This window comes from Pseudarthrobacter sp. NCCP-2145 (assembly GCF_023708005.1).
Taxonomy (GTDB): Bacteria; Actinomycetota; Actinomycetes; order Actinomycetales; family Micrococcaceae; genus Arthrobacter; species Arthrobacter oxydans.
In genome coordinates, this window is sequence record NZ_BRCG01000001.1 from 170816 (window position 1) to 228486 (window position 57671).

General features: G+C 66.2%; 51 protein-coding genes (2 of these 51 running past the window's edge). 18 read left to right on the top strand and 33 right to left on the bottom strand.

Translation table 11 applies throughout. From position 1 onward, the window contains the following. Positions 1-57, top strand: partial view of a YbaK/EbsC family protein gene (locus NFU08_RS00805; RefSeq protein ID WP_251420131.1) — the 3' portion only. It extends 420 nt beyond the left edge of the window; only the last 57 of its 477 coding nucleotides appear in the window; its start codon lies off the left edge, out of view; its stop codon occupies positions 55-57. A gap of 18 nt (positions 58-75) precedes the next feature. On the opposite strand, the gene NFU08_RS00810 is transcribed toward NFU08_RS00805, so the two are convergent. Both NFU08_RS00810 and NFU08_RS00815 read right to left on the bottom strand, forming a co-directional pair. Next, positions 76-552, bottom strand: a complete 477-nt coding sequence (locus tag NFU08_RS00810; protein WP_309296820.1) for a GNAT family N-acetyltransferase — start codon at positions 550-552, stop codon at positions 76-78. Between the two features lie 56 nt (positions 553-608). Continuing rightward, complete coding sequence (locus NFU08_RS00815) at positions 609-2207, bottom strand: ABC-F family ATP-binding cassette domain-containing protein (RefSeq protein ID WP_251420132.1); 1599 nt, start codon at positions 2205-2207, stop codon at positions 609-611. Positions 2208-2458: 251 nt separating this feature from the next. Here NFU08_RS00815 and NFU08_RS00820 point away from each other — a divergent pair, with 251 nt between their 5' ends. Beyond that, positions 2459-3151 carry an LmeA family phospholipid-binding protein gene (locus NFU08_RS00820; protein WP_251420133.1) on the top strand — a complete coding sequence of 231 codons (693 nt, stop codon included), beginning with the start codon at positions 2459-2461 and terminating at the stop codon, positions 3149-3151. Positions 3152-3216: 65 nt separating this feature from the next. On the opposite strand, the gene NFU08_RS00825 is transcribed toward NFU08_RS00820, so the two are convergent. The 4 genes from NFU08_RS00825 to NFU08_RS00840 form a co-directional block, all read right to left on the bottom strand. Next, on the bottom strand, positions 3217-3435 hold the full coding sequence (locus tag NFU08_RS00825) for a hypothetical protein (protein ID WP_251420134.1): 219 nt from the start codon (positions 3433-3435) through the stop codon (positions 3217-3219). 147 nt (positions 3436-3582) lie between these two features. Then, positions 3583-4956 (bottom strand): right-handed parallel beta-helix repeat-containing protein, encoded by a 1374-nt coding sequence (locus tag NFU08_RS00830; RefSeq protein WP_251420135.1) that lies wholly within the window; start codon positions 4954-4956, stop codon positions 3583-3585. Between the two features lie 135 nt (positions 4957-5091). After that, positions 5092-5634 carry a hypothetical protein gene (locus tag NFU08_RS00835; RefSeq protein WP_251420136.1) on the bottom strand — a complete coding sequence of 181 codons (543 nt, stop codon included), beginning with the start codon at positions 5632-5634 and terminating at the stop codon, positions 5092-5094. A gap of 84 nt (positions 5635-5718) precedes the next feature. Next, positions 5719-7197: an alkaline phosphatase gene (locus tag NFU08_RS00840; RefSeq protein WP_251420137.1), complete on the bottom strand. Its 1479-nt coding sequence runs from the start codon at positions 7195-7197 to the stop codon at positions 5719-5721. Between the two features lie 349 nt (positions 7198-7546). On the opposite strand from NFU08_RS00840, the gene NFU08_RS00845 reads away from it, so the two are divergent. The 4 genes from NFU08_RS00845 (at position 7547) to NFU08_RS00860 (ending at position 11514) form a co-directional block, all read left to right on the top strand. Continuing rightward, positions 7547-9334, top strand: coding sequence for a multicopper oxidase family protein (locus NFU08_RS00845; RefSeq protein ID WP_251420138.1), 1788 nt, complete (start codon positions 7547-7549; stop codon positions 9332-9334). A gap of 179 nt (positions 9335-9513) precedes the next feature. Then, positions 9514-10158, top strand: a complete 645-nt coding sequence (locus NFU08_RS00850) for a biotin transporter BioY (RefSeq protein ID WP_251420139.1) — start codon at positions 9514-9516, stop codon at positions 10156-10158. A 10-nt stretch (positions 10159-10168) separates the two neighbouring features. Further along, complete coding sequence (locus NFU08_RS00855; RefSeq protein WP_251420140.1) at positions 10169-10894, top strand: energy-coupling factor ABC transporter ATP-binding protein; 726 nt, start codon at positions 10169-10171, stop codon at positions 10892-10894. Then, positions 10891-11514 (top strand): energy-coupling factor transporter transmembrane protein EcfT, encoded by a 624-nt coding sequence (locus NFU08_RS00860; protein WP_174174549.1) that lies wholly within the window; start codon positions 10891-10893, stop codon positions 11512-11514. Before NFU08_RS00855 ends, NFU08_RS00860 begins: the two co-directional genes overlap by 4 nt. Before the next feature lie 23 nt (positions 11515-11537). On the opposite strand, the gene NFU08_RS00865 is transcribed toward NFU08_RS00860, so the two are convergent. Both NFU08_RS00865 and NFU08_RS00870 read right to left on the bottom strand, forming a co-directional pair. Next, a complete protein-coding gene (locus NFU08_RS00865) occupies positions 11538-12713 on the bottom strand; it encodes a thiolase family protein (protein WP_246255868.1) in 1176 nt (391 codons plus the stop codon). Further along, positions 12703-14109: a class I adenylate-forming enzyme family protein gene (locus NFU08_RS00870; RefSeq protein ID WP_251420141.1), complete on the bottom strand. Its 1407-nt coding sequence runs from the start codon at positions 14107-14109 to the stop codon at positions 12703-12705. Before NFU08_RS00870 ends, NFU08_RS00865 begins: the two co-directional genes overlap by 11 nt. A 59-nt stretch (positions 14110-14168) precedes the next feature. On the opposite strand from NFU08_RS00870, the gene NFU08_RS00875 reads away from it, so the two are divergent. After that, entirely contained in the window at positions 14169-15047 is an 879-nt protein-coding gene (locus NFU08_RS00875; protein ID WP_251420142.1) for a neutral zinc metallopeptidase, read from the top strand. Between the two features lie 164 nt (positions 15048-15211). On the opposite strand, the gene NFU08_RS00880 is transcribed toward NFU08_RS00875, so the two are convergent. From NFU08_RS00880 to NFU08_RS00905, 6 genes are all read right to left on the bottom strand, one after another. Continuing rightward, entirely contained in the window at positions 15212-15544 is a 333-nt protein-coding gene (locus tag NFU08_RS00880) for a metal-sulfur cluster assembly factor (protein WP_066275677.1), read from the bottom strand. A 14-nt stretch (positions 15545-15558) separates the two neighbouring features. Next, a complete protein-coding gene (gene sufC, locus NFU08_RS00885; protein WP_251420143.1) occupies positions 15559-16347 on the bottom strand; it encodes a Fe-S cluster assembly ATPase SufC in 789 nt (262 codons plus the stop codon). Positions 16348-16427: 80 nt separating this feature from the next. Further along, on the bottom strand, positions 16428-16787 hold the full coding sequence (locus NFU08_RS00890; protein ID WP_104187267.1) for a non-heme iron oxygenase ferredoxin subunit: 360 nt from the start codon (positions 16785-16787) through the stop codon (positions 16428-16430). A 22-nt stretch (positions 16788-16809) separates the two neighbouring features. Then, positions 16810-18096: a Fe-S cluster assembly protein SufD gene (gene sufD, locus NFU08_RS00895; protein ID WP_251420144.1), complete on the bottom strand. Its 1287-nt coding sequence runs from the start codon at positions 18094-18096 to the stop codon at positions 16810-16812. Between the two features lie 2 nt (positions 18097-18098). Continuing rightward, a complete protein-coding gene (sufB, locus tag NFU08_RS00900; RefSeq protein WP_104187272.1) occupies positions 18099-19562 on the bottom strand; it encodes a Fe-S cluster assembly protein SufB in 1464 nt (487 codons plus the stop codon). Beyond that, entirely contained in the window at positions 19562-20404 is an 843-nt protein-coding gene (locus NFU08_RS00905) for a metalloregulator ArsR/SmtB family transcription factor (RefSeq protein ID WP_397424891.1), read from the bottom strand. The genes sufB and NFU08_RS00905 overlap by 1 nt, the downstream gene beginning before the upstream one ends. A gap of 195 nt (positions 20405-20599) precedes the next feature. Here NFU08_RS00905 and NFU08_RS00910 point away from each other — a divergent pair, with 195 nt between their 5' ends. Genes NFU08_RS00910 through NFU08_RS00920 form a run of 3 tightly spaced genes read left to right on the top strand, consistent with a single transcriptional unit; the run spans position 20600 to position 23314 of the window. After that, positions 20600-21568 (top strand): ABC transporter ATP-binding protein, encoded by a 969-nt coding sequence (locus NFU08_RS00910; RefSeq protein WP_251420145.1) that lies wholly within the window; start codon positions 20600-20602, stop codon positions 21566-21568. Further along, positions 21565-22362, top strand: a complete 798-nt coding sequence (locus NFU08_RS00915; RefSeq protein ID WP_251420146.1) for an ABC transporter permease — start codon at positions 21565-21567, stop codon at positions 22360-22362. Before NFU08_RS00910 ends, NFU08_RS00915 begins: the two co-directional genes overlap by 4 nt. A 7-nt stretch (positions 22363-22369) precedes the next feature. Next, positions 22370-23314, top strand: coding sequence for a heme A synthase (locus tag NFU08_RS00920; RefSeq protein ID WP_174174562.1), 945 nt, complete (start codon positions 22370-22372; stop codon positions 23312-23314). A 72-nt stretch (positions 23315-23386) separates the two neighbouring features. Here the strand turns inward: NFU08_RS00920 and NFU08_RS00925 are convergent, their stop codons facing one another. Together NFU08_RS00925 and NFU08_RS00930 are read right to left on the bottom strand one after the other, a co-directional pair. Beyond that, positions 23387-25720, bottom strand: coding sequence for a bifunctional SulP family inorganic anion transporter/carbonic anhydrase (locus tag NFU08_RS00925; RefSeq protein ID WP_251420147.1), 2334 nt, complete (start codon positions 25718-25720; stop codon positions 23387-23389). Between the two features lie 196 nt (positions 25721-25916). Next, positions 25917-26876 (bottom strand): heme o synthase, encoded by a 960-nt coding sequence (locus NFU08_RS00930; RefSeq protein WP_174174566.1) that lies wholly within the window; start codon positions 26874-26876, stop codon positions 25917-25919. A 543-nt stretch (positions 26877-27419) separates the two neighbouring features. Here NFU08_RS00930 and tkt point away from each other — a divergent pair. Genes tkt through pgl form a run of 6 tightly spaced genes read left to right on the top strand, consistent with a single transcriptional unit; the run spans position 27420 to position 35641 of the window. Next, positions 27420-29537 carry a transketolase gene (gene tkt, locus NFU08_RS00935; protein WP_174174793.1) on the top strand — a complete coding sequence of 706 codons (2118 nt, stop codon included), beginning with the start codon at positions 27420-27422 and terminating at the stop codon, positions 29535-29537. Between the two features lie 27 nt (positions 29538-29564). Continuing rightward, positions 29565-30680 carry a transaldolase gene (gene tal / locus NFU08_RS00940; RefSeq protein WP_190611771.1) on the top strand — a complete coding sequence of 372 codons (1116 nt, stop codon included), beginning with the start codon at positions 29565-29567 and terminating at the stop codon, positions 30678-30680. A 5-nt stretch (positions 30681-30685) separates the two neighbouring features. Next, the gene (locus NFU08_RS00945; protein ID WP_174174570.1) at positions 30686-32320 is read left to right on the top strand and encodes a glucose-6-phosphate isomerase; all 1635 of its coding nucleotides are present in this window, start codon (positions 30686-30688) and stop codon (positions 32318-32320) included. Positions 32321-32335: 15 nt separating this feature from the next. Continuing rightward, positions 32336-33895, top strand: coding sequence for a glucose-6-phosphate dehydrogenase (zwf, locus tag NFU08_RS00950; RefSeq protein WP_174174572.1), 1560 nt, complete (start codon positions 32336-32338; stop codon positions 33893-33895). Further along, a complete protein-coding gene (locus NFU08_RS00955) occupies positions 33892-34833 on the top strand; it encodes a glucose-6-phosphate dehydrogenase assembly protein OpcA (RefSeq protein WP_174174574.1) in 942 nt (313 codons plus the stop codon). Before zwf ends, NFU08_RS00955 begins: the two co-directional genes overlap by 4 nt. Further along, positions 34823-35641, top strand: coding sequence for a 6-phosphogluconolactonase (gene pgl / locus NFU08_RS00960; protein WP_285835557.1), 819 nt, complete (start codon positions 34823-34825; stop codon positions 35639-35641). Before NFU08_RS00955 ends, pgl begins: the two co-directional genes overlap by 11 nt. On the opposite strand, the gene NFU08_RS00965 is transcribed toward pgl, so the two are convergent. The 17 genes from NFU08_RS00965 to NFU08_RS01045 form a co-directional block, all read right to left on the bottom strand. Beyond that, a complete protein-coding gene (locus tag NFU08_RS00965) occupies positions 35594-35986 on the bottom strand; it encodes an RNA polymerase-binding protein RbpA (RefSeq protein WP_251420148.1) in 393 nt (130 codons plus the stop codon). The two genes, pgl and NFU08_RS00965, sit on opposite strands and share 48 nt — an antisense overlap. 117 nt (positions 35987-36103) lie before the next feature. Next, a complete protein-coding gene (secG, locus tag NFU08_RS00970; RefSeq protein WP_066275628.1) occupies positions 36104-36361 on the bottom strand; it encodes a preprotein translocase subunit SecG in 258 nt (85 codons plus the stop codon). 50 nt (positions 36362-36411) lie between these two features. Then, complete coding sequence (gene tpiA, locus NFU08_RS00975; RefSeq protein ID WP_251420149.1) at positions 36412-37227, bottom strand: triose-phosphate isomerase; 816 nt, start codon at positions 37225-37227, stop codon at positions 36412-36414. A 115-nt stretch (positions 37228-37342) separates the two neighbouring features. Beyond that, positions 37343-38569 carry a phosphoglycerate kinase gene (locus NFU08_RS00980; RefSeq protein ID WP_251420150.1) on the bottom strand — a complete coding sequence of 409 codons (1227 nt, stop codon included), beginning with the start codon at positions 38567-38569 and terminating at the stop codon, positions 37343-37345. Positions 38570-38579: 10 nt separating this feature from the next. Next, the gene (gene gap, locus NFU08_RS00985) at positions 38580-39590 is read right to left on the bottom strand and encodes a type I glyceraldehyde-3-phosphate dehydrogenase (RefSeq protein ID WP_104187307.1); all 1011 of its coding nucleotides are present in this window, start codon (positions 39588-39590) and stop codon (positions 38580-38582) included. A gap of 262 nt (positions 39591-39852) precedes the next feature. Beyond that, the gene (locus NFU08_RS00990; RefSeq protein ID WP_066280635.1) at positions 39853-40479 is read right to left on the bottom strand and encodes a superoxide dismutase; all 627 of its coding nucleotides are present in this window, start codon (positions 40477-40479) and stop codon (positions 39853-39855) included. A 99-nt stretch (positions 40480-40578) separates the two neighbouring features. Further along, the gene (gene whiA, locus NFU08_RS00995; RefSeq protein WP_015937022.1) at positions 40579-41559 is read right to left on the bottom strand and encodes a DNA-binding protein WhiA; all 981 of its coding nucleotides are present in this window, start codon (positions 41557-41559) and stop codon (positions 40579-40581) included. Between the two features lie 9 nt (positions 41560-41568). Continuing rightward, entirely contained in the window at positions 41569-42585 is a 1017-nt protein-coding gene (gene yvcK / locus NFU08_RS01000) for a uridine diphosphate-N-acetylglucosamine-binding protein YvcK (RefSeq protein WP_251420151.1), read from the bottom strand. Then, positions 42585-43508: an RNase adapter RapZ gene (gene rapZ, locus NFU08_RS01005; protein ID WP_104187314.1), complete on the bottom strand. Its 924-nt coding sequence runs from the start codon at positions 43506-43508 to the stop codon at positions 42585-42587. The genes yvcK and rapZ overlap by 1 nt, the downstream gene beginning before the upstream one ends. Before the next feature lie 90 nt (positions 43509-43598). Continuing rightward, a complete protein-coding gene (gene uvrC / locus NFU08_RS01010; RefSeq protein WP_251420152.1) occupies positions 43599-45638 on the bottom strand; it encodes an excinuclease ABC subunit UvrC in 2040 nt (679 codons plus the stop codon). A 30-nt stretch (positions 45639-45668) separates the two neighbouring features. Further along, positions 45669-46337, bottom strand: coding sequence for a 1-acyl-sn-glycerol-3-phosphate acyltransferase (locus NFU08_RS01015; protein WP_251420153.1), 669 nt, complete (start codon positions 46335-46337; stop codon positions 45669-45671). Continuing rightward, the gene (locus NFU08_RS01020; protein WP_191034529.1) at positions 46324-47040 is read right to left on the bottom strand and encodes an HAD hydrolase-like protein; all 717 of its coding nucleotides are present in this window, start codon (positions 47038-47040) and stop codon (positions 46324-46326) included. The genes NFU08_RS01015 and NFU08_RS01020 overlap by 14 nt, the downstream gene beginning before the upstream one ends. A 69-nt stretch (positions 47041-47109) precedes the next feature. Next, positions 47110-50034 carry an excinuclease ABC subunit UvrA gene (uvrA, locus tag NFU08_RS01025; protein WP_174174592.1) on the bottom strand — a complete coding sequence of 975 codons (2925 nt, stop codon included), beginning with the start codon at positions 50032-50034 and terminating at the stop codon, positions 47110-47112. A 47-nt stretch (positions 50035-50081) separates the two neighbouring features. Next, positions 50082-50462 carry a GntR family transcriptional regulator gene (locus NFU08_RS01030; protein ID WP_174174594.1) on the bottom strand — a complete coding sequence of 127 codons (381 nt, stop codon included), beginning with the start codon at positions 50460-50462 and terminating at the stop codon, positions 50082-50084. After that, positions 50459-52177: an ABC transporter ATP-binding protein gene (locus tag NFU08_RS01035; protein ID WP_251420154.1), complete on the bottom strand. Its 1719-nt coding sequence runs from the start codon at positions 52175-52177 to the stop codon at positions 50459-50461. The genes NFU08_RS01030 and NFU08_RS01035 overlap by 4 nt, the downstream gene beginning before the upstream one ends. An 89-nt stretch (positions 52178-52266) precedes the next feature. Then, the gene (locus NFU08_RS01040) at positions 52267-54027 is read right to left on the bottom strand and encodes an ABC transporter ATP-binding protein (protein ID WP_251420155.1); all 1761 of its coding nucleotides are present in this window, start codon (positions 54025-54027) and stop codon (positions 52267-52269) included. Between the two features lie 149 nt (positions 54028-54176). Further along, positions 54177-54956 (bottom strand): trans-aconitate 2-methyltransferase, encoded by a 780-nt coding sequence (locus tag NFU08_RS01045; RefSeq protein ID WP_251420156.1) that lies wholly within the window; start codon positions 54954-54956, stop codon positions 54177-54179. Between the two features lie 97 nt (positions 54957-55053). Between NFU08_RS01045 and NFU08_RS01050 the strand changes: the two genes are divergently transcribed. Together NFU08_RS01050 and NFU08_RS01055 are read left to right on the top strand one after the other, a co-directional pair. Continuing rightward, on the top strand, positions 55054-57597 hold the full coding sequence (locus NFU08_RS01050) for an RNA helicase (protein ID WP_251420157.1): 2544 nt from the start codon (positions 55054-55056) through the stop codon (positions 57595-57597). 43 nt (positions 57598-57640) lie between these two features. Continuing rightward, positions 57641-57671: the 5' end (the start) of a GNAT family N-acetyltransferase gene (locus NFU08_RS01055; RefSeq protein WP_251420158.1), read on the top strand. 470 nt of this gene lie beyond the right edge of the window; the window shows 31 of its 501 coding nt (coding positions 1-31); its start codon is at positions 57641-57643; the stop codon falls past the right edge of the window.

Here is a 57671-nt window from a genome sequence, read left to right on the forward strand (position 1 = left end):
ATCACCTACGAAGAGCTGCTCCGGATCACCGCTGCGGAAGAGATGCCCGTCCGTTAAGCCATCGCTGCCGAGCCACTACCGGGCCGGGAATTCCAGCAACATGACAACCCGCGGCCAGGCAGCCAGGCCATGCGCAGCCTCTGACTGCACAATCTGACGCATGCCGGGCGGCCACTCGGACTCCGGAACCGTCCGAAAACCGAGGCGGGCATAGTATGGAGCGTTCCATGGGACGTGTGCGAACGTGGTCAAGGTCATCCCCCTAAGCCCACGCGCCGCTGCCCAGGAAGCAGCCGTGTCGATGAGTTGACGGCCAAGTCCCTTCCTCGAGTGGCGAGGGTGGACGCTCACCTGCCCGATGTGGGCAAACGACTCGACCACGTCGACCAAGAGGTAAGCCACCGGCTCGTCACCTGCATCGCTCGCGACCCAGGCCCGCCCTACCCGCTGATAGGCAGCGAGGGCTTCGAGTGCCGGCGCTGGGTCATCAGCGACCGCATCCATTCCAAGCATCCGGAATGCTTCCCCGGCTGCCACTTCGACGTCGCGCATCGTCGGAAGGTCGCTTGCGCGTGCTGCCCTGATCACCCCAGCCTTCCTCTCCCGGTCTAAGCCAGCGTGATGAGGTCCAGGTAGTCTTCGTTCCAGTGGTCCTCGACGCCGTCCGGCAGCAGGACTACGCGCTCGGGGTTGAGGGCCTCCACTGCGCCCTCGTCGTGGCTGACCAGGACGACGGCGCCGGTGTAGTTCCTGAGGGCGCCCAGGATTTCCGCGCGGCTGGCAGGGTCCAGGTTGTTGGTGGGCTCGTCGAGGAGGAGGACGTTGGCGCTTGAAGCCACGATGGTGGCAAGGGCCAGGCGGGTCTTCTCGCCGCCGGAGAGCACGCCGGCGGGCTTGTCGACGTCGTCGCCGGAGAACAGGAACGAACCTAGGATGCCGCGGACCTCGGCGTCCTTCATGTCCGGGGCGGCGGAGCGCATGTTTTCCAGGACGGTCCGGTCCACGTCGAGGGTTTCGTGCTCCTGGGCGTAGTAGCCCACCTTCAGGCCGTGCCCGGCAATAACGTCACCGGTGTCGGGCTGGTCCACACCCGCGAGCATCCGCAGGAGGGTGGTCTTTCCGGCACCGTTGAGGCCCAGGATGACCACCTTCGAGCCGCGGTCGATGGCCAGGTCCACGTCCGTGAAGATCTCCAGCGAACCGTAGGACTTGCTGAGCCCCTCGGCGGTGAGCGGGGTCCTGCCGCAGGGCGAGGGGTCCGGGAAGCGCAGGGCTGCCACGCGGTCGTTTTCCCGGACGGCCTCGAGTCCGCTCAGAAGACGCTCGGCGCGCTTGGCCATGTTCTGGGCGGCAACCGCCTTGGTGGCCTTGGCGCGCATCTTGTTGGCCTGGTCGAAAAGGACCTGGGCCTTCTTCTCGGCGTTGGCGCGCTCCCGCTTGCGGGCGCGCTCATCCGTTTCGCGCTGCGTGAGGTAGCGCTTCCAGTCCATGTTGTAGAAGTCGATCTGCGCGCGGTTGGCGTCCAGCAGGAACACCTTGTTCACGGTGGCTTCCAGCAGTTCGGTGTCGTGGCTGATCACGATCAGGCCGCCCTGGTGGTTCTTGAGGAAGTCACGCAGCCAGGCGATGGAATCGGCGTCCAGGTGGTTGGTGGGCTCATCGAGGAGCATGGTCTCGGCGTCCGAATACAGGATGCGCGCCAGCTCCACGCGGCGCCGCTGGCCACCGGAGAGGGTCTTCAGCGGCTGGTTCAGCAGGCGGTCCGGCAGGGCGAGGTTGGAACAGATTGCCGCCGCCTCAGCCTCGGCGGCGTAGCCGCCGGCTGCCAGGAACTCGGATTCAAGCCGGTCGTAACGGTTCATTGCCTTGCGCTGGACCGCCGCGTCCTCGCTGGCCATTTCCTCGTGCGCCACGCGCAGTTTTCCGACGGCAATGTCCAGGCCGCGGACGGACAGGATCCGGTCCCGTGCGAGCTGCTCCATGTCCGGCGTCCGGGGATCCTGCGGCAGGTAGCCGATCTCGCCGGTACGGGTCACTTTCCCCGCGGCGGGAAGTCCTTCGCCGGCGAGGACCCTGGTGAGGGTGGTCTTCCCGGCGCCGTTACGGCCCACCAGGCCGATCTTGTCTCCCTTGTCGATGCGGAAGCTCACCTGGTCCATCAGGAGCCGGGCGCCGGCACGCAGTTCAAGATCCTGGACAGTAATCACAGCAGGTAAGGCCTTTCACAACAGGGAACGCCGCAGCCCTCGCACGATGTTGGGAGGGAGCCGGGGCAGAGTGGCCGGAGAACGGCCCATCCAAGTCTACCGTCCGGCGCCGTCCATGCAGAACGTACTGTCTGCAGCCGCCTCAACCGCCGGCGGTTGGCACGGGACTGTGGCGGACTTCACGTGTCCTGGGGGTGGGTTCGAGGACGACGGGCTTTCCCGGCCCGGGGGTGAGCCAGCAGACTGTCCTGATGGAGTGGACACGTGCAAAGGACTGGCTGATCGGTGCTGGCGGGATGGTCATCGTCCTGGGGCTTACGGCTGCGATCGCGTGGTGGGTGGTGAGCAGTCCGGCCGGCGGGGATGAGGCAGCGCCTGGGCCATCCCCCACGGCGGGCGCCGGACCCACTGCGGGCGCTGCGCCGCCCGCGGGCCTGGGCGGGGACAAGGTGTGGCTCGCCGATCTGGCCCTGGACGCCGGAACAGTGGCGATCGCGGGCTCGTTGCTTCACGACGTCAAAGCCGTAGGGCAGGGCGTGGTCACGGGGCCGGGCGGGATGGTTGCTGAACGCCTCGCGGTGGACGCGACCGTTCCGTTCGACGTCGTTGCCGGGGAACTCGGTGATGGGACGGTGGTCCGCGCCGCCGATGGCGGCCAGGTTCTGGTGGTCCGCACCGTTGAGGCTTTGGGCCGCGAGCTGGACGTTAATGCCACGGGCACAGTGAGGGTCGACGCCGGCAGGCTGGTTGTTGAGCCGCGCTCGATAGACTTTGGCGGGCCGGGATTCCTCTCCGACGCCGTCGGTGCCGCCGTGAGAAGCCTCGTGACCATTGAGCACAGCATTGAGGGCCTGCCCGAGGGCCTCGTCCTTCAGGACGTCGCGGTCCAGGACGACGGCTTCCGTGCGAGTCTCTCCGGCGAGGACGTCAAGCTCGTTCCATAACGTCGCCTGCCCTGGCCGGGAACACTCCACAGCTCCCCAAAGAGGGACGTGGGTGTTGCGGAACCCTAGGTGGGTTTCTTGTTCAGCACGTCCGGAAGTTCCTGCCGCCGTCGAAGTTCCAGGAGCCCGACTGCGTTGACTCCGGTGAAGACGGCGCTGAAGGTGATCAGCAGGTCCCTGACCATCACCGAATTCGGGTCACCTGGCTGGGCGATAAGCGATATAGCCAGGATCAGGGCTCCTACACAGAGCCCGCCCGCGCTGGGAAAGTTCCGCTGCCGCATCAGTCCGCTTACCCTTCGGGTCCCGCCGCACGGGCGTCTTGCCTGCTCGATCTAGGAGTCATGCACCTGACCGTAGGCCTCGCCGGGCATCCAGGCAATGCTCTTGATCAAATCCTGAGCATCGGACCTGAATGTTTCCCAGCGTGTTCATGATCGCCCTTCGCAACGGCCGGTGGTGAGCACACCGAACGTTGAACCGCGCTCCTTACCGGTGCGCGACTGCCAGTGTGCGGCCTGCTCGATGGTCTCCGCGGTCTGGTAGTCGGTCTTCTTGCCTGGCCCTAGCTTGATGATGTTGTGGTGCAGGTTCAGCCCTGTGGGGGCCTTCCTGTCTCCGCTGATGTTGATATAGCTGTCCCGCGCGCCGATGAACTGGTTCCGGGTGACCTCCACGTCCACGGGCAGCTCGGTGTCATACGTGAGGATGTGGGTGCCCTTGCCGTCCGTGTCCGGCCGGATGGTCGCAGCCCATGAGTAGCCAGCGTCAGTGCAGACATTGTCTGTGAAAGTGCAGCGGATGTGCCCGGACCCTGGAGACGCATCGCCGGCAGACCACATCTCGAAGGTCTGGTTGCAGTTCTCCACCCGGTTGTTCCGGAAGTGGATGTCGGTCCACGACTTTGCATCCTTCATGGCCGTCCCCTGCATCGTGAAGGCGACGTCATAGCATTCCCGGATGGTGTTGTCCTCCATGATGATGTTGGACGCGCCGATCCAGACCTCGATGCCGTTGCCGTACCGGGTGCCGTCGGAGCTCAGCCGGGACCCGCCAAGGTCCTCCAGGCGGCAGTTCCTGATGCGGATGTTCTCCGAGCCGCCGGTCGCAATACCGTGTGCTCCGTGGCCTTCGATATGAATGCCGTCCAGGATGCTGTGGGAGGCAGGCCGGATGCCGTCCTGCTGGACGGCGATTGCGACGCCGTCGCCAGGGTCGAAGGAAGACCTGACGTACACAAAGGTCTCGTCGCTATAGAAGTCCCACTGGTTCGCCAGTGCATCCAGGCTGGTCCGCTTCCATCCACGGATGAGGCCCGCCACCTTCAGGAAACCGACGTTGGTGGACGGAGCGCCGGTGTTGCCGCTGTACTGGCCGGACCGGGCGGTGATGTCCAGCTTCCATACCCCGGTGGCGTGTTGCACCCAGGCCGGCTTGCTGACCTTGTAGCCGGCAACCTTTGGACGCGGCCCGGTGCCGTAGGCGCCCACCGTCAAGACGCCCGATGTGCCCTTGATGGACGGCTCGTGGAGGGTGCCGAAGAATGTGTCGCCGCGCCTGAGCAGGACGGCGTCGCCGCGGCGCAGATCCCCGCGCCTCAGGGCATCCTGGATCCGCGCGAGGCTGCGCCACGGGGCTGCCTCAGTCCCCGGGGCCGAGTCGGAACCAAAGACGCTCACATACCGGGTGTTCCTGCCCCCGCGGGACCGGGTGCGTTCGTCCGTGAACACAGCGGAACTTGCGATGCCGGCTGCAACCCCTTGGAGGAGCGTGCGGCGGCTGAAGGGTCGCGGAGGTGGTGTCATGGCCGGGGCTGGTCCTCACGGATATCTCACGAGCGATTTTATCCGGCGGCACCCGGCAGGGAAACCGTCAGCGAAGACCTGAACTATGCACACGTGGTACCAGCACGTACCGGCGATCGGGTGCGCGTTTCCGCGCTACTCGTTGACGAGGACGGGTACGCCTACTGCTGCCGAAACAGCGTGGGGGGCAAGCCCGGCCGGTACCGGAATGCTGAACTCCTCACCTTCTTCAGACGGTCCCGAGTGTCCATGGCCGTCGGAGCCGAGATGGTGCACAAACCGTGCAGTGCCAAGGAGGTTGCCGCGGTCATCATAGAAGCCGGCGAGCACCTGGAGTTCGAGCAGGTCGCTGACATCACTGGTGACTCGGACTGCCCCGGAGGCAGCCTGTCCATCAAAAGCCAAACCCTCGAACACAATCCTGTCATCGAAAGGGCCCTGGACTCGAAGGATCTGGCCAGGGGCAGGCCGGGTTGTCCGGAGTCCTGCCAAGTCCGGTTCCCCTTCGGCACTGACCAGGCCGGGGAAGCTTGTTTTGGCGGCAGCGGATGCCTGCGGGACACGATCGGCGCCGGGCGCGGGGGCCGGTGCCCGAGCACCCAGTACGGCGGAGGCAAACACAGCCAGCGAGGCAGCAGCGAGGGCTGCCATCAGGAGAATCCAAAGCTTGCGGCTCATCGGGTCCCCTCCGGGTGCGCTGCGGACGAGGGCCTGGCCATCACGCGGACTGCGGCGATTCTGCGGTGGTAGTTCACGCTATTCTCAGCGCAGGACGCGCAGGGCCTGGCCCACGATGTCGAACAGGTCGGTGTTGTCCACGCTGCCCTGCAACTGTTCCGCACCCGGACCGTAGGCGTATATGGGCACGTCGGCGCCCGTGTGGTTGCCGGAGGCGTAGGACAGCCAAAGACTGGCTTCCTTGGAACCGTCCTTGACGTTGGCGGGATCATCCGGAGTCCGGAAGGTGGCCGGGCCGAAGTTCTTCGGATCCTCTGAGCCTTCGCCATTGATGATTCCGGTCGAGCGCTCCTCGTCCTTGAAGTTTCCGCCGTTCCGGGTCGGGGTGGAGCTGTTGGCACTGTTCCCGGAATCGACGTTCGGTGGGGGCCCGGCCGCCTCCGCGTTCGTGAAGGAGCCCTTTTCAATGATGTTGAACCCGCCCGTTTCGTGGTCTGCGGTAACAATAACCATGGTGTTGCCGTCCTTTTTCGCGAAGTCCAGGGCAGCGGCGACGGCGTCGTCGAAGGCCTTGACTTCATCCAGTGTCTGGGCCGCGTCATTGTCGTGGGACCGCTTGTCGATCAGGGCGCCTTCAACCTGCAGGTAGAACCCCTTGCCGTTGCTCTGGTTCTGGTTCAGCAGTTCAATGGCCTTCTGCGTCATCTCCTGCAGGGACGGCTCCTCCGCCTGGGGTTTGTCCGGGTTGTCCTTCTTGGCCTTTTCGAGGGTCAGGTTACCGTTATTGAACAGTCCAAAAACCTTGTCCCCCGAGGCCCCGTTCAGGTCGGCGCGCGTGGCGGGGATCTGGCTCGACACAGATCCCAGGATCGAGTAGCCCTGCTCCTTCAACGCGCTTTCATCCTCTGCGTCGAAGCGGGCCATGCCACCGCCGAAAATGACGTCGGCGGTACCGTTGCGGGCGATCTGGTCTGCGATCGGGGTGACCCGGACATCACTGGTGGGCAGCTTGTCGCCGGTCACATCGGTATCCTGGCACGCATCGGCGGAGTAGTCCGGTCCCTGGCAGCCGCGGGCGAGGACATGGCTCATCTGCCCGGCGGGCGTTGCATCGGTCACTTCGGCAGTGGAAACGTTGCCTGTGCGGTAGCCGGCCTGTTTGGCCAATTCCATGATGGTCGGCACCACAACACCCTTGGCGTCCACCCCGATGGCAGTGTTATACGTCTTTACCCCCGATGCGAAGGCTGTGGCCGCAGCGGGGGACGCGGTGACCAGCTCCGGCACGAAGCCGGCCTGCCCGGGCTGGCCGGAGTTCTTCTCCACGGAATAGGTGCTGACCGAGCCGTGGGACGGGAGGCTTTCCATCACCAGCCTGCCCTCGGCGCCGTAGAAGCGCTCCCTGGCCGCTGTGACGTGGGTGCGGCCCATCCCGTCGCCCAGCAGGTAGATGACGTTCTTCGCGGGCGATTGGAAGGCCGCGGGCGCCGGCCTGGTGGCAGTGAACACCGCGTACGCGACCACCGCGACCGCCACGACCGCGCCAAGGACGATCCACACCATCCCGCGAATCTTCCCAGAAGGGCCATCGGACATGAGTGCCGCCGGAACGTATCTCATCAGCGGGTCCCTTCCCGGCCGGGAGCGGGACGAAACTGCTGGATGATGGCTCTTTCATGTCTGCTTCCAGCAGACGCATCGGTGGTTGCCAAAGAATTCCCCCTAGACGAGCTTGTAGGACCACCATAGAAAGCAGTGACGGGGGAAGGAAGGAAACCTTTCCCTCCTTCCGATTTCTTCAGCCAATCTTGAGGTGCCGTGTTCAGCGGGCCTAAGGGCCCTGTTCCCGGCCTGCACCGCCCTCGTACCGTCAATCAAGGGGGACTCATCTTTCGAGCGAAAAGAGTCTGCGATGTATCTCACCCGACGCCAGCTGTTGCAGGCCGGTGCGGTAGCCGGCGCCGGCATCCTGGTCCACCCGGACGCCGCCCTGGCTGCCCGCACACGTGCCCGGCAGGCCGGTCCCTTGACAATGTTCTCCGAGCAGCTGCCCACGCTGGCCGAACTAGGGGTCCTCGATATGCGGGCGGGTGGCCAGACAGAACTGTCCATGCTCAACGCCGGGCACGCCTTCCACGGCCAGCTTGGCTCCACGGACACGTTCACCTACCGGGCCGACGGCGCATCGCAGACGTACCTCGGGCCGGTCATCGTCGCCCAACGCGGCACCCCGTTCGCCCTCACCGTGCACAACCGGCTGGGAGAGCACCCGCTGGCATTCGCCATCGACGATGAACTGGTGCCGCGCGGCAGCGACGACGCCAACACCCCGCGCACCTCGACCCACCTGCATGGCGGCAACACCAGGCCAGGGTCCGACGGCGGCCCGGAACAGGTCTTTACCCCCGGCAGTTCCTACACCTACCACTACGACAACAACCAGGATGCCGCCGGGCTCTGGTACCACGACCACGCGCTGGGCATCACCCGCCTGAACGTCTACGCCGGACTGGCAGGCGGCTACCTCATCCGGGACACCCCGGGGCCGTCCGGGACCGGCATCGACACCGGAGACGGAACCCACCTCCCGCCGCCCCCATACGAGGTGCCGCTGGTCATTCAGGACCGGATGTTCAATCCCGACGGGTCCTTCGCCTACCCGCCCAATCCGGAGCTGACGACCAGCGACGGCACCCCACGGCCCTGGGCGCCGGAGTTTTTCGGGGACGTGGCAACGGTCAACGGGAAATGCTGGCCGAACCTGGACGTGGACCGGGGAAAGTACCGGTTCCGCGTGTACAACGGGTCAAACGCAAGGTTCTACAACCTCAAGTTCAAGTCCGGCGGAAACGCGCTCACGTTCGCCCAGATCGGCACGGACGGGGGCCTCCTCGACGCCCCGGCCAAGCTCAACAAACTGGTCCTGGGCCCGGGCGAGCGGGCGGACCTTGTGGTGGACTTTGCCGGCCTGTCCGCCGGATCCAAGGTGGTCCTGGGCAACAATGCCCCCACCCCTTACCCCGACGGCCCGGTCGCGGCGAAGCAAGGCGGGGTTCCCCTCCGCGAAATCATGCAGTTCACCGTGCAAAGCCAGGCCGGCTACACGGCGCCGCTGCCGGAAAAGCTGCGGCCCCAGCCCATGACGAGGCTGGCAGGCCTGCCCCCGGCGGCCACCCGCCAGATGACCCTCGTGGAAGTCCTCAACGCGGCGGGCATCCCCATCATGGCCCTGCTGAACAACCGCCCCTTCCACACCACCGACATCACCGCCGTGCAGGGCGACACCCTTGAGGAGTGGGAACTGATCAACACAACAGTGGACGCGCACCCCATCCACCTGCATTTCACCCAGTTCCAGGTCCTCAACCGCCAGCGTTTCGACGTCGGCAAATACCTTGCCGCCACCGGATACGTGGATCCTGGCACCGGGCTGGTGACGCCGGGCCAGGGCAGCAGCGTGCCCGTCACGCCGTTCCTGACGGGCCGCCCCAAGGCGGCACCGGCCAACGAGCGGGGCTGGAAGGACACCGCGGTGTCGATGCCGGGAGAAGTGACCCGGATCAGTGTCCCCTTTGGGGCGGGTGCAGCCGGCGGAGCACCCTTGGCCATCGGCTCCTCGTTCACGGGCGAGTACGTCTGGCACTGCCACATCCTCGAGCACGAGGACAACGACATGATGCAGCGCTACGTCATCGAATGACGGTTCTCCCTCCAAAGCACCACATGCACCACAACGGAAGGGGAAACCGACCACCTTTGTGCCCAGCCTGTAGCTGCGGGCAACCCGTTTAGTAGACCCCCTACAAAATGCCCGCAGTTCCGCACCAGTAACGTCGGCAGTACATTAGATTCCGCTTGTACAACCCCGACAGGACTGCCATGAGCAACACCGACACCGCCTTCAAGAATCCCGCCAGCACCGGGCGCCGCCGCTGGAACGCCACCGACCTTGGCCTGATCGCCGTCTTCGCCGCCCTGGTTGCCGGCGCAGCCCTGGTCCCCGGCCTGGCCGTAAACGGCTTCGGGGTCCCCATCACTTTCCAGACGCTGGCCGTGATGCTGACCGGCCTGGTTCTCGGACCGGGACGGGCCTTCGCCGCCGTGGGACTCTACACCCTCTTGGGGCTCGCCGGCCTGCCCATCTTCAGCCAGGGCCGCAGCGGCCTGGGCATCCTCGCAGGCCCATCCGCCGGCTACATCATCGCCTTCCCGATCGCCGCCTGCGTTGTGGGCTGGCTGGCCACCATCGTGATCCGGCGGACCACCAAGGCCAGGGCGCTGTGGTTCTTCCTCTCTGCCGCCGTCACCAGCGCCTTTGTGGTGCACTCCCTCGGCATCGCCGGGATCGCCCTGAACACCAAGGCCACCCTCGGGCAGGCTTTCCTGAGCGATTTGGTGTTCTACCCGGGTGACATGGTGAAGAACATCCTGGCCGCCGTCATAGCCGTCGCACTCCACCGTGCCTTCCCGGACATCCTGGTGCGCCGCGTCCGGCGCAGTGCCGCCCTGCCCGCGAAAGTCTAAGGGACCCGCCATGCCCGCCGTGATCTTTGACCGTGTAAGGGTCGCCGTCGAAACGGACAGCGCACCGGAACTGAAAGTCCTCCTCGACTCCATAAGCCTGGAACTTACCGAACAGCGCATTGGCGTCATCGGCGCCAACGGCTCCGGTAAGTCCACAGTGCTCCGCCTGGTCAATGGCCTGGTCCAGCCAACGGAGGGCAGGGTCACGGTGGACGGCGCCGATACGGTCCGCGACGTCCGGACGGTACGCCGGAACGTGGGGTTTGTCTTCACCGATCCCCTGTCCCAGCTGGTGATGCCTTCTGGCCGGGAGGACGTGGAGCTGTCCCTGCGGCGCTTCGTCCGCAACGGTAAGGAGCGGCGGCAAGCTGCCGAAGGGGCACTGGACCGGCTGGGCCTGCTGGAACTGGCGGACCAGAGCATCTACGAGCTGTCCGGCGGGGAACGGCAGCTCATGGCCCTGGCCGCAGTGCTCGCGGTGAACCCGTCGGTGCTGGTCCTCGATGAGCCGTCCACCCTCCTGGACCTCCGCAACCGGGAACTCCTCCGCAGGACCCTGGCAGGGCTGGACCAGCAGATCATCATGTCCACCCATGACCTTGAGCTGGCATTGGAGATGGACAGGGTCCTGGTCATCGAAAAGGGTGAGGTGGTGTTCGACGGCGGCGCGGCGCCGGCCGTCGACCACTACCGGATGTTGTGCCGGGACGGCCTGCCGGCAGGAAAACCGCGATGAGGGGCCACGGCTTCCTGCTGGCCAATTACGTGCCGGGACATTCCCTTATCCACCGGGCACCCCTGGCGCTGAAGTTCCTGCTGGTCTTCGGCTGCGGCCTGGCCTCGTTCATTGTGGTGGACTGGCGGGTGTCGCTGGCGGTCCTGGCCGGGCTCTGCGGTTTGTTCCTCCTGACCGGAGCGGGCCTGAAGAAGCTGTGGGCCGCCATCCGGCCGCTCGCTGCCGTGCTGGTGGTCATCGGGGTGTTCCAATGGTGGATGCTGGGAGCACCAACGGCGGCGCGGATTGTCCTGAACATCCTGGTCTGCGTGGTGGCTGCATCCCTGCTCACTGCCACCACTCCCGTGCAGCGGCTCCTTGACGGAGTGGTCAGGGCGGCCGGCCCTTTCAAGCGTTTCGGCGCCGACCCCGAGCGGTTTGCCCTGACCATCGCCATCATGCTGCGGAGCATCCCTTACATTGCCGGCACTTTCGCGGACGTCCGGGATTCCGCCCGGGCACGGGGGCTGGAGCGCAATCCGCGGGCCCTGATCCTCCCTGTTTTCATCACCTCGGTGGCGTTTGCGCGCCAGACAGGTGAGGCGCTCGCCGCCCGCGGCCTCGGGGACGCGGAAGACTGACGCCCCCGCCGGGGCACCGCGCCTTAGAGCCGCTGGTATTCCAGCAGCGCAGCGGTGCCCATGCCGCCGGCGCTGCTGATCATCGCCAGCGCCAGGCTTCCCGGTGTTCCGGACCGGCGTGCCTGGGCCAGCAGGCGGGTCACCAGGACGGCACCGGACGCGCCGTAGGCGTGGCCCAGGGCCAGGGCGCCGCCGTCGAGGTTGGCCCGCTCAGCATCGATTCCCACCTGGTCAAGGCAGGCAAGCGTCTGCGACGCGAAGGCTTCGTTGAACTCCACCAGGTCCACCTGGTCCGCTGACACCCCCGCGGCTGACAGGACGTCCCGGGCTGCGGCGGCGGCGCCGACGCCCAGCAGTTCAGGATCCACTCCAGCCGTCCCGCTGCCCAGCACCAGCAACCCGTCGACGGCGCCCAGGGTCCTTGCCCGTTGCAGGGAGGTGATGACGACGGCGGATGCGGCGTCGGCGTCGAAGCAGGAGTTCCCCGCGGTGACAGTTCCCCCGTCAACGAAAGCGGCGGGGAACCGGGCCAGGACTGCGGCGTTGAGCCCACGCCTGGGGCCATCGTCCGCGGCAGTCCCTGCCTCTGTATCCAACGTGACCAGTTCGCCGTCGAACACCCCGGCGTCGCGGGCGGCAAGCGCCAGGCGGTGGCTGCGGAGGGCGAACGCGTCCTGGCGTTCCCGGCTGACGCCGAACTCCCGCGCCACATTTTCTGCGGCCACGCCCATGTCCGGATCGCCGAAGCCGGCCGGCACAAACTGAGCCCGAGCGTAGAACTCCGGCCCGCCGTCGTCGTTCCTGTACGCGCGCAGCGGCGCTGTACTGGTGCTCTCCACTCCCCCGGCAAGGTACAGCGGGTTTCCGCCCGCAGCCACCAGCCGCGATGCCAGAACCACCGCGTCGAGTCCGGAGCCGCACTGGCGGTCCACGGTAATCCCCGGAACGCTGACGGACAGCCCCGCCTCCAGCAGCGCAAGGCGGGCCACGTTTCCGCCACCGCCCACGGCGTTGCCGATCACAACGTCGGTGACTCTGCCGGGCTCCGCCCCCGTTTCCGCCAGGAGCTCCCGGAGCACGGGCGCGAGCAGTTCGTGGGCACGCAGGCTCCGGAGTACACCGTTGGTGCGGCACACCGGGGTGCGGCGGGCGGCAATGATGACAGGCTGCCGGTCCGGCGGGAGCATCTCAGCTGTCAAGGCTGCGCACCCTGCGGTCCCGGGAACTGATCCAGTCCAGCAGCAGGCTGCGGCTGACCTTGCCCCGGTCCGTGGTGGGCAGTTCGCTGAGCAGGTAGTACTGGAGCGGGCGCTTATCCCGGACAAGGAGGTCCTCGAGCCCGGCACGGAGCTGGGTGGCCGTGATGCCGCCGTGGGAGGGGACAACACCGGCCACGACCCTTTCCCCGCGAAGGTCGTCGGGCATTCCGGCCGCGACGGCGGCGGACACACCCGGCACCGCTGACAGTGCCAGTTCCACCTCATGGGGGTAGACGTTCTTGCCTGACGTGAGGATCATGTCCGCGCGGCGGCCCAGGATGTGCAGTTCGCCTTCGGACAGGTAGCCCTGGTCGCCCACCGTGAACCAGCCGTCAAAGGACTTCAGGGCCTCCCCGTCATCACCCCAGAGGTAGCCGTTGCTGACCATTGCGCTGCGGACGCAGATGTTTCCGGACTCCCCGTCGGGCAGCGGCTGCCCCGAGTCGTCGAGGATCCGCACGTCCACACCCGGAAACGCCCGGCCGATCCCCGTTCCGCCCAGTACTGCCGGCTGGCTGGCGGCCAGCCCCGTCCCCGAGACGAAACTCAGTTCCGAAGCACCGTAGTACTCGAAGATGGTGGCATTCGGGGCCCAGCGGCGGGCAGCCTCAAGGGTCCGCGCGTCCAGCTTCGAGCCGGCACAGATGATGGTCCGCACGCCGGAGGCGTCCACGCAGCCGGTCAGGCCGCGTTCGCTGAGCATCCGCAGCATGGTGGGCACCAGCACCAGCCGGGTGACGCGGTCGTGGGTGATGGCGGCGTGGACGTCGCCCACGTCAAAGCTTTCCAGGGTCTGGAATTCCGAACCGGCGTAGAGGCATTCGGCCAGCGCGTAGAGGTTGAGGCTGGCGGCAAGGGGGCCCGGAGCCAGGGTCACATCGTCCGCACGAAGCCCGAAGAATTCGATGGAGGCCTCAAAGGATTCCTGCCAGGACCGCCGGGACCGCGTGAAGGCTTTTGGAATCGACGTGGTGCCGGATGTGAGCCCGATCAGGAAGGTGGACCCGGGGTCGCCGTCTGCGAGCTCATCATCCGGGGACACGGCCGCGGGTTGGGCGGACGCGTCCACGCGCCGCTTCATGTCCTCCTGCAGCAAACCCGGCCAGGCAGGATCGAGGACGGCGCACTGGCGTCCGGCGGCCACCGCCGCGGCAAATCTTGCCGCGAAGTCAACCGAGTTGGCTTCGCACAGGGAGGTCACAGATTTGGTGTGGGGTACCAGCGCCGCAGCGGAGTCCCGGAGCTCCGCCCAGGAGAGGCGGCGCCCGGCAATCACGACGGCGGTGTCGTGGGGCCGTTCCTCGGCCCAGCGCTGGATTCTGTTCAGGAAAGGCATCAGATCAACTTTACCGGCCGGCACCGGTTGAGCTTCTGGTCCGCGGGTATTGTGACTTTATGAGTTTCAACGACAATGTGCAGCTGGATCCCTCGCAGGTCCAGGACCGCCGCGGCATGGGCCGGGGAGTCAAAGTGGGCGGCGGGATCGGCGGCGGGCTCATCCTGCTCATCGCGGCGCTCCTGGGTGTCAATCCACAGTTGCTGGAGGGACTGGCCGGGGCCGGGCAGGAGCCGCAGAGCCAGGGCACGGCGCCTGCCTGCCAGACAGGAGCAGACGCGGATGCCCGGGTGGACTGCCGCATCACCGGCACCGTCAACAGCTTGAACGCCTTCTGGCCCGCCTACCTGCAGCAGTACAACGTCCAGTACCCGCAGCCGGAGACGGTCATCTTTGAGCAGGGTGTCAGCACCGGCTGCGGCACGGCCTCCAGTGCTGTTGGCCCCTTCTACTGCCCCACCGACACCACCGCCTACTTTGACCCCGGGTTCTTCCAGGAGCTGGTGGACAGGTTCGGCTCCTCGGGTGGACCCCTGGCGCAGGAGTATGTGGTGGCGCACGAGTTCGGGCACCACATCCAGAACGTGCTGGGAAACCTTGACCAGGCGCAGCAGGATCCGCAGGGACCTGAATCCGGCGCGGTGCGCGTGGAACTGCAGGCAGACTGCTACGCGGGCCTCTGGGCCAAGCACGCATCAACCCAACCGGGGCCCGATGGCCAGCCGTTCCTTGAGCCCCTCACCCAGCAGGACCTGAACGACGCCCTGTCCGCCGCCTCCGCTGTTGGTGACGACCGGATCCAGGAAGCGGCCACCGGGCGGGTCTCCCCCGAGGCGTGGACCCACGGCTCCAGCGAACAGCGCCAGCGCTGGTTCTATAAGGGCTACGAGACCGGCGACATCAACCAGTGCGACACGTTCTCCGCGCCCACCCTGTAACCCCAGAGAACGACGACGGCCGGTCACCTTCGCAATGAAGGTAACCGGCCGTCGTCGTACCTGGGCCCACGCTACCGAGGGGCCCCAATCGAGCTTGCGAGATTGGGGAGGTAGTGGAGAGGTTCCCTAACTGAGCGAAGCGAGGTTAGGGAGGCGGTGGGGATCTAGATGTTAAAGCCGAGGGCCCGCATCTGGTCCTTGCCGTCGTCGGTGATCCGTTCCGGACCCCATGGCGGCATCCAGACCCAGTTCAGGCGCCAGTCGTCAACAACGCCGTCCAGGGCCTTGCCCACCTGCTCCTCGAGCACGTCGGTGAGCGGGCAGGCAGCCGTGGTCAGCGTCATGTCGATCAGCAGTGCGCCGTCGTCGTCCGAGTACTTCAGGCCGTACAGCAGGCCCAGGTCAACGATGTTGACGCCGAGTTCGGGGTCGATGACATCCTTCAGCGCCTCCTCGACGTCCTCAAGGCTCGTACGTGCCGCGTTGATTTCGGTCATGGCGAAAGTCCTTACTAGGCCTGCGCCACGGCGGGTGCAGCGGCTGCGCCGGCACCCCTGGCGTAGCGGTCGTAGCCTTCTTCTTCGAGGCGGTCGGCAAGCTCCGGGCCGCCTTCCTCAACAACCTGGCCGTCCACGAACACGTGCACGAAGTCAGGCTTGATGTAGCGCAGGATGCGGGTGTAGTGCGTGATGAGAAGGGTGCCCATCTTGCCTTCGGCATGCGCGCGGTTGACGCCCTCGGAAACAACCTTGAGCGCGTCAACGTCCAGGCCGGAGTCGGTCTCGTCCAGGATGGCGAACTTGGGCTTGAAGAGTTCCAGCTGGAGGATTTCCACCCGCTTCTTCTCACCGCCGGAGAAGCCCTCGTTGACGTTGCGCTGGGCGAAGTCGGCATCGATGCGCAGCTGCTCCATGGCAGCCTTGACGTCCTTGGTCCAGGTGCGGAGCTTGGGGGCTTCGCCGTCGATGGCGGTCTTGGCGGTGCGCAGGAAGTTGGTCATGCTCACGCCGGGGACTTCCACCGGGTACTGCATGGCAAGGAAGACGCCGGCGCGGGCACGCTCGTCAACGCTCATTTCCAGGACGTCTTCGCCGTCGAGGGTGATGGAGCCGCTGGTGACGTTGTAGCGCGGGTGGCCGGCAATGGTGGAGGCCAGGGTGGACTTGCCGGAACCGTTGGGGCCCATGATGGCGTGGGTTTCGCCGGTCCGGATGGTCAGGCTGACGCCCTTCAGGATTTCCTTGGTGCCCTGCTCCGTCTCAATGCTGACGTGCAGGTCCTTGATCTCAAGAGTAGACATGTGTCTTGTTCTCCTCTGCACCGGGCCTGGGCGGCGGCGGTGCGGTCTCTGTCTGGAAGTTGGTTCGTAATTCTGTGGTGCTAGCTGAAGTTGGGAGCCTCGGCGCCGTTGAGGACATTGGTGACGTCCACATAGACTTCGTCCCCGACGATCTCGACGGCGAACACCGGGACCGGATCGTAGGCCGGGAGCTGCAGCGGTTCGCCGCTGCGCAGGTCGAACTGTGAGCCGTGGCCCCAGCACTCGATGGCGCAGCCCTCCACCTCGCCCTCGGACAGCGAAATGTCCGCGTGCGAGCAGGTGTCGCCGATCGCGTGGATCTCCCCCATGGAGTCCTTGACGATCGCCACGGGGTAGTCATCAATCAGGATCCGCAGCGCCTGCTTCAGCTGGATTTCATCCGCCTTGCAGACAAGCTCGCCCTTTGGCTGGTCAGTCATCTGTAACCGTGCTCCGTGCCTTCTAGTTGTCCGTGAGAGCGAGTTCGTGCTCAACAGCCTCGGTCAGCCGCTCCTCGATGGAGGGGACCTTGATCTGCTGGATGATCTCGTTCAGGAAGCCGCGGACCACCAGGCGGCGGGCGACATCCTCAGGGATGCCGCGGGCCATAAGGTAGAACAGGTGCTCGTCATCCATCCGGCCGGTGGCGCTGGCGTGGCCCGCACCCTCGATCAGCCCGGTCTCGATTTCGAGGTTGGGCACGGAGTCGGCACGGGCGCCGTCCGTCAGCAGCAGGTTGCGGTTGGCCTCGTAGGTATCGGTGCCTTCTGCTTCCTTGCGGATCAGGACGTCGCCAACCCACACTGCGTGGGCGTTGCGGCCCTGCAGTGCACCCTTGTAGAGCACGTTGGACTTGCAGTTGGCCACGGCGTGGTCAACGAACAGGCGCTGCTCCAGGTGCTGCCCGGCGTCGGCGAAGTACAGGCCGAACATTTCAGCCTCGCCGCCAGGGGCGGTGAAACGGGCCGACGGCGTGACGCGGACCAGGTCGCCGCCAAGGCTCACCATGACGTGCTTGAGCTTGGCGTCTCGGCCGATCTTCGCTTGCTGGGAGGAGGCGTGGACGGCGTCGTCGTTCCATTCCTGGAGCGTGATGACCGTCAGGCTGGCGCCGTCTTCCACGATGATCTCGACGTTTTCGGAGACGATGGCGGATCCCCGGTGGTTCAGGACAACAACTGCCTTGGAGAACTTCTCCGCAACAATCACCAGGTGCTGGGCAGCCGGGTCCAGTGAGGTGCCTTCAATGTCGACGCTGACTTCCGTGAGCGCTTCGAATTCGGAAGGGATGGTCACCACGGTGGCGCCGGCGAAGTTCTCCCAGGCGTTGGCGGAGACGCGGTCCTCGGGGATACCCGCGGTGCCGATGCGGCGGTCGTCGCGGCCGACGCTCTCCACGGTGATTTCCTCCGGGCCGGTGACGACGACGGTGGGTGCCGTGCCGGACAGGACCTCCGAGTGCAGCCCGCGGAGGCGTTTGAGCGGGGTGAACCGCCAGTCTTCCTCCATGCCAGTGAGCGGCTTGAAGTCGGCGAGGTTGTAGGACGTCAGGCGGCCGGCGCGTGAGCTGTCCGGAACACCGACACCGCCACCATGGGAGTGGCTTTTCGCCGCAGCGCCGGCCAGCGGGGCCTTGGAGCCTGCCGCGTTGATGGGCGAGAGGCTTTCGCCTTCTTCGGTGAAGCCGTCGATGAACGGCTGGGCTGAAGGCGCGCCGATGCGTGCCTTTTCAGTAGTGATTTCAGTCATCGTTATCCGACGGACCCTTCCATCTGCAGTTCAATCAGGCGGTTCAGCTCAAGTGCGTACTCCATGGGGAGTTCGCGGGCAATCGGCTCGATGAAGCCGCGGACGATCATCGCCATGGCCTCGTCTTCGCGCATGCCGCGGGACATCAGGTAGAAGAGCTGCTCTTCGCTGACCCGGGAAACAGTTGCCTCGTGGCCCATGACAACGTCATCCTCGCGGATGTCGATGTACGGGTAGGTGTCCGAGCGGCTGATCGTGTCAACGAGCAGGGCGTCGCAGCGGACGGTGTTGGCCGAGTGCTTGGCGCCTTCACGGACCTGCACCAGGCCGCGGTAGGCCGCACGTCCGCCGCCACGGGCCACGGACTTGGAAATGATGGAGCTCTTGGTGTTGGGCGCGATGTGCACCATCTTCGAGCCGGTGTCCTGGTGCTGGCCTTCGCCGGCGAACGCGATGGACAGTGTCTCGCCCTTGGCGTGCTCGCCCACGAGGTAGACGGCAGGGTACTTCATGGTGACCTTGGAGCCGATGTTGCCGTCGACCCATTCCATGGTGGCGCCTTCTTCGCAGATGGCACGCTTGGTCACCAGGTTGTACACGTTGTTGGACCAGTTCTGGATGGTGGTGTAGCGGACGCGGGCGCCCTTCTTCACGATGATTTCCACCACGGCGGAGTGCAGCGAGTCCGAGGTGTAGATCGGCGCGGTGCAGCCCTCGATGTAGTGGACGTAGGAGTCCTCGTCCGCGATGATCAGGGTCCGCTCGAACTGGCCCATGTTTTCCGTGTTGATGCGGAAGTATGCCTGCAGCGGGATGTCCACGTGGACGCCCTTGGGGACGTAGACGAAGGAGCCGCCGGACCAGACGGAGGTGTTCAGCGACGCGAACTTGTTGTCGCCCACGGGGATGACCGTGCCGAAGTACTCCTGGAAGATCTCGGGGTGTTCCTTGAGCGCGGTGTCGGTGTCCAGGAAGATGACACCCTGCCGCTCAAGGTCCTCGCGCAGCTGGTGGTAGACAACCTCGGACTCGTACTGGGCGGCGACGCCGGACACCAGGCGCTGCTTTTCAGCTTCGGGGATGCCCAGCTTGTCGTAGGTGTTCTTGATGTCCTCGGGCAGGTCTTCCCACGTGGCAGCCTGCTTCTCCGTGGAGCGTACGAAGTACTTGATGTTGTCGAAGTCGATGCCGGAAAGGTCCGCACCCCAGGTGGGCATGGGCTTGCGGTCGAAGTACTTCAGGCCTTTGAGGCGGAGGTCAAGCATCCACTCGGGCTCGCTCTTCTTGGCCGAGATGTCCCGGACCACTTCTTCGTTGAGCCCACGGCGTGCGTTGGCGCCCGCGTCGTTCTTGTCGGCCCAGCCGTACTCGTAGTTGCCGATGCCGTGAAGCTCGGGATTCTTCTCGAGAATCTCCGAGATCACAGTGTTTTCGGCTACTGCTTTCTCTGATAGTTGGTCCGTCATCACGGCCTTTCTTGCTGATGGTTGTTTACTTCAGTCAGGCTGGCGGGGGCTGCCGGGGGCGTTGGGGGCCCTCCGGCAGGCAGCCGGCCTGTGGGTATGTGGGTGGTGCAGACGTGGCCGCCGCGGGCCAGGGTGGAAAGCCGGCGCACGTCAACGCCCACCAGCCGGGAGAAGACTTCGGTTTCCACGTCGCAGAATACGGGGAAGCGGGCGGCGAGCTGCTGGATGGGGCAGTGGCCCTGGCAGAGCTGGACGCTGGAAAGGGCGGCGGGCAGCGGAGCCTTGGCTTCGATTGAGGCGGCCGAGGCCACGAAGTTGTCGCGGGTCAGGGCGTCCGCCAGGGCCTTCGCGCGGTCGGTGATGTCCGGCCCGGCTTGGTCGATTTCCGGGGCGTAGCGGCGTTCCATCTCGGCGAAACGCTCGACGGCGAACGCCCGGACAGCGTCCGGCCCGGCAACCTTCTGGAGCTGCTGGAGGGCGAGGGCGGCGATGTCCAGGTAGTCGTTGCCGAGGCTCGACTGGCCCTGGGAGCTGAGCACGTAGCGGCGTGCCGGGCGGCCTGCGCCGCTGCCGGATTTTGCCACCCGCTTGACCTCGATGACGCCGGCCCGGGACAGATGGTCCAGGTGCCTGCGGACGGCGGCCGGGGTGAATCCCAGGAGGTCGCCCAGTTCGGCGGCGCTGACGGGCCCGTGTTCCAGGACGGCCGCGAGGACGCGGTCGCGCGTGCGCTCGTCGGCGTCAGCTACCGGCCCGGCGGGCAGGGCGCCGCGTTCCGCTGTAACAGCGGAGGCCCCGTGCCGGGCAACAGGCACAGCAGTAGCGTTGGTCATGGAATACACAACACAATAGTGTCGTAATTTAGTCCCGCATTCCAGTAAGGCGAGGCTGGCCTGTGCTGAACCCCACCTCTGGAGTTTTCGTCCACGTATGCAGACTTCACCGGCCGCGCACCCTGCGCACCTGGACGAAAACCCCGGATGCCGGCCGAAGTCCCGGAGGACCGCCGGTAATACTACTTCCCGTAGAATACTGGGGTGCGATCGCCCCTGTCCCCCGTTCTGTCCATCAACGGGCTTGTTAAAGATGTAGGCCCGCTTTCCAGCATGGACGGAAGAATGCTCCGGGTGGTGAGCGGCGTCTCACTTTCCGCCGAGCGCGGGCAGGTCACAGCCCTGCTGGGTGCCAACGGCGCCGGTAAAACCACCACCCTGGAATGCGCCCAGGGCCTTCAGAAGCGCAGCGGCGGGAGCATCTCGCTGCTCGGCCAGGACCCCGCAACGGCCGGGGCGGAACTGCGCTCCCAAGTAGGCGTGATGCTCCAGGACGGCGGCCTCCCGCCGTCGGCCAGGCCTGTCCCCCTGCTGCGGCACATTGCCGGCCTCTACGCCCACCCGTGGCCCGTGGACGACCTCATCCAAAGGCTCGGCATCGACACCTTCAGCCGGACCACCGTCCGCCGGCTTTCAGGCGGGCAAAAGCAACGCCTGGCCCTCGCGGCCGCCCTGGTCGGAAGGCCGGAGGTCCTCTTCCTCGACGAACCCAGCGCAGGACTGGATCCGCAGTCCCGCCAACTGGTGTTCGAGCTGATCGGCGAGCTGCGCGATGCGGGAATGGGCATCATCCTCACCACGCACCTGATGGATGACGCCCAGCGGCTGGCTGACTACGTCTACATCATTGACGGCGGCCGCAATGTCGCCGAAGGAACAGTCCAGGAACTGCTGCAGCGCGGACCCGCCGTCGACGCCGGCGCTGACCACGTGCGCACCCTCACCTTCGACGCGAAGCCGGGACTGGACCTGTCCGGCGTACTGCCCGCCGACGTCGTGGTCCTGGAGGAGCGGGCCGGAAGCTACACCGCCACGGGAACCCTGACTCCCCGGCACCTTGCCATGCTCGCCGAATGGTGGGCAGCGCACGACGTCATGCCCGCCGCCATGTCATTGCAGGCGCGTAGCCTTGAGGACGTCTTTCTGGACATCTCGGGAAAGGACATCCGATGACCCCGACCCCCGCGGGCACCGCTCCCGCTGCAGGGGCCGGTGCACCCGCCCGGCAGCAGCCCGCATCCCTGCTCCGCCGCATCCTGCTCCAGGGCAAATACGAGGCGCTGGCGATGCTCCGGAACGGCGAGCAGCTGATCCTCGCGGTGGTCCTGCCACTGCTGGCGCTTGTTGGCCTGACGGTGACCCCGTTCCTGGACGGCCTGGGGCCGAGCCGCATCGACGTGGCGGTCCCGGGGATCCTGGCCCTCTGCGCCATGTCCACAGCCTTTACGGGCCAGGGCATCGCTACGGGATTCGACCGCCGGTACGGTGTGCTGCGTTTCCTGTCCACGACTCCCCTGGGCCGGGGCGGGCTGATCGCCGGCAAGGTGCTTTCCGTGCTGGCGGTGCTCTGCCTGCAGGTTGCCGTGGTGGCAGCGGTCGGGCTTGGCCTCGGATGGCAGCCGACGGCGGCCGGCTGGGTTCCCGGGCTGTTCCTCCTCGCGCTGGGCGCGGCGGCCTTCACCGCCCTGGGGCTGCTGGTGGCCGGAACCGTGCGTCCCGAAGCAACCCTGGCCATCACCAACCTGCTCTGGATCCTCCTGGGGGCCCTTGGCGGGATCGTCATTCCTGCGGAACGGCTGCCCGCGGCGGCCCAGCAGATCGTTGGACTCCTGCCCTCGGGCGCACTCGGCGAAGCGCTGCGGGACGCCTTCCTGCACGGTGCGTTGAATGGCGCCGCCTCCCTCATACTGGTGCTCTGGACAGTTACTGCCGGGGCCGCAGCAATCCGTTGGTTCAAGTGGAATTGAGATACTCGTGAGCACCGCCTTCCGCCTTCCCCAGTTCGCCGGCCGCCTCGCATCACGGCTGCCCCGCACCGTGGATGCAAGTGTCCGGCGCCTCGCCGTGGCCTCCCTGATCGGGCAGACCCTGCTGGTGCTGACCGGTGGAGCCGTCCGGCTGACCTCCTCCGGCCTGGGCTGCCCCACCTGGCCCCGCTGCACGGACACGTCCCTGGTGAACACGCCCGAGATGGGAATCCACGGGTTCATCGAGTTCGGCAACCGGCTCCTGACCTTCGCCCTGGCGGCCGTCGCCGCGCTGATGCTGGTGTACCTGTGGAACCTCCGCAAGGAACGCCGCGACCTCTTCCTGCTGGCGCTGGGCCTGCTGGCCAGCATCCCCGCCCAGGCCGTGATCGGCGGCATCACCGTCCTCACCAACCTCAACCCCTGGGTGGTGGGCCTCCACTTCCTGGTTTCCATGGCACTGGTGGTGCTTGCCACGCTGCTGGTCAACCGTGCGTTCGGCCGGACCGGCCGGTTCCGCACTGTTCCCCTCGCCGCCCTGCCGGGGGTCATGCGTCCCGTGACGGCCGCCGTCGCGCTTTTTTCCGCCGTCGCCGTCATGCTGGGTGTGGTGGTCACCGGAGCCGGTCCGCACGCCGGAGACGCCGATGCACCGCGCAACGGGCTGGACTGGGACCTGTTCTCGCACATCCACGCCGTCCCGGCCTACCTGGTGACCGCGGGAACCCTGGTGGCGCTCGCGCTGGTGCTGCTGCGGCGGATCACTGGCCCCATCCGCACGGCGGTCCTCGGCCTCCTTGGCGTTACCCTGCTCCAGGCCGTCATCGGATTCACCCAGTACTACAACGGCATCCCGGCCCTGCTGGTGGCCGCCCACATGCTCGGCGCCGCCATGCTCATGGGCGCTGCGACCAACGCCTGGGACCTCGCCAAGTCAAGCCCCGTGGCCTGACCCTGTAAGCCTGGCAAGGGCGCCCCGGTTCGTGAACCGGGGCGCCCTTTTTCGTGCCTGTCGACGCTGCGGTTAACGCGCCGGTGCGTGGGCGGCGGACATCTCCGCAGCCTGTTCCGGGTCCAGGAACTCAATGCCCGCCTGGCGCACAAGCACCACCCGGGCGGTGGCGATGTCGTAAAAAAGGCCCGTCGCCTGGACACGCCCGTCGGCCAGGGCGGGACCTGCCACCGGGTGGCTTTCCAGCTTGGCGAGCTGGACGGCGACGTTCACCATGCCCAGCTGGTCCACCCGGCAATATCCGGCGGCAGCCGCGCTGGCGGCCACCGGATGGTCCGCCAGCAGTTCGAGGTAACTGGGGCGGGCGTGCTCCAGCCAGGCGTCAAAACCGGTTCCAAGGCCGGGGTTGCCCGCACCTTCGGCATCGGCAATGACGGCCTTCATGGCTCCGCAGTTCGAATGCCCGCAGATCACGATCGAGTCCACTTCCAGGCCCTTCAGGGCAAAGGAGAGGGCCGAGTCGATCGAGGCGTCCTGGCCGTCGTGGCACACTACGTTGCCGATGTTCCGCAACGTCAGCAGGTCACCGGGGCCGCTGCTGGTGATCAGGTTGGGGTTCACGCGCGAGTCCACGCAGGCCACGAACAGGGTGTCCGGATTCTGCCCTTCCGCCAGGTCCTGCACCAGCGGGCGGACCTTGTCAGCGAAGCGGCGGTGGTACTTGTTGATGCCCAGCAGGACCGGTGATGGCGGCAGCGCGCTCTGTCCTTCATTTCCCTCCGCCAGTTCGTCCGGAGCGGGCTGCCACGAGGTCCTTGGCGGGAGCGGAAGCTCCTGCGCTTCCTGGCGCTTTGGTGCCTGGTCCGCCGCGTCCTGGAACAGTGTGTTCCCGTGATGTTCAAGGAGGACATTACCGCCGGCGGCCTGGTACTGCTGCTGCCAGGCGAGCAGGGCCTCGCGGAACGCATGGTCCACGTAATCCGCGTTGAGCTCCACAAGCACGTGCTCGCCGGCCGGGACCGAGTGCAGCACGCGGTTGAGCCGCGGCAGGGCGAAGAAGCTGCACGAACCGTCGATGGTGATGCGCCAGGACCTGGACGGCGGAACAGGCGCCTGGGCGTGGACTGTTGCCCGCAACACGCGCCACAGCACACTGGCCGCCGCGAGGGCCAGGCCGATCATGACGCCTTCCAGCAGGTTCAGGAACACCACGCACAGCAGGGTCACGGCATAGATCAGCAGGTCACCGGTCCGGAGGCTGGTGCGGATGTCCGCCACCTTGATCAGGCGGGCTCCGATAACCACCAGGAGGCCCGCGAGGACGGACAGCGGGATCAGCTGGATCAGCCCTGCGAAGAGTGCGGAGAAGGCAAGGACCCAAACACCGTGCAGGACGGCGGAGGCCCGGGTCGCGGCGCCGGCCTCCACGTTGGTGGCGCTGCGCACGATCACCCCGGTGACGGGCAGCCCGCCCAGCGATCCTGAAACGATATTGGCGGCCCCCTGCCCCACCAGCTCGCGGTTCAGGTTGGTCCGGGGGCCGTGCTGCATTTTGTCCACGGCGACGGCGGACAGGAGGGACTCGATACTGGCGATCAGCGCCATCGTCAGGACGGCGAACGCTGCTGCCCGCCAGCTGCCGTCGGGCAGCTGCGGCAACGCGACCGCGTCCAGGATCGATCCGGTGAAGGAGATGCGTTCAACCGCAGGGGCGAACGCCACAGACAGTGCCGTGCCGGCAGCGACGGCGGCCAGCGGCCCCGGGACCCGGCGCACTGCGGCGGGCAGGTACTTCCAGCCGAGGAGGATAGCGACGACGGTAAGGCCCAGGAGGGCGGCGTGCAGTTCGACGCCGGTGATGGCGGCGGGCAGGGCACTGAGGTTCTCAAGGGCCGACCCCGCCGGCTGCGATCCGAGCAGGACGTGGACCTGCTGCAGGATGATGGTCACCCCGATGCCGGCCAGCATGGCCTTGACCACCACCGGCGAGACGGCAAGCGCGGCACGCCCCACGCGGCTGATGCCCAGCAGCAGCTGGACGACGCCGGCTGCCGCGGTGATGGCGCAGGTCACCTGCCAGCCGAACTCCTGGACAATGCCGGCTACGACGACGGTCAGGCCGGCGGCCGGGCCGCTCACCTGCAGCGGCGACCCGCCCAGGCTCCCCGCCACAATGCCGCCGACTGCGGCAGCGATAAGGCCGGCCATGACGGGGGCGCCGGACGCCGCGGCGATTCCCAACGACAGTGGCAGGGCAACGAGGAACACCACCAGCGAAGCAGGCACGTCGGCTGCAAGATGGGCCAGGAATACCGGGCGGCGGAACCCGTGCCGGCTATTGGTGCCGGCCGGCGGCGGGCTGTGGTTTGAGGCAACAGCAGGGGCGGGGTGCGGCGGTTGTGCCATGGAACTTCCTTTGCTTGGGAACAGGAGCAGTTCCACCGTAACCACACGGTCACGAGCCGTGACAGGTTAAAGTGACCAACATGACAGTTCTGTCATACATATGACGGCGCCTGTTTCCCCCTGCCCCGGAGTTAAGTCCTGGTCAAAGAAAAACCTCCCCCGGCCGCGGCCGGGAGAGGTTTAGAGGACTGTGGAGTCAGCCTGCCATGACGGCGGGGCCGATGAACGGGTCCACGGCCAAGGCGATAAACAGGAGGGTGAGGTAGCTGATGGAACCGTGGAAGACCTTCATGGCCCGCTTGTCCGAGATATCCTCACGCTGCGCCCTGTTATAGAGCGCGTGTGACTCGTAGAGGAACCACGCGCCCGCCAGGACGGCAGTGACGGTATAGACCCATCCGGCTCCGCCGGCAGGAACCATGAGCAAAGAGCAGGCCACCATGGCCCAGGCGTAGAGGACCACCTGCACCGAAACCACCTTGGCACCGGCGATGGCGCCGAGCATGGGGACCTTGGCGTTGCGGTAGTCCTCGCCGTAGCGCATGGACAGCGGCCAGTAGTGCGGGGGCGTCCAGAGGAAGATCACCATGAAGAGGATGACGGCCGGCCATTCCACCGAGTTGGTGACCGCCGCCCAGGCAATCAGCACGGGGAAGCAGCCCGCTGCCCCGCCCCACACAATGTTCTGCGCGGTCCGGCGCTTGAGGATGATCGTATAGATCACCACGTAGAAGAAGATGGCGCCCAGCCCGAGCCAGGCGGACAGGGGGTTCGCACCGAACCACAGGATCGCGATGGCGGCAGCACCCAGGAGCCACGAGAAGATCAGTGCCTCACGCGGCGTGACCTCACCGGTGACCAGGGGGCGGTTCTCGGTGCGGTGCATCAGTTTGTCGATGTCGCGGTCAATGTAGCAGTTGAAGGCTCCGGCGCTGCCGGCCGCGAAGGCGCCGCCCACGAGCGTGGCGAGAATGAGCCCGATGGAGGGAAACCCGCGCTCTGCGTAGATCATGGTGGGCAGCGTGCTGACCAGGAGCAGCTCAATGACCCGGGGCTTGGTGAGGGCGAGATACGCCTTTGCTTTACGGGCGATCCCGGGCCGCGAAGCCCGTGATGCGTTCAGCGTCGTATCTGTTGTGCTCACGGTGGCAGTCACCCGTTCTGTTGGCAGTTCTGTCTGGCTGTCCAGCTTGGTCGTCCGGCCCCGCCCCAAAACCGGGCGCCCGCGGAACAGTGATCCACGCAACAGCGGGAGTCCGGGCGGCTGGCACGTGTCCCCCAGCCCGGCGCTGGCCTCCGAATATCATACCGCGCCGGCCTCGCCGCCACGGCCGGTCGGCCGGTGCGGCGATCAGTGCCCGCCAGGGCTTCTGTTGGTGCTGGTGATCGCTCGCGCGCCAATTCGAGCAGATTAACTCAACCTCACTTCAGACGCATTCACATAAGCGGAAATTGCGTCCAAAACGTGAGATTTGGGCCGCCCGGAGAATGGAATAGAGCTAAGCTGTCACCAGATCAGCACGCAGCAAGGAAGCGGTGGAAAACGCATTCCCAACTGCCAGTGGCTGAGTAAAAGATCAACGTTTCGATGGTGAACGGCTGGTACACACCGCAGCGGGCGCCACACAGCATGCCTTTATGCGGATCCGGTGTGCCACCTGCCATCAGCACAGAGAGGGGCCCGGTTTTCGTGCCACATTTGGAAGAGCAAGAACTGTCCTGGACTAGCCTGGACCAGCGTGCGGTGGACACTGTCCGCGTGCTGGCCGCGGACGCGGTGGAGAAGGTTGGCAACGGCCACCCCGGCACGGCCATGAGCCTGGCACCGGCCGCGTACCTTCTTTTCCAGAAGCTGATGCGCCATGACCCCCGGAACCCCGACTGGCTGGGCCGTGACCGCTTCATCCTGTCTCCGGGCCACACGTCCCTCACGCTCTACATCCAGCTGTTCCTGTCCGGCTACGGCCTGGAACTGAAGGACCTTGAGGCCCTGCGCACCTGGGGATCACTGACCCCCGGCCACCCCGAGTACAAGCACACCGCCGGCGTCGAGATCACCACGGGCCCGCTGGGCCAGGGCCTTGCTTCGTCTGTCGGGTTCGCCTACTCGCAGCGCCGGATGCGCGGGCTGTTCGACGCCGATGCTGCCGCGGGCGAGAGCCCCTTCGACCACACCATCTGGGTCATCGCGTCCGACGGCGACCTCCAGGAAGGCGTCACGGCAGAGGCTTCCTCGCTCGCCGGCCACCAGGAGCTCGGCAACCTCGTAGTGGTTTACGACGAGAACCACATCTCCATCGAGGACGACACCGACATCGCCTTCACCGAGGATGTCCTGAAGCGCTACGAGGCCTACGGCTGGCACGTCCAGCGCGTCGACTGGACCAAGACCGGCGAATACAAGGAAGACGTCCAGGAGCTCTACTCGGCACTCCTTGCAGCCAAGGCTGAGACGTCCAAGCCCTCCATCGTCTCGCTGCGCACCATCATCGGCTACCCGGCGCCCAAGAAGCAGAACACCGGCAAGATCCACGGTTCCGCCCTTGGTGCAGAGGAAGTCGCAGCCCTTAAGGAGGTCCTCGGCTTCGACCCCGCCAAGTCCTTCGATGTCGACCAGGACGTCCTTGCCCACGCCCGTGCCGTGGTGGACCGGGGTGCCGCTGCCCGGAAGGAATGGGAAGAGTCCTTCAACGCCTGGCAGGCTGCCAACCCCGCAGGCGCCGAGCTGCTGCAGCGCATCGAGGCCAAGGAACTCCCCGACGGCGTCGACGCAGCCCTTCCGGTCTTCCCGGCCGGCAAGGATGTCTCCACCCGCGCGGCCTCCGGCAAGGTCCTGAACGCACTGGGACCCGTCCTCCCCGAACTGTGGGGCGGTTCCGCTGACCTTGCGGAGTCGAACAACACCACCATCGAGGGCTCGCCGTCGTTCGTTCCTGCCTCCAAGCAGACCGACGCCTGGTCCGGCAACCCGTACGGACGCGTGCTGCACTTCGGCATCCGCGAGCACGCCGCGGCGTCGATTGTGAACGGCATCAGCCTGCACGGACGGACCCGCGCATTCTCCGGCACGTTCCTGATCTTCAGCGACTACCAGCGCCCCGCCATCCGCCTGGGCGCCCTGATGGGTGTTCCGTCCCTGTACGTCTGGACGCACGACTCTATCGGCCTCGGCGAAGACGGCCCCACCCACCAGCCGGTGGAACAGCTCGCTTCCCTGCGTGCCATCGTGGGCCTGGACGTGGTCCGTCCCGGTGATGCCAATGAGGTAGCCGTCGCATGGAAGACCATGCTGGAGAACCACAGCAACCCCGCCGGCATCGTGCTGACCCGCCAGAACATCCCCACCTGGGAGCGCGGTGACGGCGCGGCCGACGGCGACACGTTCGGTTCCGTCGCCGGCGTCGCCAGGGGCGGCTACGTCCTTGCCGAAGCATCCAAGGACGGCGCCACCGTCCCCGCCGACGTCATCCTCATCGGCACCGGCTCCGAGGTGCAGCTGGCCGTCCAGGCCCGCGAGGCCCTGCAGGCCGAAGGCATCGCCGCCCGTGTTGTCTCCATGCCCTGCGTCGAATGGTTCAACAAGCAGGACGCCGCCTACCGCGAATCCGTGCTGCCCGCCGCCGTCAAGGCCCGCGTATCCGTCGAAGCAGGACTTGCCCTTGGCTGGAAGGAATTCGTCGGCGACGCCGGCCGGTCCATCAGCCTGGAGCACTACGGCGCTTCCGCGGACTACAAGCGCCTCTTCCAGGAGTTCGGCATCACCGCAGAGGCCGTCGCCGCTGCCGCCAAGGACTCCCTCGCAGGCCTCCAGGCCTAACCAACGATTTCCAGGAGATACAGAACAATGACTACTCCCACCCAGCAACTCTCAGACGCCGGAGTTTCCATCTGGCTTGATGACCTTTCCCGCGGACGCCTGGACACCGGCACCCTGGCGAAGCTCATCGAGGAAAAGAACGTGGTTGGCGTAACCACCAACCCGTCCATCTTCCACGCCGCGATCACGGCAGGCACCGACTACGACGCCACCATCGCCAAGCAGGCAGCAGCCGGCGCCAGCGTCGAGGACACCATCTTCGAGATCACCACCACCGACGTCGCGGACGCCTGCGACCTCTTCGCGCCGGTGGCTGCGGCCACCAAGGGCGTGGACGGACGAGTCTCCATCGAGGTGGACCCCCGCCTGGCCTGGGACACGGCAGGCACCATCGCCGAAGCCAAGCACCTGTACAAGCGGGTCAACAAGGACAACGTCCTCATCAAGATCCCGGCGACCCTCGAGGGCCTTGAAGCCATCACCGCCACCCTGGCCGAGGGCATCAGCGTCAACGTGACCCTGATCTTCTCCCTGGAGCGCTACCGCGCCGTCATCAACGCCTTCCAGTCCGGCCTGGAGCAGGCGAAGGAAAACGGCCACGATCTTTCCAGGATCCACTCCGTGGCCTCGTTCTTCGTCTCCCGCGTGGACTCCGAGATCGACAAGCGCCTTGACGCCATCGGCACCGAGGAAGCCAAGGCACTCAAGGGCAAGGCCGGCCTGGCCAACGCCCGCCTGGCATACCAGGTCTACGAGGAACTGTTCGCCACCGAACGCTGGGCGCTGCTGGCCGAAGCCGGCGCACTCCCCCAGCGTCCGCTGTGGGCTTCCACCGGCGTGAAGGACCCGGCCTACCCGGACACCCTCTACGTCACCGAACTCGTTGCCCCGGGCGTCGTGAACACCATGCCCGAGAAGACCCTGGACGCCACCTTCGACCACGGCGTGGTCACCGGGGACACTGTCACCGGCACCTACGCCGAAGCCAACGCCACCCTCGACGCGCTGGAGAAGCTCGGCATCTCCTACAACGACGTCGTGGCACTCCTCGAATCCGAAGGCCTGGACAAGTTCGTGGCCAGCTGGAAGGAACTGCTGGCCGACGTCGAAGGCGCACTCGCCGCTGCACGGAAGGCTTCCTGACCCACATGACCACTCTCAGCTACGACGCCACCGGTGCCGCACAGCAGGCATTGGAACAGCACCTCCCCGTCCTCGTGGAGGAACGCATCGCCACCCGCATCTTCGCCAAGGACCACACCCTGTGGGGTCCCGATGCGGAAGCCGAGTCGGCAATCCGCCTCGGCTGGGTGGAGGCGGCCACCGTCTCCCAGCCGCTGGTCAAGGACATCCTGGAACTCCGCGACGCCCTGACGTCGGAAGGCGTCACCCGCATTGTGCTGTGCGGCATGGGCGGCTCCTCGCTGGCTCCAGAGGTTATTGCCGGCACCGCCGGCGTCGAGCTGACAGTGCTGGACAGCACGGACCCCGACCAGGTCCGTGCAGCCCTCGCCGACCGGCTGGACGAGACCGCGATCGTGGTCTCGTCCAAGTCCGGTTCAACCGTTGAAACGGATTCCCAGCGGCGGGTCTTCGAGAAGGCGTTCAACGACGCCGGCATCGACGCCGCCAGCCGCATCATCATCGTCACCGATCCCGGTTCCCCGCTGGACAAGGCCTCCCGGGACGCCGGTTACCGTGCCGTGTTCAACGCCGACCCCAACGTGGGCGGACGCTTCTCGGCGCTGACCGCATTCGGTCTTGTGCCCTCCGGCCTGGCCGGTGTGGACATCCAGGCTTTCCTGGATGAAGCCGAGGAAGCAGCGGAGATCCTCAACGATGATGCGCCGGAAAACATCGGCCTGGCACTCGGAACCGCCCTTGGCGGAACCAGCCCCCTCCGGAACAAGATCGTCATTGCCGAGGACGGCTCCGGCATTGTGGGCTTCGCCGACTGGGCCGAGCAGCTGATCGCCGAGTCCACCGGCAAGCTGGGCACCGGCGTGCTTCCCGTGGTTGCCGGGCCCGGCTCGCCCGAGGTCACCGGCGGCGCGCCGGACGTCCTGGTGGTGCGGCTGGTAGCAGCCGATGCCGACGTCGAACTCGGTGAAAACGAGGTTGCCATCGCCGGCGGACTGCCCACCCAGATGATGGTCTGGGAGTTCGCCACTGCCGTGGCCGGACGCCTGCTGGGCATCAACCCGTTCGACCAGCCCGATGTCGAGGCCGCCAAGGTGGCTGCGCGCGGCCTGCTGGACGCCCAGCCCGAGCCAACTCCTGCAGCGTTTGTTGACGGAGCCATCGAAGTCCGCGGCGGCGACTGGCTCGGAGATGCCCGCACCGCCGGCGACGCCGTGAAGGCGCTGCTGGACACCCTGGAGAACGACAGCTACCTCAGCGTCCAGGCCTACTTCGACCGGCTGGCATTTGCTCAGCTCGAGGGCATCCGCGATGAGCTTGCCGCCGTCTCCGGCCGTCCCGTGACGTTCGGCTGGGGCCCCCGCTTCCTCCACTCCACCGGCCAGTTCCACAAGGGCGGCCCGGCAATCGGAGTGTTCCTCCAGGTCACGGCTGCTTCCTCGGAGGACCTCGCCATCCCGGACCGTCCCTTCACGTTCGGTGAACTGATCGCCGCGCAGGCTGCCGGCGACGCCCAGGTCCTGTCCGACCATGGACGTCCCGTGCTTCGCCTGCACCTCACTGACCGGGCTGCCGGTGTGGCACAGTTGCAGGACATTATTGCTGCGCTGTCCGCCAGGTCAGCCTCCGTTACTGAAAGCTAAGGCACGAAAAGCACCATGCCAGAAACTGAATACGGCAGGAAGTCTGCTGGCCGTGGGCGGAATCCGCTCCGCGACCCGCGTGACCGCCGCCTGAACCGGATCGCCGGTCCGTCGTCGCTGGTCCTCTTCGGAGTGACCGGTGACCTTGCCCGCAAGAAACTCATGCCCGCCGTGTATGACCTCGCCAACCGTGGCCTGCTGCCCCCCAGCTTTGCCCTGGTGGGTTTTGCCCGGCGGCAGTGGGACAAGGAGGACTTCGCCGCCGAGGTGAAGGCCTCGGTGCAGGCTTACGCCCGCACCCCCTTTGATGAGGCAGTGTGGAACCAGCTCTCCGAGGGCATCAGGTTCGTGCAGGGAGAGTTCGACGACGACGACGCCTTCGAGCGGTTGGGTGAAGTCATCGATGAGCTTGATGAGCTGCGCGGCACCCGCGGGAACCACGCGTTCTACTTGTCGATCCCGCCCAAGGCCTTCGAGCAGGTCTGCCGGCAGCTGTCCAAGCACGGCCTGGCACAGGCTGAGGGTGACAAGTGGCGCCGCGTGGTGATCGAGAAGCCGTTCGGGCACGACCTTGAGTCCGCCCGGCAGCTTAACGACATCGTTGAATCGGTGTTCCCGCCGGACGCGGTGTTCCGGATCGACCACTACCTGGGCAAGGAGACGGTCCAGAACATCCTGGCGCTGCGTTTCGCGAACCAGCTGTTCGAGCCGTTGTGGAACGCGAACTACGTGGACCACGTGCAGATCACCATGGCCGAGGACATCGGCACGGGCGGCCGCGCCGGGTACTACGACGGCGTGGGCGCGGCCCGCGACGTGATCCAGAACCACCTGCTCCAGCTGCTGGCCCTGACGGCGATGGAGGAGCCCATCTCCTTCAACGCCGACGACCTGCGCGCGGAGAAGGAAAAGGTCCTTGCCGCCGTCAAGCTCCCTGATGACCTTTCCACGCACTCGGCGCGCGGGCAGTTCACCGGAGGCTGGCAGGGTGGCGAACAGGTCCAGGGCTACCTGGAGGAGGAAGGCATTCCTGCCGATTCCACCACCGAGACCTTTGCCGCCATCCGGGTGGACATCCACACCCGCCGCTGGTCCGGGGTCCCGTTCTACCTGCGCGCAGGCAAGCGCCTGGGCCGCCGCGTGACGGAAATCGCCGTCGTGTTCAAGCGGGCGCCCAACCTGTTGTTCCGCGACCACGCCGAGGACGACTTTGGTCAGAACGCCGTGGTGATCCGCGTCCAGCCGGACGAGGGCGTCACCATCCGGTTCGGTTCAAAGGTCCCGGGCACGCAGATGGAAGTCCGGGACGTGACCATGGACTTCGGCTACGGGCACTCGTTCACCGAGTCCAGCCCCGAGGCGTACGAACGGTTGATCCTGGACGTGCTCCTGGGCGAACCGCCGCTGTTCCCGCGGCACGAGGAAGTGGAGCTGTCCTGGAAGATCCTGGACCCGTTCGAGGAATACTGGGCCCAGCTGAACGAACAGCCCGAACCCTATGCCCCGGGCAGCTGGGGCCCCGCCTCGGCTGACGAGCTGCTGGCCCGCGACGGACGAACCTGGAGAAGGCCATGATTGTAGACCTGCCGGACACCACCACCTCAGCCGTTTCCAAGAAGATCATGTCCCTGCGTGAGCAGGGCGGCGTGATTGCCCTGGGCCGGGTGCTCACCCTGGTGGTGGTCACCAAGTCCGGGCTTGAGGAAGAGGCCATCGAGGCCGCCAACGAGGCCAGCCGGGAACACCCCTGCCGGATTATTGTCCTGGCTGACGCCGGAGCTACGGCACCGGACCGCCTGGACGCGCAGATCCGTGTGGGCGGGGACGCCGGTGCCTCCGAGGTGATCGTACTGCGCGGCTACGGGCAGCTCTCGCACGAGAGCGAGTCCCTGGTGGCCGCGCTGCTGCTCCCGGACGCACCGATCGTGGCCTGGTGGCCGCACGGTGCTCCGGAGAATGCCTGCGAAACCTCCATCGGACGAATTGCCCACCGCCGCATCACCGACTCCGCGAACGAGCCTGATCCGCAGCGCGCCCTGGAGAACATCCGGTCCACCTACAAGGCCGGGGACACGGACCTCGCCTGGACGCGCCTGACCAACTGGCGGATCCAGCTTGCCGCGGTCCTGGACCAGGTGGACTCCTCCCCCGTGACGTCAGTCGCCGTGGAGGGTGCCTCTGATTCCCCGAGCACCATCCTCCTCGCGGCCTGGCTGACGCTCACCCTGGACGCGCCGGTGACCATCGTTGCCGACCCGGCAGGCACGGGCATCCGGCGCGTGCGGCTGACGCGGCCCGGCGGGGACATCCAGCTCTTCCGGCCCGGGTTGTCCGTGGCCGAGCTGACCCAGCCCGGCCAGCCGGCGCAGCGGATTTCGCTTCCGCGCCGCAGCCTGCGGGACTGCCTCGCGGAGGAGCTCCGCCGACTGGACCCCGACGAGGTGTTTGGGGAAGTGATTACTATTGGACTGCCACGTACAAATCTAAGGAGCGTCCGACCCAGTGAGCGTTGACCCAAGAGTAAGCATTCATCCTGATTCGTCCGTCCTGATGGCCGCCATTGCCGCCCGCCTGATCACCAAGCTTGTTGATGTGCAGGATAAGTTCGGCGAGGCCACCGTGGTGCTGACCGGCGGAACCGTGGGCATCGGCACGCTCAAGGCGGTTGCGGATTCTCCGGCGGCTCCGGCCGTCGACTGGTCAAAGGTGAATTTCTGGTGGGGCGACGAACGCTTCCTTCCCGCCGGGGACCCGGACCGGAACACCACCCAGGCGTTCGAGGCGCTGCTCTCGCACATCCCCGTGGACCCTGAGCGGATCCACGAGCCCGGATCCGCGGACGATTTCGGCGGCCCGGAAGAAGCGGCCGACGACTACGCCCGGAGGCTTCGGGAGGCTGCGGCGGCTGAGCACGCAGCGGACATGTCGGACGACCGGCCCGAAGAACCCGCTGCCCTCCCCCGGCTGGACGTTGTCCTGCTGGGCGTGGGCCCGGACGCGCATATCGCATCGCTGTTCCCTGAGCAGGCGGGCGTTCGTGAAAAGGAACGCACGGTGGTGGGTGTCCGGAATTCACCCAAGCCGCCGCCGCTGCGGGTGTCCCTGACGCTGCCGGCCATCAATACCGCTTCTGAGGTGTGGATGGTGGTGGCAGGAGAGGACAAGGCCGGTGCGGTAGGGCTGGCCCTGGCGGGCGCCAACCCGGTGCAGGTCCCGGCAGCAGGACCGCGGGGTACGTCCCGGACCCTGTGGCTTATTGACGAGAACGCCGCGTCACGTGTCCCGCAGCAGCTCGTCCGCAAGGACGCCGCGGGCGCGTAGTTTTTCCAGCGCTCCGGCCAGGACGTCTTCGGCGTCCTGGCCGGAGCGCCGTTCTTTAACGTATTCGAGGTGTGTCTTGTAGCCGTCGTCCATGGCATCCGCTGCTGCCGCGGCCTGCCCGTCCCGTGATGCTGCGGCACCACAGCGCCGGCAGTCCCACACCAGCGGAATCTGGTCTTCCGGGAGCTTGACGAAGACCGGCTTTGTCTCGTGCCCCTTGGCGCACCAATAAGAGACCTGGATACGGGGCAGCGCCTTGCCGTGATCCTCGGACTCGAAGCTGAAACCCGTCCCTTCCGTGACGCCCGCGCGGGTGCCGCGGAAGCCTGATGCCGGATGAATCATCGGGGACTCCTGCCTGCGTAAACAGAAACTGTGGCTGTCGGGAACCGACAGCCACAGTTTAGTTCTCTGATCCGCGCGGCGGCAGTGCCCGTGCGTTGCCTTTTCCCCTGCCAGGGGTCAGGAGTCGCCTCCGCCGCTGAAGCGCATGATCAGGCCCAGGGCGATGATGACCATTCCCCAGGTGACGCCTAGGACGACAGTGAACCTGTTCAGGTTGCGTTCGGCCACGCCGGAGGAGCTGAGGCCGGAGCTCATGCCGCCGCCGAACATGTCCGACATCCCGCCGCCCCGTCCCTTGTGAAGGAGGATGAGCAGCGTCAGCAGGAGGCTGGTGATGCCCAGGAGGATCTGCAGAATGACATGAAGAACGTCCACGACGGCCTTTCAGGAAGTTGGAATTGCGGGAGTGTGCGCGGCGGGACGGACTAGTCCGTCACCAGGTGACTCTCGAACCTGACAATATTAGCAAACTCGGCCGGATCGAGGCTCGCCCCGCCCACCAGCAGGCCGTCAACGTCGCGTTCCTTGAGGATCGCGGCCGCGTTGTTGGCCTTGACCGAGCCGCCATACAGCAGGCGGGTCTTCGCGGCTGTTTCCGCTCCGAACAGCTCCCCGAGCTCGGCGCGGATTGCCGCACACATTTCCTGCGCGTCTTCCGGGCCCGCTACTTCACCGGTGCCGATGGCCCAGACGGGTTCGTACGCGACGACGAGCTCAGCCGCCTGGTCGCCGGTCAGCCCGGCCACGCCGGCACGCAACTGCTCCAGGGTGTGGTTGACGTGGGTTCCTGCCTGGCGGATCTCCAGGCCTTCGCCAACGCAGAGCACCGGCGTGACGCCGTGCTTGAAGGCGGCCTTGACCTTGGCGTTGAGGACGTCGTCGGATTCGTTGTGGATGGTGCGGCGTTCGCTGTGGCCCACCAGGACGTACTTGCAGCCGAGCTTGTTCAGGAACTGGCCGGAGATGTCGCCGGTGTAGGCGCCGGAGTCGAACTGTGAGAGGTCCTGCCCGCCGTAGGCGATGTCCAGGTCGTCTCCCTGGACAAGGGTCTGGACGCCGCGGAGATCCGTGAACGGCGGGAAGACGGCAACCTCAACCCGGCTGTAGTCGTGCTTGGCGTCGGAAAGGGTCCAGGCAAGTTTCTGCAGCAGGGTGATGCCCTGCACGTGGTCCATGTTCATCTTCCAGTTGCCCGCGATGAATGGCTTGCGGTCGAAAGCGCCGTTCGTTGACGTTGTCACGTGTTCTCCAAAAGTTCTTGATAAGTGTTCGGCCGGCAGGCTGCCGTGGGCAACCTGCCGGCCGGAGGGACTGAAGGGTCAGGTACTGCTGCCGGAGGGAACCACCGGGCAGGCCCTACCGGTCCAGGACGCTGAGCCCCGGCAGTTCCTTGCCTTCGAGGTATTCCAGGCTGGCACCGCCGCCGGTGGAAATATGGCCGAACTGGTCGTCGGCAAACCCGAGCGTGCGGACCGCAGCGGCAGAGTCTCCGCCGCCGACCACAGTGAACGCTTCGGTTTCGGTGAGGGCCTGGGCGATGGCGCGGGTGCCGGCGGAGAAGGCTTCGAACTCGAAGACACCCATCGGGCCGTTCCAGAACACCGTCCTGGCCCCCTTGATCCGCTCGGCGAATGCTGCCGCCGAGTCCGGTCCAATGTCCAGCCCGATGCCCTGGGCACCGAAACTGCTGCCCTCGATGTTGTCCGCAGGGACGGTCTCGTGGGCGGCGTCTGCGGCGAACTTCTCCGCCACCACGACGTCCGTGGGCACGACGAACTCCGTGCCGGCGTCCGCTGCCCGCTTGAGGTAATCCTGGACCACGGGAATCTGGTCCTCCTCGAGCAGGCTGGAAGCCACTTTGTGCCCTGCTGCGGCGAGGAACGTGAAGAGCATTCCGCCGCCCACCAGGATGGTGTCAGCCTTGCCCAGCAGGTTGTCGATGACAGCCAGCTTGTCCGAGACCTTGGAGCCGCCGAGCACCACCACGTAGGGGCGCTGGGTGTCCGTGGTGAGCTTCCGCAGGACTTCCACCTCGGTGTGCACAAGGTCGCCGAGGTAGGACGGAAGCCGGGTGGCGACGTCGTACACGCTCGCGTGCTTGCGGTGCACGGCTCCGAAGGCGTCGTCCACGTAGGCGCCGTTTTCACCGGTCAGGGCCACCAGCTCGTCAGCGAAGGCGCCGCGCTCGGCGTCGTCCTTGCTGGTTTCGCGGGGATCGAACCGGACGTTCTCGAGGACAAGGACCTCGCCGTCCCGCAGGGACGCTGCTGCCTCCCTGGCGGCGCTGCCGACGGTGTCGGCGGCGAGGGTGACCTTGAAGCCGGCCAGTTCAGCCAGGCGGCTTACTGCGGGCCGAAGGGAGTATTTCTCCTCTGGAGCGCCCTTGGGGCGTCCGAGGTGGGCTGTTACCAGCACGCGGGCACCGGCGTCCGTGAGCTTTGACAGCACTGGCAGTGAGGCCTTGATGCGGCCGTCGTCAGTGACTGTAGAGCCGTCGAGCGGCACATTCAGGTCACTTCGAACCAGAATGTACCGCCCGCGGACACCTTCAGCGATGAGTTCGTTGAGGGTGTTTGATGTCATGTGTCTAACCCTAGCCCAGCTTGGCTGCGACAAGCTCCGTGAGGTCGACGAGGCGGTTGGAGTAGCCCCATTCGTTGTCATACCAGGAAACAACCTTGACCTGGTTGCCGATCACCTTGGTCAGGCCGGAGTCGAAGATGGACGAAGCCGGGTCGCCGACGATGTCGCTGGAGACGATGGGCTCGTCGGTGTAGGTCAGGAAACCCTGCAGCTCCTCGGACTCGGCAGCGCGCTTGAGGGCGGCGTTGACTTCCTCCACGGTGGTCTCGCGGGAGACCGTGACCGTCAGGTCGGTGGCGGAGCCGGTGGGCACGGGAACGCGGATGGCGTAGCCGTCCAGCTTGCCCTTGAGTTCGGGCAGCACCAGGCCGATGGCCTTGGCGGCACCGGTGGACGTGGGCACCATGTTGATGGCGGCGGCACGGGCGCGGCGCAGGTCCTTGTGCGGGCCGTCCTGCAGGTTCTGGTCGGCGGTGTAGGCGTGGACCGTGGTCATGAGGCCGCGCTCGATGCCGAACTCGTCGTTGACCACCTTGGCCAGCGGGCCGAGGCAGTTGGTGGTGCAGGAAGCGTTGGAGATGATGTGGTGCGTGGCGTTGTCATACAGGTTGTGGTTCACGCCCATCACAATGGTGATGTCCTCGTCAGAGGCAGGAGCGGAAATCAGGACCTTCTTGGCGCCGGCATCGATGTGCTTCTGGGCGTCGGCGGCCTTGGTGAAGAAGCCGGTGGATTCGATCACGATGTCCACGCCCAGCTCGCCCCACGGAAGGTTGGCGGGATCCCGCTCGGCGAGGACCTTGACGACGGTGCCGTTGACGACGATGTTGCCGTCCTTGACCTCGATGGTTTCCTTCAGGCGGCCGCCGACGGAGTCGTACTTGAAGAGGTGTGCGAGTGCTTCGGGGCTGGTGAGGTCGTTGACTGCAACGATCTCCAGGTCCGCGCCCTGTGCGAGTGCTGCGCGGAAGTAGTTGCGGCCAATACGGCCAAAGCCGTTGATACCAATACGGGTCGTCACTTGTTCAGTCTCCTTGGTGCTTTCAGAAGCACAACTAGTTGAGCGGGCTATCAAGCCAACTAACAGATCCCGCACGCCATTGGGCAGAGATGATTTACATACGGAGGGCGACCAGCCTCATTGCTGAAGGCTAACCGCCTTCCGTGACCTATCTTACGTTTAACTGGGTCCGCCCCCGCAAGTGCGGGGGCGGACCGTCCACATCCCGGCCTTTATATGTCCGAATTGTGAAGTTTGTTACACCGTGGTGCGGTACACCTCACTACGGAAGCGTGATGAGACCCGTGGCGCTGGTGCGGGCAGCCTCGAAGCGCTTTGCGACGTCGGCCCAGTTGACGATGTTCCAGAACGCCTTGACGTAGTCGGCCTTCACGTTGACGTAGTCCAGGTAGAAGGCGTGCTCCCACATGTCCAGCATCAGCAGCGGGGTGGTGCCGAGCGCAACGTTGCCCTGCTGGTCGTAGAGCTGCTCGATGACCAGGTTGCCGCCGATGGGCTCGTAGGCGAGGAAGCCCCAGCCGGAACCCTGCAAGCCAAGTGCAGCCGCGGAGAACTGGGCACGGAAGGCGTCGAAGGAGCCGAAGGCGTCATCGATGGCCGCTGCGAGTTCACCCTCGGGCTTGTCGCCGCCGTCCGGGGAGAGGTTGTTCCAGAACACCGAGTGGTTGACGTGCCCGCCGGTGTGGAATGCCAGGTCCTTGGAGAGCCGGTTGATGTTGGCGAAGTCGCCCTTCTCCCGGGCTTCCGCCAGCTGGGCCAGGGCGTTGTTGGCCCCGGCCACGTAGGCTGCGTGGTGCTTGCTGTGGTGCAGCTCCATGATGCGCGCGGAAATGTGCGGCTCCAGGGCGGCGTAGTCGTAGCTGAGTTCGGGCAATACGTACTCGGTCACAAAATCCTCCAATATCGTGGACATTCGGTCCGGTTGGTAACTCTCGGATTATGCATCCGGGCGGCTGGCGCCCGGAATCTTTTTGATTCTATGGGGCTGTCACTCATCCAGCATTTCAGGCGTCACATTGGCGTCCGTCCCCGGGATGCCGAGGTCGAGGGCGCGCTTGTCGGCCATGGCCAGCAGCCGGCGGATTCGGCCGGCAATGGCGTCCTTGGTCATGACCGGGTCCGCGAGCCGTCCCAGCTCATCCAGGCTGGCCTGCTTGTGCGCCACCCGGAGTTCGCCGGCGTACTTCAGGTGGTCCGGAACGTCGTCGCCGAGGATCTCAAGCGCCCTGTCCACGCGGGCTCCCGCCGCCACGGCCGCCTGGGCGGAGCGGCGCAGGTTGGCGTCGTCGAAGTTGGCCAGGCGGTTGGCGGTGGCCCGGACCTCCTTGCGCATCCGCCGTTCCTCCCACACCATCAGCGCATCATGGGCGCCCATCCGGGTAAGGAGGGCGGCGATGGTGTCGCCGTCGCGGATGACCACCCGGTCCACGCCGCGGACTTCGCGGGCCTTCGCCTGGATATCCAGCCGGCGTGCAGCGCCCACGAGCGCCAGTGCGGACTCCGGCCCCGGGCAGGTGACCTCAAGGGAGGAGGAACGCCCGGGTTCCGTCAGCGAACCGTGCGCCAGGAAGGCGCCGCGCCAGACGGCTTCGGCGTCCGCGGCGGAACCGTTGACGACGGCGGACGGCAGCCCGCGCACGGGGCGTCCGCGGCCGTCGAGGAGGCCTGTCTGGCGGGCCAGCGCCTCGCCGTCGCGGACGACCCGGACCACGTAGCGGCTGGCCCGGCGCAGTCCCCCGGCGGAGACCACGATGATTTCGCTCTGGTGTCCGTAGACTTCGGCGATGGCTGCCCGCAGGCGCCGCGCCGTGGAGGCGAGGTCCACTTCCGCCTCGATGACGATGCGGCCGGAAATGATGTGCAGCCCGCCTGCAAAACGGAGCATGGCGGAAACCTCGGCCTTGCGCACTGATGACTTTTTGATGTCCAGACGGGACAGTTCTTCTTTGACCGATGCTGTCAGTGCCATGGCACCTTCCTAACTGTTCCCAAAAATGTCCTGGTACGCCGTCGCCAGACGCAAGGGGTCGTGGACGGGACGGCGGCCCGACGCCCCTACTTTACCCAAGACCACCTCGGCACCGATCATCGCGGCGGCTTTCTCGAACTCCTGCCGGTCCGGGACGGAGGCGGGATCGGCAAGGACCACGTCCACGCTGAACCCGGGAGCGTAGCGCCGCAGCACGTCCAGGTGGTCGGCGGCGGTCATGCCCATTGTTTCCTTGGTGTCCGTAGCCAGGTTCATGGTCAGGCAGCGCTTGGCAGGTGTCTGGCACAGTGCCTGGCGCATCTCGGGCAGGAGGAGGTGCGGGAGCACGGAGGTGTACCAGGAGCCGGGGCCCAGGATCACCCAGTCCGCGAGCTCGATGGCCGTGAGGGCTTCGACGCAGGCCGGGGCTGCCTCGGGCAGGAGCCGCACCTGCTCCAGGGATCCTGCCACGGCACAGCGGGCCTGCCCCCGGATGGTCTGGAGGGCGGTGCCGCCGTCCGGGGCGTTGACGCGCACATCCCCCTCGATGGTGAGCGGCACGGTGGACATGGGCAAGACCTGGCCGCGTGCCCCCAGCAGCGCGCCCGCCCACCTGAGCCCGGCGACGGCGTCGCCCAGCAACTCCCAGAGGGTCACAATGAGGAGGTTTCCCATGGCATGTTCGTCCAGGGATCCGCCCGGGCCCCTGCCGGGACGGAAGCGGTGCTGCATGACGTCCCGCCAGGTGCGTCCCCAGTCCGTGTCATCGCACAGCGCGGAGAGCGCCATCCGCAGGTCGCCAGGCGGAAGGACGCCGTACTCTTCGCGCAGGCGCCCGGAGGATCCGCCGTCGTCCGCTACTGTCACCACGGCCGTCAGGTCGGAGGTGAGCAGGCGCAGGGCGGAGAGTGAGGCGGACAGGCCGTGGCCGCCGCCCAGGGCAACAACGTTGGGCCCCTTGTCATGCTGGCCCGCTGCGGACCCCGCGGGCGGGACCAGCGGCAGGGCGCCGGTGAACAGCGACATTACTCCCGGCCCAGATCCCGGTGGGTGGTGGTCACCGTGACCCTGGGGTACTGCGCCAGCTTCTTGGATAGCTCGACGGCGACCGCCACCGAGCGGTGCTTGCCGCCCGTGCAGCCCACCGCGATGGTGGCGTAGTGCTTGTTCTCGCGGCGGTAGCCGTCCAGGACAGGCTCCAGTGCCATTACGTAGCGGTCCACGAAGTTCTTGACGCCCTCGGCCTCAAGCACGTAGTCGCTGACGTCCTTGTCCAGGCCGGTGTGCGGGCGCAGTTGGGGCACCCAGTGAGGGTTGGGGATGAACCTGACGTCGGCCACGTAGTTGGCGTCCACGGGCAGGCCGTACTTGAAGCCGAAGCTCATGACGTTCAGGCGCAGGGCTACGGGGCCGGTTTCGCTGAACAGTTCGGTGATGGCCGTGGCCAGGCCGTGCACGTTGTAGCCGGAAGTATCCAGCACGACGTCGGAGCTGTCGCGGAGTTCCTGCAGCAGCTCACGTTCCGCAGCGATTCCGTCCAGGATCCGGCCGCCGCCCTGCAGCGGGTGCGGCCGGCGTCCCTGTTCGAACCTTCGGACCAGGACGTTGTCGCTGGCGTCGAGGAAGAGCACGCGGAAGGTGACACCGCTGGCGGCCAGGGCTCCCAGCGCTGCGCGGATATCCGCGAACAGGCCCTTGCTGCGGACGTCGATGACCACTGCGAGCCGCGGAATGGACTGCGGGGCGTGGGACACCAGCTCCGCCAGGGTCCCCAGCATCTGCGGCGGCAGGTTTTCCACGACGTACCAGCCGTGGTCCTCGAGGGCGTCAGCGGCGGTGCTCCGCCCGGCGCCGGACATTCCGGTGACTACCAGCAGCTCCGCTTCGAGGGGCTTGACGGGCTGCAGCCCGTCCTCCCCGGCTCCGGATTCCGCCGTCGTGTCTGCCATTAAGTCCGCCCCGTTTCTGTTGTTGTCCCGCAGGCTGCCGCGTTGGCGGAAACCCCGTTCTTTACCCTAGCCAAGTTTCTTCGAAGTCCGCTAAGTTTCGATCACTTCGCCGGTGGTCATATTGATGGCCGGCACCGGAGCCGCTCCGGCACCGTCCGGGGCGAAGTGGTTGACGATCGCGCTGGCCAGGGCCGGCCCGATGCCTTTCGCCTGCGACAGCTCCGCGGCCGAGGCGGCCTTGACGCCCTTGACCGAACCGAAGTGGGCCAGCAGTGCCTTGCGCTTGGACGCGCCAAGGCCAGGCACCCCGTCCAGGGCGGAAACGGTCATCGCTTTCCCCCGCTTTTGCCGGTGGAAGGAGATGGCGAACCGGTGCGCCTCGTCCCGGATCCGCTGCAGCAGGTACAGCCCCTGCGATGTCCTGGGCAGGATCACCGGGAAGTCACTGTCCGGCAGCCATACTTCCTCCAGGCGCTTGGCAAGGCCCACCACATAGACGTCCTCGATGCCCAGGTCCGAGAGGGCGCGGGCTGCAGCGTTGACCTGCGGCTTGCCGCCGTCCACCACCACCAGGTTGGGCGGATAGGCGAACTTTGCCCGCGGCGCCGGCGTGGTGGTGTCCAGGGAACTGTCCTGTCCGTGTGCGGGATCCTGCGCGGGTTCCTGCCCCTGGTCCTGCTCCAGGTCCGGCCCGTCAGCGGACAGGGCGGCCTCATCCACCTGCGCCGACTTGTCCTGGAGGTAGTGGCGGAACCGGCGCGTCAGAACATCGTGCATGGCCGCGGTATCGTCCGCTGCGGCGGGTCCGGTGACCGAGAACTTCCGGTAGTCGGATTTCTTGGGCAGTCCGTCTTCCACGACCACCATGGAGGCCACCACGTTGGTTCCCTGCACGTGCGAGACGTCGAAGCATTCGATCCGCAGGAGCGGGACTGGAAGGTCAAGCGCATCCTGCAGCTCCTGGAGTGCCTGGGACCTCACGGTCAGGTCCCCGGCGCGCCGTGTCTTGTGGAGTTTCAGGGCGTGTTCGGCGTTCTCCCTGACCGTGGACAGCAGGGTGGCCTTGTCCCCCCGCTGGGGCACGCGGATGTCAACCTTTGCACCCCGGAGTCCGCTGAGCCACTGCGCCAGCTCGTCGGCGTTGCTTGGGGTGACGGGAACCAGGACCTCCCGGGGCAGCCTCCCGTGGCTGTCGCCGTCTTCACCGTAAACCTGCTGCAGCAGATGCTCCACAAGGTCCGGGGTGGTGGAATCCTCCACCTTTTCAACCACCCAGCCGCGCTGGCCGCGGATCCGGCCGCCGCGGACGTGGAACACCTGGACGGCGGCTTCGAGTTCGTCCTCGTGCAGGGCGAAGATATCGGCGTCCGTCTCGTCTGCGAGGACAACGGCGTTGCGCTCAAAGACCTTGCGCAGGGCGGTGATGTCATCGCGGACCCGGGCGGCGCGCTCGTAGTCAAGCTCGGCCACGGCTTCGGCCATCTGCTTTTCCAGCTTGACGATGAAGCGTTTGGCCTCCCCGCCCATGAACGCGCAGAAATCCTCGGCCAGGGCACGGTGGTCCGGCGGGGAAATCCGGCCCACGCAGGGGGCTGAACACTTGTCGATGTAGCCCAGGAGGCACGGCCGGCCGCTGGCTTCCGCGCGCTTGAACACCCCGGCGCTGCAGCTCCGCACCGGAAAGACGCGGAGCAGGGTGTCCATGGTCTCGCGGATGGCACCGGCCGTGTAGGGGCCGAAGTAGCGGGTGCCCTTTCGCTTGTCGCCGCGCATCACCTGGACGCGCGGATACTTCTCGTTCAGGGTCACGGCCAGGTAAGGGTAGGTTTTGTCGTCCCGGAAGACGACGTTGAAGCGCGGCTTGAATTCCTTGATCCAGGTGTATTCCAGCTGCAGCGACTCTAGCTCGCTGCCCACTACGGTCCATTCGACGCTGCTGGCCGCGTGGACCATGGCGTAGGTCTTGGGCAGCAGTCCGGCAGGGTTGGCGAAGTAGGAGTTCAGGCGGGAGCGCAGGCTTTTCGCCTTTCCCACGTAGATCACCCGGCCGTGCTGGTCGCGGAACCGGTACACCCCGGGGTTGGTGGGAATTTCACCCGTCTTCGGCCTGTAACTTGCTGGATTTGCCACCTATACAGTCTACTGAGGCGCCGGCAGGACTTATTCCACGGTCTTGCTCTGGTTGTAGCTGGTGGACCGTTCCTGGCCGCTGAGCTCGGCGATTGCGTCCATGATGCGGTCCGTCACTTCGCGGCGGGCCGGCAGCGAATGGTCGGGGCCGGTCTTATCGAAGTACAGCGGCTCCCCCACCTTCATGGTGAAGTGCTGGGGCCGCACGCCGTTCTCTCCCGCGCGCTGGAGGTTCTCGGTTCCGATCAGGCCCACAGGGATGACCGGCGCGCCGGTGGTCAGGGCAAGCCAGCCCACGCCGGTGCGGCCGCGGTAGAGGATCCCGTCCCGGGAGCGCGTGCCTTCGGGGTAAATGCCGATGCCCTTGCCGGATTCCAGGATGTCCAGCAGCGTCTTGAGCGCCTGCACGCTGGCTGCCTGTTCGCCACGTTCCACGGGGATGGAGCCGACGGACTCGAAGAAGGCTTTCATGACCTTGCCCTTGACGCCGCCGGTGGTGAAGTATTCGGCTTTGGCGAAGAACGCGACGGGCCGGGGCATCAATGCCTGGACAATGACGCTGTCGAAGAATGAAAGGTGGTTGGGGGCCACGATGAACGGCCCGTCGGTTGGGACGTTTTCAAGTCCGACGACGGTGGGCCGGCAGGTGCCTGAGATCAGGCTGCGGGTGGTCCAGCGTACGGCATCAAACATTGCCATCGTTGGTCACCCCGCTCATGGCAGCCGCGTGGACAGCCTGCATCCTTCCGATCAGTTCCGCGAGGCCTTCCGCAGTTTCCACGATGGCCACGGCACCTGCCTCTTCCAGTTCGCCGTCCGGGGCGAATCCCCACGCCACCCCGATGCAGTCCAGGCCGTTGGCGATGGCACCGGAAACGTCCTGCGCCCGGTCCCCCACCATGACGGCATGCTGCGTGTCCAGGTCCCTGAGTGCGGCGGCGATGATTTCGGTCTTGCCCAGGGGGATCCCCTGCACGGCGCTCTCGTCATCCGCGGAACCGTGGATCCCGTGGAAAAGCCCGTCCACGCCGTGGTGCTCCAGTACCGTGCGGGCCAGGCGCTGCGGTTTCTGGGTGGCAACAGCCACCGGCAGCCCGGCTGCGGCGAAGGCTTCCAGGACTTCGCGGACGCCCGGGTAGATGCGGCTCTGCGCGATTCCGGTGGCAACGTAGTACTCGCGGTAGAGACGGATGACCTCATCCAGCAGGTCCGCCGGCACCTGTGCCACGTTCAGCAGGGCATCACTGAGCTTCGGCCCGATCATCGAGTGGAGCAGGTCCTGGCCGGGAACCGGCAGGCCCACGGCACGCAGCGCCGAGGCAATTCCGTCTGTTATCCCACCGGCCGGATCGACAAGAGTGCCGTCCAGGTCAAAGATCACGGGCACTGTTGTTTGAGTCACCGGGTTAGTTTCTCACGACAGCACTCATGCCTGAAACTCGCATACGCGGAACGGAATACTTGTGCGGTCCTACTCCAGGATTTCGGCCAGGAAAGCAGCAGTGTGGCTGGTGGTGGACTTGGCAACCTGCTCCGGTGTTCCCGACGCAACCACCTGGCCGCCGCCGGAACCGCCGTCAGGGCCCAGGTCCACGATCCAGTCCGCGCTTTTGATGACGTCCAGGTTGTGTTCGATGGTGATCACGGTGTTGCCCTTGTCCACCAGCCCCTGCAGGACCATCAGCAGCTTGCGGATGTCCTCGAAGTGGAGCCCGGTGGTGGGCTCGTCCAGGACGTACACACTGCGTCCGTTGGACCGCTTCTGCAGCTCCGCGGCCAGCTTGACGCGCTGGGCCTCGCCGCCGGAGAGCGTGGTGGCGGGCTGGCCCAGCCGGACGTAGCCCAGCCCCACGTCCACCAGCGTGTTGAGGTGCCGTGCGATCGGCGAGAAGGCAGCGAAGAACTCCGCCCCCTCCTCGATAGGCATGTTCAGGACGTCCGCGATGGTCTTGCCCTTGTAATGCACCTCAAGGGTTTCCCGGTTGTAGCGTGCGCCATGGCATACCTCGCACGGGACGTAGACGTCCGGCAGGAAGTTCATCTCGATTTTCAGGGTGCCGTCACCGGAGCAGGCCTCGCAGCGGCCACCCTTGACGTTGAACGAGAACCTGCCGGGAAGGTAGCCGCGCACCTTGGCTTCGGTGGTTTCGGCAAAGAGCTTCCGGATGTTGTCGAAGACGCCCGTGTACGTGGCGGGGTTGGAACGCGGGGTGCGGCCGATGGGGCTCTGGTCCACATGGACAACCTTGTCCAGGTGTTCCAGGCCCTGGACAGTCTTGTGCCGGCCAGCCACCTGCTTGGCGCCGTTGAGCTTGTTGGCCAGGACCTTGTACAGGATTTCGTTGACCAGGGTGGACTTGCCCGAGCCGCTCACCCCGGTAACGGCGGTGAAGAGGCCCAGCGGGAAGGCGGCGTCCACATTCACGAGGTTGTTCTCCCGCGCCCCCACAACCTTCAGCTCCCGCTTCTTGTCGTACTTGCGGCGCTTTTTGGGGACTTCGATCGATTTGCGGCCGGACAGGTAGTCTCCGGTCAGCGACGCAGTGTTGTCCAGCAGCTCCTTATAGGAGCCGGAGTGGACCACCTGGCCGCCGTGCTCCCCCGCACCGGGCCCGATGTCCACAATCCAGTCGGCAACATGGATGGTGTCTTCGTCGTGTTCAACGACGATCAGCGTGTTTCCCATGTCCCGCAGACGGGTGAGGGTGTCAATCAGCCGACGGTTGTCCCGCTGGTGCAGGCCGATGGACGGCTCATCCAGCACATAGAGGACTCCCACCAGGCCGGAACCTATCTGGGTCGCCAGGCGGATGCGCTGCGCCTCGCCGCCGGAAAGCGTCGCGGACGGACGTTCCAGGTTCAGGTATTCAAGGCCAACATCCAGCAGGAACGTCAGGCGCGCTTGGATCTCCTTGAGCACCTGGTGGGCGATCTGCGCTTCGCGGCCGGTCAGCACCAGATTGTTCAGGAAGTCGGCGCAGTCGCGCATGGGAAGGGCGGCGACGTCGGCAATCGACTTGCCGTTGATCAGCACGGACAACGACGCCGGGTTGAGCCGGGCACCGTTGCAGGCGGGGCAGGGAACCTGGCGCATGTACTCTTCGTAGCGGTCGCGGGCCCAGTCCGAGTCCGTCTCGCCGTGCTTGCGGTGGACGTACTGGATGGCGCCTTCGAACCCGGTGCTGTATTTGCGTTCCCGGCCAAAGCGGTTCCGGTACTGCACCACCACTTTGTGGTCCTTGCCGTGCAGGACGGTCTGGCGGACGTCCTTGCCCAGTTTCTCCCACGGGGTGTCCATGGAGAAGCCGAGCTCCTTGGCCAGGCCCTCCAGCAGCCTGTTCCAGTACTCCGTGGTGGCCGTGCCCAGCGACCACGGTGCGATGGCGCCCTCGCCCAGGGAGAGTTCCGGGTTGGGAACGATCAGTTCCTCGTCCACTTCCAGCTTTGTGCCGATGCCGCTGCAGGCCGCGCAGGCGCCGAAGGGGTTGTTGAACGAGAAGGAGCGGGGCTCAATCTCGTCGATGGCAAGGGGGTGTTCGTTGGGGCAGGCCAGGTTTTCGGAGAAAGCCCGCAGCCGGCCGGGATCGTCTGCCTCAAGGTCCACGAACTCTGCCAGGACGCGGCCCTCGGCCAGGCCCAGGGCAGTCTCGATGGAGTCCGTGAGCCGCTGGCTGATGCCTTCCTTGACCACCAGGCGGTCCACGACCACCTCGATGGTGTGCTTGAACTGCTTGCCGAGCTTGGGCGGATCGCTCAGCTGCACCAGGTTTCCGTCCACCCGTGCGCGGGAGTAGCCCTTGGCAGTCAGTTCCTTGAAAAGATCGACAAACTCGCCTTTGCGCCCGCGCACCACGGGAGCAAGCACCTGGAAGCGGGTGCCCTCGTCAAGCTCCAGCAGCTGGTCCACGATCTGCTGGGGCGTCTGCTTGGCCACAGGCTCGCCGCACACGGGGCAGTGGGGACGGCCAACACGGGCCCAGAGCAGGCGCATGTAGTCGTAGATTTCGGTGATGGTGCCCACCGTGGAGCGGGGGTTCTTGCTGGTGGACTTCTGGTCGATGGAGACTGCCGGCGACAACCCCTCGATGAAATCGACGTCGGGCTTGTCCACCTGGCCCAGGAACTGGCGGGCGTAGGCGGACAGCGATTCGACGTAGCGCCGCTGGCCCTCCGCGAAGATGGTGTCAAAGGCAAGGGAGGATTTCCCGGATCCGGAGAGCCCGGTGAAGACGATCATGGCGTCCCGGGGCAGATCGAGGTCCACGTTGCGGAGGTTGTGCTCGCGGGCGCCCTTCACCACAAGGCGGGAGAGGTCCGGGCGCTGCGGGGCAGCCGCAGGGGGGACAGTTAATGCAGTGGAGGGGGCGGAGGTTTCTTCAGCTACGGCTTTAGGCACCCCATAATGCTAATCGAAAACTTCTTCGAACTTGCACGGTTCCGCCCTCAGGGAACATCGTAGGCCGCGGCCAGCAGCTTCACGGCCTCGGCGAACGTGGCGCCCTGCGCCTTGGCGGCGGCGGCGTAGGCTGCGGCCGCGGCGGAGAGCCCGCCGAGACGTTCATCACGTGCACACACCACCGTGCCGTTCCGGCCGCGGGTCGCCACGATTCCGGCCGCCTCGAGCTCCTTATAGGCCCGGGCCACCGTGTGCGGCGCAACGTCCAGGACCTCGGCCAGGGCGCGGACCGCGGGCAGCCTGGTTCCGGGAGGGAGGGATCCGTTGTCGGCCAGGTGGATGACGTGCAGCCGGAGCTGCTCGTACAACGCCACAGTGCTGGCGGTGTTGGGCCTCCACGTTCCGGGAAAGCCGGCTGCCGGCGTCATATGCCCGCCTCGAGAGCGCCAGTCCGGCCCGTGCCGGCGGAGAACTGGGCGTTGTGCAGCCGGGCGTAGTAGCTGTTGGCAGCCAGGAGGCTGTGGTGCGTGCCCTGCTCAACGATGCGTCCATGGTCCATGACCAGAATTAGATCAGCGTTGCGGATGGTGGACAAACGGTGGGCTATGACGAAGCTGGTCCTGCCCTGCCGCAAGCGCTGCATGGCCTGGCGGATCAGGAGCTCGGTCCTGGAGTCAACAGAGCTCGTGGCTTCGTCCAGGATCAGGACCGCCCTGCCGGCCAGTTGCGCGCGGGCGATGGTGAGCAGTTGCCGCTGGCCCTGGCTCAGGGGTTCACCACCGTTTTCCAGGACTGTGTCGTAACCGCAGGGCAACGCCCTCACGAACCTGTCCACGTAACTGGCCTCCGCCGCCGCGGTAATGCAGCTCTCCGTAGCCCCCGGCCGGCCGTAGGCAATGTTTTCCCGGATGGTGCCGGCGAAGAGCCATGCATCCTGCAGCACTACCCCGAACTGCTCCCGGAGCCGGTCCCGGGACATGGCGGCAATGTCCGTCCCCCCCATGGTTATCCGGCCGGAGCCGGGCTCGTAGAACCGCATCAGGAGGTTCACCACTGTGGTCTTGCCCGCCCCCGTGTGCCCCACGATGGCCACCGTCTGGCCGGGCTCCACGAAAAAGGAGAGGTTGTGTACTGCCGGGGCAGATTCCGGATAGCCGAAGGTGACGTCATTGAACTCGATGCGTCCGCCCGGCGGTACCGCTTTGGCCTCCGCGGGTTCCGGAGGATCCTCCTCCGTATCAAGGAGGGCAAAAACGCGCGCGGCGGAGGCCACGCAGGACTGGATAAGGTTCAGCATGCCGCCGATCTGTCCCACTGGCTGGGTGAAAAGCCTGCTGAACTGGATGAAAGCCTGGATCCCGCCGATGGTCATGGCGCCGGCGATGACCTGGAGGGCACCCACCACGGCCACGGCGATGTAGTTGAGGTTGGAGATCAGCACCATCAGGGGCTGCACCATACCGGCCGAGTACTGGGCTTTCGTGGCTGCGCGCGCAAGCCTGTCATTGCTCCGGCCGAAAGTCTCTGCGGCCTGGGCCTGGTGCCCGAAGGCCTTGATGACCTCGTGTCCTGAGACAAACTCCTCTACGTGCGCATTCAGCTCGCCGGTCTCCGTCCACTGCCCTGCGAAGTGTGCCTGCGAACTGCGGGCCACGAGAACGGTGATCAGGGTGGACAGCGGCACGGTGGCAATGGCGATCGCTGCGAGCAGGGGCGAGATCCAGAGCATCATGGCCAGGGACCCGCACAGCATCAGGACGGACATGATCAACTGCGTCAGGAGCTGGTTCATGGCCTGGGCAATATTGTCGATGTCGTTCGTGGCACGGCTCAGGACGTCGCCCCGGGACCGTTCCCGGAAATAGGCGGACGGCAGCCGGTGCAGCTTGTCCTCCAGCGCAGCCCGCAGGCCGTACATGAGCCCCTGGACGGAACGGGCCGTCAGCGCGCCCTGGATCCAGTTGAACAGTGAAGCAAGGACATACATCAGGGAAACGCCGGCCAGCAGGAAGCCAAGCCGCCCGTGGTCCAAAGCTCCCTGGAACACCCCTTCCACCACCACGTCCGTGGCGTCGCCCAGGTATTTCGGCGCCGCCACGTTGAGTCCCGCGAAGGCGCACGTGGCCGCCACGGCGCCGAGCATGAAACGCCTGAACGGCCGCAGCCGGCCCAGGAGCCGTCTGGCCGTAGGCCAGAACTTTTCAGCCGCTCCGGGAGCTGCAGCCGGCGGCGTCACGCCGGTCCGTCCAGCGCCAGCTGCGAGTCTGCAATCTCCCGGTAGGTTGACGAAGTTTCCAGCAGCTCCAGGTGCGTACCCTGCGCCACCAGCCGTCCGCCGTCGAGGACCAAAATAAGGTCCGCGTTCTCGACGGCGGAGATCCGTTCCGCCACCACAATCACCGTGGCGTCAGTGAGCCGGGCTGCCAGCGCCTGCCGCAGCCTGGTGTCGGTGTCGTAGTCCAGGGCCGAAAAGCTGTCGTCGAACAGGTAGAGCGGACTCTTGCGGAGAAGGGCCCTCGTGATGCACAGCCGCTGGCGCTGGCCGCCGGAAAGATTCGTTCCGCCCTGGCCTACGGGCGTGGCAAGCCCCAGCGGCAGCTCACGCATGAACCGCATGGTCTGCGCTGCCTCAAGGGCATCCCATAACTCTTCATCCGTGGCATCCGGCGCGGCCATCCGGAGGTTGTCGGCAATGGTGCCCGAAAACAGGTGGGAGTGCTGGGGGACGATCGACATGGCTGCGCGCAGGGTGTCCAGCGGCAGGTCCTTGATGTCCACACCATCCAGGCTGATGGTCCCTGCCGTGGAATCGAGGAACCGGGGAATCAGGTTGAGCAGTGTGGACTTACCACTGCCTGTAGAGCCCACGATGGCCGTGGTGGTTCCCGGCCCGGCAGTGAAGGTGATCTCCGCCAGGACTGGCTCTTCCGCGCCAGGATAGGAAAAACCCACCCGATTGAACTTCACAACACCCTTGGCGTCCTGCAGGAAGCCGCTGCCCGCCGTCCGTGGCCCGGCTCCGGTATCCTGCGGATCGCGTACCGACGGTTCAGTGGTGAGGACCGCTCCGATACGCTCCGCGCAGACTGCTGCCCGCGGCGCCGTCATCAGGACGTACATCGCCATCATGATGGCCAGCAGGATTTGCAGGATATAGGCGATGAAGGCGGCCAGCGCCCCGATGTTCATCAGGCCCGCCTGGATCCGGTGGCCGCCCAGCCACACAACGGCCACGGAAGAAATGTTCACCACGAGCATGATCAGCGGCAGCATTCCTGCCACCAGGAGGGCTGACTGGAGATTGTTGGCCGTCAGGCTGCTGTTGGTCCGCGCGAAGCGCCGGACCTCGTGGTCCTGGCGGACGAAGGCACGGATGACATTGGCTCCCATGATCTGTTCGCGGAGGATGCCGCCGGCGCGGTCCAGGAGGTCCTGGCCCTCGCGGTAGAGGGGAATGAGGCGCCGAACGATGAGGTACATGATCAGCAGGAGCACCGGCACGATGACGATCACCACCGCAGACAGTGCCACGTCCTGCTGGAGGGCAAGGACGATGCCGCCCAGGCCCATTGCCGGTCCCGCTACCAGCATGGTGAACACCAGCACGGAGAAGGCCTGGATCTGCTGGGTGTCATTGGTGGCCCGGGTGGTAAGGCTCTGGGTGCCGAAGGCTGCCACTTCCTGCGAGGACAGTGACTGGATCTTGGTAAAAATTTCGGCCCGAAGCTGGTGTCCGATCCTCATTGCCACCACGGCCGCCAGGTAGCCGGCCGCTATGGCAGCCGCTGCCTGGACGACGGCCACGGCCGCCATGACGGTGCCCAGGCCGGTGATGACCGCATTGTTGCCGGCCACGATCCCGTCGTCGATGATCGCGGCGTTGACCGTAGGCAGCATCAGCGTGGCGGCCGCCTGGACCAACTGGAGAACAACGATGGCAACCACAGGGGCCTTGTGGGCCCCGAGCAGCCGCCTCATCAGTCCGATCAGCAACGTACCTCCACTCAGGTCAGTCAGCCGAGGGGGCAGCCGGCGGTAGCCTCTCCCCCATCAGCCACCCCGTTATTGTAAGCCAGATCACTTTCCACTGTTGTCACACCACGTGACTGCATTGTCGAGGTCCCCAAGCGGCTGGATCCTGGTCATGGGTTCTTGCGGCCCACCGCAAAAATCCTGCGGAAGGGATACACCGTGCCATGCCCGGTCTGTGGGTAGGCCTCCCGGAGCGCTGCTGCGTACTCCGCCTCGAACCGGGCGGCATCAGGCTCGGACAGGGCAGCCAGGACGGGGCGGAGCGCCGTGCCGCGGACCCACTCCAGGACAGCGTCCCTGCCTGGCAGGACCTGCTGGTAGGTGGTCTCCCAGGCATCGGCTGCATACCCGGCGTCGAGAAGGATACGGAGGTAGTCCGCAGGCTCGCCCACCGACTCCCCGCCCCGCAGGACGCCGCCAAGTTGTGGCTCCCACGTCGCCGAGGCAGCCAGCCCGCGCATCAGTGCGTGGGACGGGGCGTTGAAGTTTCCAGGAACCTGCAGGGCGAACCAGGCGCCGGGCCGGAGGGCATCCAGCCACGCACGCATCATCTCCTGGTGGCCCGGCACCCACTGGAGGGCGGCATTGCTCACCACCACATCAGTCTCCGTGGAGGGCTTCCAGCCGGCGATGTCAGCCTGCTCGAAGCGCAGGCCCCCGCCCGCCCCGGCCAGCGCCGCCGCTTTGGCCAGCATCTCGGCAGAGGAGTCGACCCCCACCACGTCCGCGGAGGGCCAGCGCTCCGCCAGCGTCGCTGTCAGGTTTCCCGGTCCGCAGCCAAGGTCCACCACTTGTACCGGACGGTCCGCGTGGACCCTCCCCGTCAGGTCGAAAAAGGGCCGATCCCGGTAATCGCCGAACTGGACGTATTTCGCCGGATCCCATTCCATGTCCATCTCCACGTCTTGAAGCCGTCACGTCTACGGGCGAAGCCTATCCCGGGCCCGGCGGAAACCCGGGCCCGGCCGGGCACTAAGCTGGAAATCAATGAAACTCGTTGATCAGCTGACCCAACTTTCCGCCCCCAGCCTGCCTGCCGGCGTCGACCCCGATGACCTCTATACCCGGTTTGTGGAGTGGACAGAAAGCCGGGGACTTGCCCTGTATCCGGCACAGGACGAGGCCATCATGGAGCTGGCAACCGGGGCCAACGTCATTTTGGCGACGCCCACCGGGTCCGGGAAGTCCCTGGTGGCCATCGCCGCCCACTTCCAGGCCATGGCCCAGGGCCGCCGCAGTTACTACACTGCGCCCATCAAGGCGCTGGTCTCCGAGAAGTTTTTTGCCCTGTGCGACATCTTTGGTGCGGAGAACGTCGGGATGATCACGGGCGATTCCGGCGTGAACCAGGATGCCCCCATCATCTGCTGCACGGCGGAGATCCTGGCCAACACCGCACTCCGCGAAGGCGCGGCCGCGGAGCTGGGGACCGTCATCATGGACGAGTTCCATTTCTACTCCGACCCGCAGCGCGGCTGGGCCTGGCAGGTGCCCCTGCTGGAGCTCCCGCAGGCACAGTTCCTCCTGATGTCTGCCACGCTGGGCGACGTCAGCCGGTTCGAGGAAGGCCTGACGCATCTGACCGGGCGGCCCACCACCACGGTGAGTTCAGCCGAGCGGCCCATTCCGCTGCATTACTACTACCACGAGACGCCGGTCCACGAGACCCTGGAGGAACTGCTCTCCACCAAACAGGTGCCGGTGTACGTGGTGCACTTCAGCCAGATCGAAGCGATCGACCGCGCCCAGACCCTGATGAGCATCAACGTCTGCACCCGCGAGGAAAAGGACGCGATCGCCGAGCTGATCGCGAACTTCCGGTTCGCCGCCGGCTTCGGCAAGACGCTGAACCGGCTGGTCCGCCACGGCATCGGCGTGCACCACGCGGGGATGCTCCCCAAGTACCGCCGGCTGGTGGAACAGCTCGCCCAGGCGGGGCTGCTGAAGGTCATTTGCGGCACTGACACCCTGGGGGTGGGCATCAACGTGCCCATCCGCACCGTCCTCCTGACCGCCCTGAGCAAATACGACGGCGTCCGCACCCGCCTGCTTAACTCCCGTGAGTTCCACCAGATTGCGGGCAGGGCCGGCCGGGCCGGGTACGACACTGCCGGGACCGTGGTGGTCCAGGCACCCGAGCACGTGACCGAAAATGTGAAGGCCATGGCCAAGGCCGTCGCCAAATTCGGTGACGACCAGAAGAAGCTCCGCCAGGTGGTCAAGAAGAAGCCGCCGGAGGGGTTCGTGAGCTGGGGCGAACCAACGTTCAAACGGCTCGTCGAATCGGTGCCGGACCCGTTGACATCGAGTTTCAACGTGACCCACGCAATGCTGATGAACCTGATGGAACGCCCCGGCGACCCGTTCGCCGCTGCCCGCCGCCTGCTGACCGAAAACCACGAGTCCAGGTCCTCCCAGCTGCAGCTCATGAAGAAGGCGCTGGGCATATACAGGGAGTTGCTCGCGGCGGAAGTCGTGGAACGGATCCCGGCCGACGAGCAGGGAGCGGATGGCCGCACGGTCCGGCTGACCGTGCACCTCCAGCCGAACTTCGCACTCAACCAGCCGCTGTCCCCCTTCGCACTTGCCGCCCTGGAACTCCTGGACCCGGAGTCGCCGTCGTACGCCCTGGACGTTGTCTCCGTGATCGAGGCGACCCTGGAGAAGCCGCGCCAGATCCTCTCCGCCCAGCAGAAGAAGGCCCGCGGCGAAGCGGTGGCGGCCATGAAGGCGGACGGCATCGACTACGACCAGCGGATGGCCATACTGGACAGCGTCACCTACCCCCAGCCCCTGGCGGAAATCCTGGGCGAAGCCTTCGAGGTGTACCGGAAGGCCGCGCCCTGGGTGGGGGACTTCGAGCTGGCGCCCAAGTCGGTGGTCCGGGACATGTACGAGCGCGCCATGAACTTCGGCGAGTTCGTCCAGTTCTACGGACTGGCCCGGTCGGAGGGCATCGTCCTGCGGTACCTCGCGGACGCCTTCAAGGCCCTCCGCCAGACTGTGCCGCAGGACATGCTCCGCGATGACCTGGAGGACCTCGTCGCGTGGCTCGGCGAGCTGGTCCGGCAGGTGGACTCCAGCCTCCTGGACGAATGGGAGGAACTTGCGTCCGGCCTGGCACCCACACCGCATGACGCTCCCCCGCCTCCCCCGCCGTCGCTCACGTCCAACATCCGGGCCTTCCGGGTTATGGTCCGCAACGAGATGTTCCGCCGCGTGGAACTCTTTGCTGACGAGGACGCGGCAGCGCTGGGCGAACTCGACGGCGCCGCAGGCTGGAACGCCGAGCGCTGGGAAGACGCCCTGGATGACTACTTCGACGAACACGACGACATCGGAACCGGGCCGGATGCCCGCGGACCGGCACTGCTCATCATCACCGAGGAACGGGACCAGTGGAAGGTCCGGCAGATTTTCGACGATCCGGCCGGCAACCACGACTGGGGAATTTCCGCCGAGGTCGACCTGGCCGCCTCGGACGAAACCGGAACGGCTGTGATCAGGGTGACGGAGGTCAACCGGCTTTGAGCGGTCACACGCCGGACCTGGAACCTGACGGTAAGCTCGAACAATGAGTGTAATCCGCCCCGCAACCCGGCAAG

Bases quoted from the DNA above. Each gene is read 5' to 3' on its own strand.
- NFU08_RS00810 (WP_309296820.1), bottom strand. From the start codon at position 552: ATGCGCGACGTCGAAGTGGCAGCCGGGGAAGCATTCCGGATGCTTGGA.
- NFU08_RS00820 (WP_251420133.1), top strand. From the start codon at position 2,459: ATGGAGTGGACACGTGCAAAGGACTGGCTGATCGGTGCTGGCGGGATG.
- NFU08_RS00825 (WP_251420134.1), bottom strand. From the start codon at position 3,435: ATGCGGCAGCGGAACTTTCCCAGCGCGGGCGGGCTCTGTGTAGGAGCC.
- NFU08_RS00830 (WP_251420135.1), bottom strand. From the start codon at position 4,956: ATGACACCACCTCCGCGACCCTTCAGCCGCCGCACGCTCCTCCAAGGG.
- NFU08_RS00835 (WP_251420136.1), bottom strand. From the start codon at position 5,634: ATGAGCCGCAAGCTTTGGATTCTCCTGATGGCAGCCCTCGCTGCTGCC.
- NFU08_RS00840 (WP_251420137.1), bottom strand. From the start codon at position 7,197: ATGGTGTGGATCGTCCTTGGCGCGGTCGTGGCGGTCGCGGTGGTCGCG.
- NFU08_RS00845 (WP_251420138.1), top strand. From the start codon at position 7,547: ATGTATCTCACCCGACGCCAGCTGTTGCAGGCCGGTGCGGTAGCCGGC.
- NFU08_RS00850 (WP_251420139.1), top strand. From the start codon at position 9,514: ATGAGCAACACCGACACCGCCTTCAAGAATCCCGCCAGCACCGGGCGC.
- NFU08_RS00855 (WP_251420140.1), top strand. From the start codon at position 10,169: ATGCCCGCCGTGATCTTTGACCGTGTAAGGGTCGCCGTCGAAACGGAC.
- NFU08_RS00860 (WP_174174549.1), top strand. From the start codon at position 10,891: ATGAGGGGCCACGGCTTCCTGCTGGCCAATTACGTGCCGGGACATTCC.
- NFU08_RS00870 (WP_251420141.1), bottom strand. From the start codon at position 14,109: ATGCCTTTCCTGAACAGAATCCAGCGCTGGGCCGAGGAACGGCCCCAC.
- NFU08_RS00875 (WP_251420142.1), top strand. From the start codon at position 14,169: ATGAGTTTCAACGACAATGTGCAGCTGGATCCCTCGCAGGTCCAGGAC.
- NFU08_RS00880 (WP_066275677.1), bottom strand. From the start codon at position 15,544: ATGACCGAAATCAACGCGGCACGTACGAGCCTTGAGGACGTCGAGGAG.
- sufC (WP_251420143.1), bottom strand. From the start codon at position 16,347: ATGTCTACTCTTGAGATCAAGGACCTGCACGTCAGCATTGAGACGGAG.
- NFU08_RS00890 (WP_104187267.1), bottom strand. From the start codon at position 16,787: ATGACTGACCAGCCAAAGGGCGAGCTTGTCTGCAAGGCGGATGAAATC.
- sufD (WP_251420144.1), bottom strand. From the start codon at position 18,096: ATGACTGAAATCACTACTGAAAAGGCACGCATCGGCGCGCCTTCAGCC.
- sufB (WP_104187272.1), bottom strand. From the start codon at position 19,562: ATGACGGACCAACTATCAGAGAAAGCAGTAGCCGAAAACACTGTGATC.
- NFU08_RS00915 (WP_251420146.1), top strand. From the start codon at position 21,565: ATGACCCCGACCCCCGCGGGCACCGCTCCCGCTGCAGGGGCCGGTGCA.
- NFU08_RS00925 (WP_251420147.1), bottom strand. From the start codon at position 25,720: ATGGCACAACCGCCGCACCCCGCCCCTGCTGTTGCCTCAAACCACAGC.
- tal (WP_190611771.1), top strand. From the start codon at position 29,565: ATGACTACTCCCACCCAGCAACTCTCAGACGCCGGAGTTTCCATCTGG.
- NFU08_RS00945 (WP_174174570.1), top strand. From the start codon at position 30,686: ATGACCACTCTCAGCTACGACGCCACCGGTGCCGCACAGCAGGCATTG.
- zwf (WP_174174572.1), top strand. From the start codon at position 32,336: ATGCCAGAAACTGAATACGGCAGGAAGTCTGCTGGCCGTGGGCGGAAT.
- NFU08_RS00955 (WP_174174574.1), top strand. From the start codon at position 33,892: ATGATTGTAGACCTGCCGGACACCACCACCTCAGCCGTTTCCAAGAAG.
- NFU08_RS00965 (WP_251420148.1), bottom strand. From the start codon at position 35,986: ATGATTCATCCGGCATCAGGCTTCCGCGGCACCCGCGCGGGCGTCACG.
- NFU08_RS00980 (WP_251420150.1), bottom strand. From the start codon at position 38,569: ATGACATCAAACACCCTCAACGAACTCATCGCTGAAGGTGTCCGCGGG.
- whiA (WP_015937022.1), bottom strand. From the start codon at position 41,559: ATGGCACTGACAGCATCGGTCAAAGAAGAACTGTCCCGTCTGGACATC.
- yvcK (WP_251420151.1), bottom strand. From the start codon at position 42,585: ATGTCGCTGTTCACCGGCGCCCTGCCGCTGGTCCCGCCCGCGGGGTCC.
- rapZ (WP_104187314.1), bottom strand. From the start codon at position 43,508: ATGGCAGACACGACGGCGGAATCCGGAGCCGGGGAGGACGGGCTGCAG.
- NFU08_RS01015 (WP_251420153.1), bottom strand. From the start codon at position 46,337: ATGGCAATGTTTGATGCCGTACGCTGGACCACCCGCAGCCTGATCTCA.
- NFU08_RS01030 (WP_174174594.1), bottom strand. From the start codon at position 50,462: ATGACGCCGGCAGCCGGCTTTCCCGGAACGTGGAGGCCCAACACCGCC.
- NFU08_RS01035 (WP_251420154.1), bottom strand. From the start codon at position 52,177: ATGCTCGGCGCCGTGGCGGCCACGTGCGCCTTCGCGGGACTCAACGTG.
- NFU08_RS01045 (WP_251420156.1), bottom strand. From the start codon at position 54,956: ATGGAATGGGATCCGGCGAAATACGTCCAGTTCGGCGATTACCGGGAT.
- NFU08_RS01050 (WP_251420157.1), top strand. From the start codon at position 55,054: ATGAAACTCGTTGATCAGCTGACCCAACTTTCCGCCCCCAGCCTGCCT.